The following is a 57,671-nucleotide window of genomic DNA, read 5'->3' on the forward strand; positions in this document are numbered from 1 at the left end:
CACCGGCACCGTTCGGTTTGCCGAAGGCGATGGGGAACACGCTCATATGGTCGTTCCCACTCATGTGGATGCCCACACGTTTGACCTGGTTGTGCGCGGTACGCCTGGTGCCACCGCTACCCTTCAGATTGACGATATGGAGACACTCACCACCAGTGAAGGCACCAGCCCTGACCTCCGCCTGATTGATGACGGTGGGCGTGAGCACGACCTGCGCACAGGCAGCGTATCTGTGGTGCTGGATGAGGAAGACGGGACCGCCGACCTCACCCTACAGATTGGAGCACTCGACAGCATCGACGAGGCGCTTCCTGAACGACTGGAAATTCTCTCCAATTACCCGAATCCGTTCCAGGGACAAACCACGCTGGAGTACACCGTCCCTGAATCCATGGACATCGAGATCGTCGTGTACAACGTGCTTGGTCAGCGCGTGGCTACGCTTGAAAGCGGAACGCAGTCGGCAGGCACGCACCAGCTTGGGTGGGACGGACGCTCTGGCGGCAGTAGTCTGGCCAGCGGCGTGTACTTTGTTCGCATTAGCGGCAACGGCGAGACCGATACCCAGCGCGTCACCATCGTTCGGTAAACGCGCTCGGTAAACGCCTCCGTGTACTCCGCTGTCCTCTGGATCTGAACTCCTTTTGTTATGAACGCTCCTTTGTCCATGCTTTCCCGCTCGCTGCGCCTTCCTCTCGTACTAGCCGCGCTCCTGTTCGTCCTTCCTGCCTGTGGCGACGACGATCCGGTCAGCCCGGATCCGCAGCCGCCTGTCGTTGAAACACCGATTCCGGATCAGGAAGCGGTGGCCGATGCCGACCCCCTGACCTTTGACCTGGACGAGGTGTTTAGCGATCCCGAAGGACGTACGCTTTCGTTCGAGGCCACCTCCTCTGATGACGGCGTAGCCAGCACAGCAGTAACCAGTGCTGAACTCACGGTTTCCATCGTAGGTGAGGGCACCGCAGAAATTACCGTTACCGCGACTAACGATGACGGCTCAACCGACACGAGCTTTTCGGTAACGGTGGCCACGCCTGCCCAACCGCCTGTTATCGACAATGCGATTGACGACCAAGAAGCGCAGGCCGATGACGACGACCGCACGTTCGACCTCAACGAGGTGTTTAGCGATCCGCAAGACCGCGACCTGACGTTCGATGCCACATCCGACGACGATGAAGTCGTTCTTGCCGAGGTCGACGGCGCCACGCTTACGCTCGACTTCACCGGCGGCGGCAGTGCTACCGTTACGGTCACCGCCAGTAACGACGATGGAAGCACCGACTTCACATTTGCAGTAGATGTAACGCTACCCGACCCGCCCGGACGTCCATAGCAGGCACGCGCATGCACGGTCCGGCGGGATCGCTTACACGCTCTATCTAATAGCTATCTAATAGACGAGTCCCGTTCCACAATGCCTGACGCAAGCTATACCCTTGATCGCTTCGAGGACAACGGATGGGCCGTACTTGAAACGCCGGAGGGCACCATGCTGGATGTCCCCCAGGCATGGCTGCCTACCGATGCCGCGGAAGGCGACCTGCTAAACGTAGCATCCGATACCGATGCGACCGAAAGCACCGTCACCTTCACACGCGATGCCGATGCCACCGAGGCGCGCCGCCGTCGCATGAAATCGCGCCGCGACCGTCTCTCTTCGTCCTCTGATGGCCCAATTTCTCTATGATGCGATCCTTTGTTCTTCTTGTTGCGCTGAGCACCGCTCTGGTCCTTGCCGGATGCGAAATCCCCGATCCCGACACCAACGGAGATCCGTCTCCTCCTGATGATGCGCCTGCAGTTGAAGAGGATACCGAGGCAACGCCTGCTGTAGAGGAAGACAGCGAGGCGCTACGCATCACAATGATTGATGTAGGACAGGGCGATGCGGTGCTGCTCGAAAGTCCCGAAGGGCAAACCGTTCTGTATGATGGCGGTCCCGCCCGCGGCAATGTGCTCGACCAACTGCGGGGTCTGGAGGTCGAATCGATTGACCTGGTGATTGCCTCGCATCCGCACGAAGATCACATCGGCGGATTACGATTCGTTATCGAAGCGTATGAACCGGAGCTTGTCATCGACAGCGGCATGCCGCACACCACACGGGCCTACGAGCGCTACCTCGATGCGATTGAGGCTGCCGGATCGCAACTGCTTGACAATCCGGAGCGTCAGCCCATTGAGTTTGGGCCGGCCACACTCGAACTGGTTCCGCCCCCGCAAAACGATGATCTGGGGCTCAATGACAACAGCGTGGGGTTTATTCTCACGTATGGCGACTTCCAGGCCTCCTTCTACGGCGATGCGGAGCACGATCAGTTTGAGTGGCTGCTGGAACACCATAGCGATCTGTTTCCAGACGTGCAGGTGCACAAAGCCAGTCACCACGCCAGCCGAAATGGGGACGTGCGCGAAGCAATCGAGCAACTGCGTCCTGAAGTGGTTATTGCTGGCATTGGACAAGACAACCGCTATGGGCATCCGCACGATGAAGCGTTGCTGCTCTACGAGGCCGTCGGCGCCGACTTCTACAGCACCGACCGGCATGGCAGCATCCAGATTGATGCCTACACCAGCGGACGGTTCGAAATGGACACAGCGTTGGATGCCGAGGCGCTCGCTGAAGCACGCTGCGTGAACATCAACCAGGCGGCACCCGATGAGCTAGAACGTCTTACCAACGTAGGTGCGTCTACTGCTGAAGGCATCGTAGCCACGCGACCATTTGGTAGCATAGCCGATTTAGAGCGTGTATCCGGACTGGCCGAATCGACCGTGACTGAAATCAAAGATCAGGGACTGGCGTGTGTAGAGGAATAGCGCACGGTCAGCTCTTGATTCTGATCGTGTTGTTGGCGTGTCGAAGAACCAACGAGCATGTCTTTGCTTCTGCAGAGCGAAAACACTGCATATCCGGCGTAACAATTGTGCCCACTGTGTAGTACATTACATGGGCACACCGTCCTTCTTGGCCTGCTGGGTGTTATACAGACCCGTTTGCATGCGCTGAACAGCTATTGTCCCAATTGCGGGCCGTGCTACATACACGTTTACGGACATCAAATTGGACCTCAATTAGATATGGTACTTTCTATCTGGTCACGCTTTAAACGCGCCCTACGATCGCTCTTTGGTGGAGCCGTTTCGGCGATGGAAAATCCACGGCTGGTGTTGGAGCAAAACATCCGGGAGCTAAACGATCAGGTGCCCGAGATGAACGAAAACATCGCCACCGTCAAGGCGAACATGATTATGCTTCGCAAAGAAGCAGAGAAGTCGCAAGACCAAGTGGATCAGCTTACGGCACGGATCAAGACCGCCATTAAGTCAGATCGCGAAGACATTGCCCGCAAGTACGCTACGCGTCTTGAAAAAGAAAAGCAGACGTTGGAGCGTACACAGGAGCAGCTCAAGCATGCTGAAAAGGCGTACGAGAAAGCGCTGAAAGTGAAGAAGACATTCATGCGCGAGAAAGAGAAAAAAATTCAGGAAGCGCAAGACGCATTGCGGGCGCATGAGCAAGCCAAATGGCAAGCCGAAATTGCCGACACGCTGGAGCAGTTTGAGGTGAGTGGCCTCGACCAGACCCACGACGAGATGGTGACAAAACTGAATCGCGAAACGGCGCAGAACGAAGCGCGCATGGAGATGGCGCTCGATTCGGTGGATAGCGAGGCGCTACAAATTGAAGAAGATGCCGAAGAGCTGCGCGCAGCCGAACTCGTCAACCAGTTTAAGATGGAGATGGATGCGGAAGAGGCGGGCGCTCAGGAGGCAGAAGCTTCGGAAGAGACCATCGACATCCCTGACGAAATCGAAGAAGAAGCGCCGCAAAAAACGATTGGGAAGCAGCGTACGCAATCGGAGTAACACCAATCCGTGGCGCGGCGTTCACAGATGGGGGTGAAAGGCTATGACCGACGACGAGTTCGAACGTGCAAAGGCGCAAGAAAAAGAGCGGCTTCGTGCTGCTCGTACGCTGCGCAAGCTAAAGCAGGCACTGGCGGATCAGCAAGCAGCACTTTCATCAAATGCTGCGGTAAACGATATGCGTCAGCGCATCCGCACGTTGTGGAATGAACACCGCGAGGCCCTTAGCGCCGTGCAACACGACACGGCACATTTGGTGGCGCGCGTAGAAACCGCACTGGACTCGTTCTACGAGACGTTACAGGCCGATCGTGAGGAGACAACCGAGGCTCCGCCTAAAACCCCATCTGAGCCGCGTTCCGGTTCGGCACCTGAGAGTACATCGGGATCAGACGATCCCGACGCAGCCTGGCAAGCAATGCAAGCCGAGGCGTTGCTCGATGAGCTGCGTACACAAATCGAAGTCGATGAAGCCGCCCCCACGCGGCGTAGTTCTACCGATGAAGCTCCCGAGGCGTCAGACCCTGATGACGGGTTGCCTGAAAAGACGATTGGGCGACCGCGCTCTTCTAACGATTAACCCCTGGTGTTATGAAACAAGAGCCCAACTACACGCAGGCTGCGTTTTTTCATCCCTGGAACCTGATCTTCCTAACGGTTGGGCTATCGGTTTCAGTGGGAGTTGGGATCGCCACAGGGCTCCCTATGTGGATGCTCGTGGCGTTGGTGCTCTCTATGGAGTTGATCGTTCTGGGCACCTTTCCGCGGAACGAACGCTTTCGCCGTGTGGTGCGTGCGGAGCACCGGGCTGAGCGCCTCAAGCCACCGACCAAGAAAGAAAAGTACAGCGCCCTTACGCGGCGTCAGCAGCGGCGCTACGCTCGGCTGAAGTCGATCTGCGAGGACATTGAATCGAACTATGCGGGGCTAAGCAGCGCCTCGCAAACGTTCGTACAGCGCACGATGCGCAAACTCGACAACATTCTCGACTCATATCTTGATCTATTGCACCAACGCAACCGGCACCGCGAGGCCATTGACGGATCGACCGAGCACAGCATTCAGAAAGCCATCGAGGCGCTGCGCGATAAGATGGATGAACTCCCCGATCGGGTGCGCAACGTCAAAGAGCGACGGTTGCACGTGCTGAAGCAACGCCTGGCACGTCACCAAAAAGCGCGCGAAAACCTGGATGTGATTGAGGCCCAGCTACAAACGATCGAAGACGTGGCCAAATACATCCACGAGCAGTCGTGGACGCTTCAGAACCCGAGCGAAATTACAAATCAGCTCGATGCGCTCTTCACCGAGGTTGAGGAAGCCCAGGAACATGTACGTCAGATTGAAGACGTGTTTATGGATCCCGAGGCGTTCCTCAACGAAGACGACGATTGGCTTGATGAGGAGCTAGACGAGGAGCCCAGCCAGGAAGTGTCGATCCCCTCGTCACGCTCGTCAGAAAACACCGGCTCGACCTCACAACGCACGCAAACTGGGGCGTAAGTGGGTATTCTCCATCCCCTGAACACTCGTTGCGATGCTCCGCGTCGCGACGGACGGATGGACGCTCTGCGTTCGACGCAACGCCCCGCGGTAAAGAAATCAGGTGGTGGGATTGGGGACACTGGATCATTCCACTAGAGCGTCCCAGCAGAGACGGGACGCCGCCGAGGAGCCGTAGGTTATGCCGCTTCGGACCATAACTTTCAGGTGTGACAGAGTACTATTTCTCTGTCACAGGTCAATCTTCGGATAACGCATGTGCTCCCTAACGTACCAAAAATAACTCACGTCCTTGTCATTGCGAGTGCAGCGAAGCACCCTGACCGCAGGGAGGAGTACTCGGGCTCCGCCCAGCGCCGCGTCAGTCGCAGGGCTCCCTCCTCGCGATGACAATTTCGGCCCCTAACATTCAAGTGTGACACAGCACGATCCGCTTTGGCCGATTAGTCCTGCTGTTCTACGAGCGGTTGGGGAGCATCGATAGGGTCTATGGCATCGAAGTCCACCGTCATGTTACGCACAGCACGGATCTGAAATTGCACCATCTCCTCGTAGTTATCTACGCCCACCCGTTCATCGGTGCCGTGAATGCGTCCGCGGTCATCAGGGGTGGCCCGGATGGGGCGGAAGCGATAGATGTTGTCGGTAAGGTCTAAGAAGTGACGTGTATCGGTGGCTGCCACAAAGATGGAGGGTGCAATCGGAATCTCACCGAAGGTTTCCCAGATAGAGCGCTTGTACTGCAGGTACGGAATCGCCTCGGTATCCGACACGCCTGATGCATTGCGGGCCCCCTCCATCTTCTCTATTTCGATATTGGGGTTGTCGATAGTTGACTCCACGTATTCGACGACCGACTCCACCGTGTCGTTGGGGTGAATGCGAAAGTTGATGATCGCCTCGGCACGGGCGGGAAGCACATTGGTTTTCATGCCCGCTCGAAAGATTGTTGGAGCAATCGTGGTGCGAAGTGCAGCGTTTGTATGCGGGATGCGAGAGAGTTGACGTTCGATGACCGGTCGTGCCAGCCACAGGTTCGCGAGCGCGGCGCGGTACACAAACGGCAGTTCAGGCGATACCGGGTCGAACGTGCTCTGCACCAGATCGCCAAAGCGTCCGGGCATAGGATTGTCCTTGAGCGAGCGGATAGCCCGTGCCAATTCACCAATAGACGTTTCGTATGGAGGCATGGATGCGTGGCCGCCTTCGCGTGTTACCGACAGCTCCAAGGTCACCTGGCCCTTTTCGGCGACCCCAATCATGGCGAGGGGCGACTCGATGCCCTCAATGATTTCCTCGGCAATGGGCAGCCCTTCGTCCACCAGAAAAGCTAAATTAACATCTCGTGCTTCTAGTGTATCGGCCACCATGGCAGCTCCCTCATGGCCCCCGACCTCTTCATCATGATTAGCGGCAATATAAAGTGTTCGTTCGGGCTCAAAACCCTTTTCGGCCAAGTAATCGACTGCCTCCAGGGTAGACATGAGCCCGCTTTTGTCGTCAAGCGCTCCACGTCCCCATACAAATCCTTCTTCAATGGCCCCCGAGTAGGCCGGATAGGTCCATTCGTCTTCTGTGCCAGGCTCTACGGGGACTACATCGTAGTGGCCCATCATCATGCCGGGGTCTAAATCCGAATTAGTGCCCTCCCACCGATAGAGCAGTGTATACTCATTGAGGCGCTCCCGCTCCAGTGCGTCATGCATGGCAGGGTACGCTGCCTCGACGAACGAAATCCACCCTTCGAACTCGGCGATCTCCATATCTTCGGGGTCTTGGTGGGAGACCGTGCGAAATTGGAGCGCTTCAGACAAACGCTCTACCGCGTCTTCGGTGTCAGCGTCTACCGTTTCGGTGGTATCTACATCAGGAATATCGTACGAGAGTCGAACCGTGCGTACCAGCACTACACTGGCTACGACGATAAGTACGAGCAGGACTCCTATCGCAATGCGTTTGGCCATACGATCAGTGGAGGACGTTGAAAAAAGACTTCAAAGGGAGTACGTCTGGCAACGAGGTGCGTTCGTGATCCCGTATGGCAGAATAAATACAGCTTTAAGGGCTGCCATGTAAAAGGTAAGACGTTGTTTAGAAATGTCCTATCTGATTTTTGCTTTTCGCATACTTATATAGAAGCGAATTCTTTCTTTTCAAGCAAAAATTTTGATATGCGATACGAGCAGTGTACAATTCTTGTCATTACGTTCATGCTTGTTTTAACAGGATGTGCTGGTCTTTCAGGGTCAGGACCGTCGTTTCAAGTCGATGAATCATTTCAGGCCGACTGGAGCCAGGAAGTTGACATTGGTCCCTTCGGGATGGCAGAGATAAGCCCGGACGAAGATTACGTATTGGTTGCGCCTAGCACACAAGAGGAAGCCGTGATGGTTTACGATGCGGAGACGGGCGAGAAAAAATACGAGGAGAGTCCCGGGTTTGGACAGCGCTTGGTAAGTAATATCTCTGTAGGTGATGTGTCTGTTGGTGATCTTCAATCGGATGGATTTGAGTATGCGCTGTTGAATGAGGGCAACCTTCTCATCTTTGACTACTCGGTTACCAACGAGACTATGCGAGGTATTGATACTGACCTTGGGGTTGAAGTCTGGGATCAAGATCAATACTCGTGGACCCTCGATGGCTTCGGGCTTGCCGCTGACGTTGCAGCACAGACAATGATGGATGATGCCAGAGCGGCGTCCGATGCAAGCGGTGTGGTAGGAACAGCCCTGCAGAGCACCTATGTCAGTAATCTCATTGAACCGGTTCCAGGATACCATGCGTTTCTCTTCTTGACCCACGAGGGCCTCTTTGCGGTCAATGGACAGGATGGTGAAGCGCTATGGCACCTTGAGGATTTTGAAGGATCGGCACTCACTCCAATCCTTACGGCCCCCAATGGCGACCTGATTGTGGTTAGCCGGCAGACCGAGGAGTTGCGAGACATGGGGCGCACGCTCAACATTGCACGAATCGACTTCGAGACCGGGGACGTTGCCTGGATGAGTACCAACGATCCGGGGACCGACCTTCCTATCGCAAATCCTACCGAAGCATTCATTGAGGACGATGTGCTCATGGTTTCCTCGCACAATCTACAGGCGTTTGACCTGGAAACAGGCGATCGACGCGCCAATGTGCTCAGTCAGTGGGATGTCGAGGACGGTATGGGAGGCGGAATGCCACCGCTGGCTACAGATGCAGAAGCCTTCTATACCACAGCCAGTGAGATGCGAGAAGCGGGGGACAATGTAGCAGTTGGAGGCGACGATGCCCGGATTCTTCGTATCAATAAGGCCACCGGCGAGGAGGTCTGGTCTACCGAGCATACGAACTCAGAGGTGTACGATCTACAGCGTACCCAGGATCTTCTGCTTGTCTCTGCTGCAGGAGATGTGATGGACGATGAAGGCGGTGTCATTGCCTATGATGCTGAAACGGGAGACGAACGCTGGCGCTCGACAGCCTTCGAAGACGCAGGGTTTTTCGAGGATATCAGGCAAACCTCCGAACGCATCCCGCCCGTCGCAACATCTGAACTCGTACTGGGAGACGGTATTGCTTTTGCTGCAGGACAAACGTCTGTGTATGCCCTCGACCTGGAAACAGGAGAGGTGGTATACGAGATTGCGCACAATGAAGAGACCGATCTCGGACTGGTTCATCGCCTTGTTGACCGAGGCGACAAAATCGGTGTAATCAGTGTGAGCGGGATGGCGATCTATGACAAAGCTGACGGCACCCAAACATACACGTCGGAAAGCGCGGATGTGACCTCGTATGAGATCTTCGAGGATCGGATTTTCCTACAAAACCGCTCCGATGTCTCTGTGGTAAAAGCGTCAGAGGGGCGTGAGTTAGGGCAGTTCTCGGTGTCGGTTCCTTCAGGAACAGTCTTTGGTAATCTCGGCCAGGGCTTCTGGGCGACGAATGAAGGCCGGACTATCTACATGTTGGGGTCAAATGATGTGTTAGCCCGGTTTCAACTCCAATAGCATCGTAGTGTTGTCTCATCCAAGGTAGATCTGAAGGGCAAACAAAAACGGGCCCTCAGGTCGTAGATAGGTCATAGATGCGGGATGCGGCTCTTGTGTGTGGCATGCAGGCGAGGGTTTCGTCGGCAAAAGCACGCACGAGGCACGCATCCCGTATTCGTTTGCGGGGCTTTTTGTGCACTCGACAGGGCACCTTGTTGCATGAACGGCTACGCGGGCTTATATCCTGTAACGCCCGTTGCACATCCGAAAAAGAAGCGATGTATACGAACAACTAGCCCGGCATCACAAAGCATAGCCCCAAAGTCGTCGATAGCTCCAAAGCGTTCGGTATAGAGCCCCAGTAGGCGATAGTTGTCTGGATCCCCTAAAAACAGATGTCCGATGTGAGGGATGACGTAGTGCAAATAGGCCATGTACGGAGCACGTAGCACCGGAAGCGGCGGTACCGAAATTTCGAGAAGAGAAAAGCGTCCACCTGGCTTTAGGAGGCGTGCAATTTCATGAGATACCGTTCGTTTTTGCGCATCCGAGAAGGTTTTGAGTCCAAACGCAGACACCACACGGTCAGCTTGGCCGGCCGGAAGGGGATTGGCGAGTATGTTGTCCTCAACGACGGTTGTGGGCGTGTTGATACGGTTGGCTTGGTTGCGTGCATGGCTACACATGACAGGCGAAATATCGACCCCTGTCAGATGGCCTTGGCCTTGCAGGTAGGAGTCAATACGGGGCCAGCACTCGCCCATGCCGCTCATCAAGTCGTAGACAGTGTGACCCGGTTGAAGGTCGGCTTGGTCTACACATTGAAGGCGCCATCGCCTACAGAAGCCAAACGAACTGATGTAATTGACCACGCCATAGGTGGCCGCCATCTCGTCAAAGAGATTGGCAACAAACGATGGGTCATATAGCGAAGCATCGGCAGAAGCCATAGGCGCATTGCATGAGGAGAACTGTATGCGCTATCAATGTACCCATGGCTGGTCAAAGATGCAGACAGATCGGAGTGGCGACCTGTATAGCACCGCTCCCCCTCGTTTCTCACGTCTCGTTTCTCACGTCTCGTTTCTCACGTCTCGTTTCTCACCCTTCGTTGCGTAGTCCTGCTTCTTTTGCTGCTGATTCGAGCGTTTCGCGCTGCTTTTTCGTCAGGGTATCGGGAATGTGCACTTCCACATGCACATACAAGTCGCCTGTTTCCTTTTCAGTCTGTACCCCTTGGCCTTTCAAGCGCAGCTTTTCATCGGGCTGCGTGCCGGGAGGAATGGAAACGCTGATGTTTTGGCCATAGGGGGTAGGAATGCGACGCTTGGTGCCCAGCATGGCATCAAGCGCCGACACCGTTTCGGTGAGGTGCAGGTCGTTGCCTTTGCGGCGAAAGCGTGGGTGGTCGCCGACTTCAAAAGTGACGTAAAGATCGCCGCGCTTGCCGTTGGGGCCGGCGGGGCCATGCCCCCGCATGCGGATCTTGTAACCCGAGCGTACCCCCTTTGGAATGCGAAGCCGTACCGATTCCCCCGAGGGCAACTCCACTGTTTGGCGTCCGCCTCGCAGCGCTTCATCGAACGAAAGATGCAAGCGGGTTTCGGCATCGCGTGTTTGCGGCTGACGGCGCCGCTGCTGGCGCGCTTGCGAAAACGGGTCGCGTGCGCTTTGTTGGGCTCCTCCAACGTTACCACCTCCAAAGAAGCTCTCAAAGATATCACCAAGTCCGCCTTGACCAAAGCCTTGGTTGACGTTTACACGCTGGCGGCGTCCGTTGCCTTGTCCAAACCCTTGCGAGCCGAATCCTCCGCCAAACCGTCGTTGCGCGTCGTACTCACGACGCTTCTCTTTATCCGACAAAACGGAGTAGGCTTCTTGAATTTTCTTGAATCGCTCCTCAGCGTCCGGATCGTCGGGGTTTCGGTCGGGGTGATGTTTGCGTGCAAGGCGGCGATATGCTTTCTTGATCTCGCGCGCCGATGCATCTTCCTCGACGCCGAGAAGCTCGTAATACGTTTGGTTCGGCATGGCTCGGGGACAAGTCGTTGTGCAAAAAGGGCGCGCAGCGCACTGCTGCGTGTCTAAACGCATGCGTCAAATTGCATGTTTGGAACACACAGCAGCATACATGCTGGTCACATATTTCATGCCACACCAGAGGCTACCGACGAAATGACGGATTCCCCTGTTATCGAAACGGCCATCAATACGGTTCTCGTTGCCAATCGCGGCGAAATTGCCATGCGCATCATTCGCACGTGTCAGGAGCGTGGGCTTCGCACGGTGGCTGTGTATAGTACACCCGACCGTGAAGCGCCGCATGTGCGGCTAGCTGATGAAGCATACGCCATTGGCCCTGCACCGGCAAGCGAATCGTATTTGCGCATCGATAAATTGCTATCCGTTGCCAAGCGCAGTGGGGCCGATGCGGTTCATCCGGGATATGGGTTTCTCTCGGAAAACGCCGATTTCGCCGAAGCCTGCACCGATGCCGGATTGACGTTCATCGGGCCTTCCCCGTCTGCCATTCGGGCAATGGGCGACAAAACGGCAGCCCGTACGCTTATGAAAGAAGCAGGGGTGCCTATGGCGCCCGGTACCCCGAATGCCGTAGAGGACGTGGCTGTGGCCGCGGAAAAGGCCGATGCAATCGGGTATCCGGTACTCATTAAAGCCGCAGCCGGAGGGGGAGGCAAAGGCATGCGCATCGTACGAGAGCCTGCCAACTTCGAGCGCGCCATGGAGATGGCCCAGAGCGAGGCCCAGAACGCGTTTGGCGATGGCCGCGTGTTTGTTGAAAAGTACATCGATCAGCCGCGCCATATCGAGTTCCAAATTCTAGCCGACCACCATGGCAACACCGTGCACTTGTTCGAGCGTGAGTGCTCTATCCAGCGGCGACACCAGAAAGTGGTGGAAGAGGCCCCATCTTCCATTCTCACCCCTGAAAAGCGTGATGAAATGGGACGCGCCGCCGTTGCTGCCGCCGAGGCCTGCGACTACGTAAATGCAGGCACCGTGGAGTTTCTGGTAGATGCTGACTTGAACTTCTACTTCATGGAGATGAACACACGCCTGCAGGTCGAGCATCCCGTCACCGAAGCTATTACCGGACTCGATCTGGTGGCCGAGCAGTTGCGCATTGCCGCAGGTGAGCCGCTCGGATATACACAAGACGATCTTTCCATGCAAGGCCACTCTATTGAATGCCGCGTGTATGCAGAAAATGCCACCGAGAACTTTCTGCCCGATCCTGGGCCGCTACTCCGCCATGCGCCGCCTGCCGGGGTGGGTGTGCGGGTCGATGCGGGCGTCGAGGAAGGCGGGGAAGTGCTCATTCACTACGACCCCATGATCAGCAAAGTGATTACGTGGGGAAGCGATCGCGACCATGCCATCCGGCGGATGCGTCGTGCCTTGCATGAGTACGAGATTGCGGGTATGCACACCACCATTCCGTTCTGTCAGTTTGCGATGCAGCACGATGCCTTTTGCTCGGGCGATTTCTCTACGCACTTTGTAGACAAACACTTCGAGCCGAGTGCGCTTACGCCAAGCGATTCTACATTTGACCTGTGGGCAGCGCTGGCCGCCGTATCAGAAGCCCATGCGCGTCAATCTGATGCAGAGAAAACAACAAACGAATCTGCTGTGGCAGCGCCAAGTCCATGGCGTCGCCGCCGCGCTCACACGCAGCGGTAGCTGGAAACGTTATGCGTGTTGCTTGGCCACCTCTTGCTGATAGGTGCCCGGCGTGCATCCTTCGGCATCCCGAAAGGTATTGATGAAATGGCTGATATCTGAAAACCCGAGGTCGTAGGCTACTTGCGTAACCGATTGCTCGGGATGCTTGAGCATGTGTTTGGCCTGGCGGATGCGGCAGCGGGTGATGAATTGCAGCGGAGTGCAGCCCATTTCGTTGTGGAAGTATCGATACAGACTGGATGTGCTCATACATGCAGCACTGGCCACCTCGTCAATGGTAATACGCCGATGCAGGTTGCTCTTGATATACTCAACAGCGGCAGCTAACCCGTGCGAGTCGGCGTCGTCGCTGCTGTGCGCAAGCAGCACATGGCGGGCTTCGGTGCGCAGCAAACGCACTACCAATTCGGTGATGCCCAGGTCGATCAGCGTATCGCGGTACGGGCGATCCTCCGTAAAAATGTGGACCAGACGGCGTGCGGTAGCATCTACATCAGGCAGGTGCCGGTAGTGCTGAGGGTGTGCTGCATCATAACGCCAGGGCTCCGATTCGGGGGCGCGTGGCATATGCTCGTTCATGCGATCAACCACCTGCTTCACGCGGTCGCGATCAATCTCGACTGTAAGGCACGTCGTGGGCGATTCCGGCGCAGCTTCCGGAAAGTCAATGTACACAGCGCGTCCGCCCGGTATCATAAGCGTTTCGTGGGGCATGAAGTCGAACGGTTCGTCAGGAACTGGAGCAGCCCCATTCGTGGGCGCAGGCAACGGCGGGACGTCTTCCTCGTGGGGAAGGTCGTGGAGGTGCATCACCTTCTTGCCACGAATCATGCCACAAATGAGCGGATGGGAGCGCTGCAGCCGTACGCCTGAGGCTTCGTTGTAGGTATCGTAGATCGACAACTCGGCATCTGGCCCACCAAAGGTCGTCCGGTTCTCGATAAGGTCGGTCGGCGGGTGGGCATCACGCAGCGCCGCAAGGTGGTCTGAAAAAGACATAGCAACCGGGAGGTAAGCCATCAGGACGGGTATAGAATATGCCGTGAAGGCAAGCAGGTTGCACGCGCCTCTAAACGGGTACAGAATCCACCATCCGACGCAAGATACAAAATTGGGAAAAAGATACAACAGATTGAAAAAATCGAACAAGCCGGGCACTTCACTCAATTCTTACAATACAAGCGTGTGTTAACTGTCTTAAAGAGCTGTTCACCTTGCTGGCTTGTTACGCACAAGCCCGAGCAAGCCATACTATCAAGCGCAGACAGATAACTACTGCTTTGTTTTTGGAAGCGGTTTCAGTCGATGTGTGTGGTGATTGCCAATCGTAAGAGCCGGCGCTCAGGCTGGAAGCGCTTTCAGTGTAGTCCACGTTGTTAAATCATACACGCACTCCTATGGAAACCGTAAAAGAAACACGGGCCTACGACCGGCCCACATTCAAAGACATCTATCATAACTTTATTGGGGGCGAGTTTGTCGAACCCGAAGGCGGGGACTATTTCGAGAACGTGTCGCCTATTGATGGCCAGCCGTTCTGCCGGGTTGCTCGCTCGAAGAAAGCCGACGTCGATAAAGCCCTCGATGCCGCGCACGAAGCCGCTAAAACATGGAATCGAACATCAGCGACCGAACGCAGCAATATGCTGCTAAAGATTGCGGATGTGATGGAAGAAAATCTGGAGCTGTTGGCTCGGGTTGAGACCGTCGATAATGGCAAGCCCATCCGCGAAACGCTCAACGCCGACCTGCCGCTGGCCATTGATCACTTTCGCTATTTTGCGGGAGCCATTCGTGCTGAAGAGGGCACCGTGTCGGAGCTCGACGACAACACCGTAAGCATGCAAGTGCGCGAGCCGCTGGGCGTGGTTGGGCAGATCATTCCGTGGAACTTCCCCCTACTCATGGCGGCCTGGAAGCTGGGTCCGGCACTGGCAGCGGGCAACGCGGTTGTCATTAAACCAGCCGAACAAACGCCGGTGGGCATTATGTTTTGGGCCGAGCTGGTGCAAGACATCCTGCCTCCGGGAGTGGTCAACATCGTGCAGGGATTTGGCGTGGAAGCAGGTAAGCCCCTGGCACAGTCGCCCCGCATCGACAAGATTGCGTTTACGGGAGAGACGACGACCGGACGCCTCATTATGCAGTATGCCTCCGACAACATCATTCCGATGACGATGGAGCTCGGCGGCAAGAGTCCGAACGTGTTCTTCGAGAGCGTGATGGATGCCGATGATGCGTTCTTCGACAAGTGCCTCGAAGGCGCCGCCATGTTTGCCCTCAACCAAGGCGAAGTGTGCACCTGCCCAAGTCGCATTCTTGTGCAAGAGTCCATTGCCGATGCTTTCATCGACCGTGTTATCGAACGTGTCGAGAACATCAAAGTGGGCGATCCGCTGCATCCCGACACGATGGTTGGCGCGCAGGCGTCTAATGATCAGTACGAGAAGATTCTGAACTATCTGCAGATCGGCAAAGACGAAGGCGCCGAAGTACTTGCAGGTGGCAATGCGTACAACCTTGGAGGCGATGGAATGCCGAATGAGGGATACTACGTAGAGCCTACGGTCTTCCGTGGTCACAACAAAATGCGCGTCTTCCAAGAAGAAATCTTTGGGCCGGTTACCTCGCTAACCACGTTCAAAGATCAGGAAGAGGCCATCGAGATTGCTAATGATACCCTGTATGGTCTTGGAGCCGGCGTATGGACCCGCGATGCCCACGAGCTCTACACCGTACCTCGTGCGATTAAGGCCGGACGCGTGTGGGTGAACAACTACCATACCTATCCCGCTCATGCAGCCTTTGGTGGCTACAAGAAGTCGGGCTTTGGGCGCGAAACGCACAAGATGGCGCTCGATCACTACCGCCAGACGAAGAACATGCTCATCTCGTACGATAAGAACGCGATGGGCTTTTTCTAAGCAGGCGTTCAACTATCTCTCATGTAGCTGCGGTCCTCCCCGCAGGCACCTCGCGTATCGCCGGACCTCCCTCTATGGGAGCGTCCGGCATGCGCATTGGTTCATGCTTCTACGCATTGCCCTTTGATTTGCTATGTCTATTCCACGCGTCACCGTTACCGACGAAGCCAAAGAGGTCATCGACCAGCTTCGCGATGATCACGGGCCGCTCATGTTTCATCAGAGCGGTGGGTGTTGCGACGGCTCACAGCCCATGTGCTACCCTGCCGATGAGTTCAAAGTCGGCACCAGCGACATCAAGCTCGGCGATATATACGGCTGTCCGTTTTACATCGCACGCGATCAGTACGAATACTGGCAGTATATGCAGCTGATCATCGACGTAAAGCCTGGCCGAGGGGCGAGCTTCTCGCTCGAAATCCCGCTTGGCGTACGCTTCATGACCAAGTCGCGCATGTTCGATGATGACGAGCTGGACGATGTGGTCGATGTAGAAGAGGCAGTACCAGCTGCATAAGCCTGTCTAATTTTTCGGCAAACCCGCTGTCGTACCTTTCGGGATACGGCTGCGCTGCCTACGTTGGGCGGTGTGCGTGCCTGTCTGCACGCGCATCGCCCTTTTGTATGACTGCCTGCTGCTATGCAAGATCAACTCCGCCAGCACCTGCGCGCCATCCTCGCCACGTACGATGCCGTTCCCGACGACTTTGAGGTCGAGCTGGAGCGTCCGGCCCAACCCGAACATGGCGATTGGGCAACCAACACCGCGATGCGACTGGCTAGCGTGCTCAAAAACAACCCACGCGCCATTGCAGAAGAGTTGGCGCAGCAGCTTCGCGAGCGTGTTGACCCGGCCCGCGTGGAAGCCGTCGAAGTAGCCGGACCAGGGTTCATCAACATCCGCCTGGCCGATACCTACCTAACGGATGCGCTACAGACATTGCTGCAAGCAGGTGCCACTTACGGACAAACTGATACCGGAGCCGGGAAGTCGGCCATCGTTGAGTACGTGAGCGCCAACCCCACAGGCCCGCTAACGGTAGGGCACGGGCGCAACGCGGTGCTGGGCGACACCGTTGCCAATCTGCTCGAATGGACGGGCCACGATGTCACCCGCGAGTATTACTTTAACGATGCCGGGCGCCAAATGCGTGTGCTGGCACAATCGGTTCGGGCGCGTTACGAAGAGTTGGTGTCGGATGTGGAGATGAAGACGCTCACCCACGATGATGGCACCACCACCGAAGTGCCCGTCTCGTTTCCCGAAGAGGGATATCTGGGCGCGTACATTATCGACATTGCCCAAACACTGGCCGACGATCACGGCGCGGCGCTGCTCACTACCGAGTCACTCCGTCCGTTTCAAGACCGAGCCGAAGACATCATCTTTGCCGAGATTGAAGCTACGCTGCAACGCCTCGGTATTGAGATGGATCAGTACTTCAATGAGCGGCAGCTTTACGACGACGCTCGGGTTGCCGATACGGTGGAGGCCCTCAATGAGGCCGACGTGACCTACGAAAAAGAAGGAGCACTCTGGTTCAGAACCACCGACTTCGGCAAAGACAAAGACACCGTGCTCATCAAGCAAACGGGCGAGCCTACGTACCGCACCCCCGACATTGCCTACCACGCCGACAAGTTCGAGCGCGGCTTTGATGTCATTATCGACGTGCTAGGGGCCGACCACGTAGCTACGTATCCGGATGTGATCAGCGCGCTAGAGGTGCTCGGCTACCAGGCCGATCGCGTCGAAGTGTTGCTCTATCAATTTGTCACCCTCATTCGTGATGGCGAGCCCGTGAAAATGAGCACGCGCCGCGCCAACTACGTGACGCTCGACGACCTGATCGACGAGGTGACTGCCGACGTGACGCGCTTTTTCTTTTTAATGCGCAATCCCTCAACGCACCTCGACTTTGATCTAGATCTGGCCACTGAGGCGAGCGACAAAAATCCGGTGTTCTACCTGCAGTACGCCCATGCGCGTATCTGCTCGATTTATGATAAGGCCGCCGAGGTGGGCTTGGATGACACTGCTGAAGTGGACCTGACCCTGCTTACGCACGATGACGAAGCAGCTTTGATCAAAGAACTGCTTCGTTTTCCTGAAGTCATTGACAGGGCTGCAGCTCAGCGTGCACCACACCACGTGGCCACGTATCTACGGGAGGTGGCTGCCGCGTTTTCGCAGTTTTATAACTCGTGCCATATTGTTGGAGCCGAGTCGGAGGCACTTGGGGCAGCGCGGCTTCAACTGGCGCATGCCACCCGCACAGTGTTGGCGAATGGCCTTGCAGTGCTTGGCATTAGTGCTCCCGAAACGCTGTAGCGCGGAGCGATTTAAGCCGACGCCTCGCCGTTTTCGGTGCTTCCATCATCGGCGTGGGGGAGCTCAAACCGGAAGCGAGTGCCGCGTCCCTCAGTGCTTTCTACCTGAATCGATTCCCCATGCGCCTGCAGAATCTGTTTGACGATGCTGAGGCCTAACCCGGTACCGCCGCTTTTGCGTGACCGATCGGGATCGACGCGGTAGAAGCGCTCGAAAATGCGGTCGAGGTGGTCTTCAGGGATACCTTTGCCCGTATCCACCACTTCAATACGTACCTTGTTCAGGCGGCGCGTAATGCGGCAGCGTACGGTGCCTTCATCGGTGTACGCAATGGCATTTTCGATTAGGTTGAGCAGCACCTGCCGTATGCGTGCGCGGTCGCCCTGCACATCAAAGCTGGGAATATCGATTTCCAGATCAAGTCCCTTGCGCTCGGCTTTGGGACGCAACATCTCCACGACCTCCTCGACCAGCTCTTTCAGGTTGAAGACCCGCTCATCAATGAGGTCTTCGCGGTATTCCAGGCGGGCAATCTCAATCAGATCATTAAACAGGTTCTGAAGGCGCCGCAAGCTATTGAGAGCTTTGTCGGCGTAGCGACTTCGTTTGTTGGGGTCTAGATTGTTTGTGCCCAGTGCTTCGAGGTACCCACTGATCGCAAAAATTGGGTTGCGCACCTCATGCGATACGTTGCCGATAAACTCGCTTTGCAGTTGCGCCATACGCTCCAGTTCGTTTATTTGCTCGCGGAAGCTGTCAGAGGCGCGATTGAGGCTTTTGGCGAGATCCTGGATTTCAGCTGCCCGGCTTTCAATCCGAATGCGTCCGGTAATCTCGCCACGGCTCACGCGTTGTGCCGTATTGCGAATACGCTTCAGCGGACGCGTGATGCGTGAAGCGGCCACCCAGCTGCCAATGATGGCCAGAATAAAGGCAAGCGACATGCCTGCAATGATGATGATTTGACTTCGTTCAAGCAAGCGGTAGAGGGGAGAGGCCGTTTGTCCTACTTGAATCACCAGGTTGGCGTCCGGTCGATACAAGGTAGCATAAAACAGCCGAGGTTCGCTTGCACGCAGGTGGTTTTGGAACCGTATGGTATTCTCCGTTAGCGTGCCGAGTGCGCTCACGTCAAAAAGCGGTTCTTGGTTCGGCCGTGCGCTGGTTGGCGTATAGGGGGCGTCTCCGAGGGTGGTGTCTGGGGTGGCTACCGTAATTGACCACTCGGTGGTGGTACGCAAGTGCATGAGCGCCTCTGCCCGATCGGCAGTTGTGTCGAGCTGCTCCATCTGAAGCGCAATGCGTTCTGCCTTGTTTTGAAGCGTTTGCTCCATGGCACTGCGGATGTCGCTACGGAAGATCAGAAACACGTAGAGGGCCACCAGCACAAAAGCTACCCCTACGAATAGGGCAAAGGTGGCCACCATCCAAAACTGGGTATCCTTGCGTTTGGGTAAGAGCCGGTTCCAGAGCGAGTCAAACAAGATGAGGAGGGGCGAAAGCAGTGAGACAAAAAGAAAGGCCTGGAGTACGCAACGGTACATCCAGGCCACAGGCAGATCGTGTAGGACGCAACGCTACGCGTTGGAGCGTTCGGCTTCACTATCCTCAGGCACAAAGCGATACCCAACGCCACGCACTGTTTGAATGCGTTCGGAGAAGTCGCCAAGCTTCTCCCGCAGGTTTTTGATGTGTGCATCCACCGTACGCTCAGTGACCATCATGTGGTCTTTCCAGATGGTTTCGAGCAGTTGCTGGCGCGTGAAAGCTTTGCGGTCGTGGCGGACCAGGTAACGCAGCAGCTCAAACTCGGTGAGCGTAAGCTCCAGGTCCTCACCGTTAAGATGAGCTTTATACTCATCTTCGTAGATGGTAAGGTCGCCCTGCTCAATGACGCTGCTTTCCTCAATGCCAGAACGACGCAACACAGCTTTGACTCGGGCGAGCAAAAGCTGCTTCATGGTTTCTTGGTCGCGGCCCACCTCCTTAACGAGGTAGTCGTCGGCCCCGATTGTCAGCCCTTCAATTTGGTCTTTGACCTCATCTTTGGCGCTCAGGAAGATGATCGGGATCATTTCCGTTTCTACGCGAGAGCGCAGTTTTTTACAGACTTCGAACCCGTCCATTTCGGGCATCATAATGTCGAGAATGATGAGGTTGGTATCGGGCGATACCGTTTCCAGCGCTTCCTCTCCGCTTTCGACGGTTTGGACGCTGTATCCTTCAGCACTCAAGAAAATGTCGAGTGAGTCACGGACCCCCTCTTCATCATCGACAACGAGAATGTTGATATCTTCGGGGTTGGCAGTAGTTGGCATAAGATTGTAGAAATTAAAGGAGGAAAACAAGCAATCAAAGGGGACCGTCTGGTAGCGACGAGCCTGTACGTATACAGAACGGCAGGCTAAGATGCAGCACGCTGCAGTAGCGCGGCAAGGACACGTGGTCTCGGTAGCCAAGAAGGACAATTCGAGACCAACGGGCTACAGGTACAACGGGCCAAAGACGGTATGATTCTAAAGCACAGCGTTGCTGTGCAGCTCAAGGAAAGAGCCACATCTAACAATCAATGGCATGAGGACAGTAAAATTAACGATGATACTCGTTCTATATTGTTCCATGAGGGCCTGTACAGACGGTGTCGCGGTCCAAGTAAGTACGGGGAACCCTCGGGGCTAGTTGACAACAGATTTCATACGGAATCGTGCCGCTCCAGGCTGCCACCTCATGCAACGTTGGCCCTTGTTCGTCAAAAATGACGACATGGTCACCCGGATTGGTACGCTGTGCGAGTGGGCTGGTGGGGGCGCCAAGATCGACCATGCACAAATCCATACATACTGTACCCACGAGTGGGCGTCGGGTGCCATGCACGCGTACCTCGGCTTTTCCAGTGGCTGCACGCGGATATCCATCGCCGTAGCCAATTCCAATGGTGGCTACACAGGTATCACTAGGGGCCGTCCACTGGGCACCGTACGACACCGTCTCGCCCTGTGGTACAGTGTGTACATGCAAGACACGCGCTGACAATGCAAGCGCCGGACGCAGGGCATCGTGAACAGGGGAAATAGATGGAGAAGATGGCGTAGATGTAAGTCCGTACAGGCCAAGCCCACACCGAACATACTGAGTATTTTTAGGGAGGGTCTCTTGTAAGTTTACGAGGGCATCTGTATTCGCTACGTGGACCGTATGAGGAGACGGCGAAAGGGCCTTCAACACTTGTTGAAAGCGTTGCAATTGGGTCTCATTAAGTGGGTGGTCGGGGGTGTTGGCAGTGGCAAGGTGTGTATACACGCCATCTGGATGGACGCTTGGGGCGTTGTGGAGGCGCGTCCACCAGGAGGCCGCTTGCGTCGCATCAACACCTAGCCGGTGCATGCCTGTATCTACCTTAAGGTGAATGGGCAATGGCGCCGATAGTGAAGCGTTGATGAGTAGTTCGGCCACCTGAGGACTGGTAACGGACGCGTGTAGGGCATGGCGCACAAACAGCGGCAGCTCGTCCACGGTAGGGGGGGCCAGTACCAGAATGAGACCACGCAACCCCGCATTGCGCAAGGCAACTGCTTCGTGCACGCGAGCCACCGCAAATGCCGATACCCCCGCATTGGCGAGTGTGCTGGCCACCGTCGGTAACCCATGCCCATACGCATCCGCCTTTAACACGGCCATGAGGCGGGCTGGCTGAGACTGGCTACCCAGCACATCCACATTGTGGCGGATGTGGTCGAGCCGAATGGAGGCTTGCACCGTGGCCTCGGGCATGAGTACAGATAGCAATCGTAGGAATACTAGGTCGTGTGCTGTAGGATTACCCTTCTATACAAGTTCCGATCATACACTGTGTGCCGGGCAAGAGACAGCCAAACGAAGCTGGAACATCCACAATGCATCTGCTGTGACACCCATTCACCGTATCTACACCAATAATGCGGGTGGTACCGGCTCTATGACCGATTCAACCTCAGATCCAAAGACATCCCCTGTTCCCACAATCTCGCATGCGGGTACGCGCTTTGATGCCCACTGTACTGCAGTGCTTGCTGAGCCGGGGCCCTGTATCCTGCTCGTTGGAGGAGACCGGCCCGAGCGCCAATCTACGTTTGGACGTATCCTTGCCCACACCGACCATAACGCGCTTCAGTTTAATCTGCAAACGCTGCTTGGCGAACGGCGTGGACAAACACAGAATGGCCTACGCAAAGCTTTTGACAGCGGGGCCGAAGAGCAGGCCGTTCTGTTTTTCGATCCGCTCGACCCGCTACTCACGTGGACCCACGTAGATGCGCCTGATGGTGAAACCGATGATGCTACACCCTCTACAGTCGAGTACTTCTTCCAGCGCATCGAGTCGTACACATATCCGGTTGTTTTAGGGATGGCCGACCCAGTGTACATCTCGACGGTCCGCCAAGCGCCGCTTCATCTCATTGTTTCGCACGGCGAAGCCATGACCGAAGCCAACACCACAACCTCACCATAAGCTGTTCGGACGTCAGCGGCACACTTGCCCGGGCTGCTTCGTATCGGATTCGTCCGTACTCTTTTGTCTGTGATTGATGATGTCTATGGATCGCCTTGCTCGCCTCCACGAATTTCTCGACGAAGACCCCGACGATCCATTCACCCGGTTTGCGCTTGCACAGGAATATCTGAAACAAGACAAAACGGAAACCGCCCTTTCCTATTTCGAAGACCTAGTGGCCGACCATCCCGACTATCTCGGTACGTACTACCACCTGGGTAAGCTTTATGAGCAACTTAACCGTACCGACGAGGCCATTGAGACCTATGAGCAAGGCATTGCCGTGGCTCAGAAGCAACACGATCGCAAAAACTTGTCAGAGCTACAAGACGCGCTCATGCAAGCCCGAGGCGTTGGGTTCTAACGCGTAGCTCTCCCACCTGCTGTTGGACGAATCCCTATGCCATTATGCAATTGCTTTTACAAGGAGTTGGGAGTCTGCTCCTCATGAGTGCTCTGTTCGCCTCTCCGGTTTCCGCACAAGCTATTTCAGATAGCACCTATGTCGTAAAAGAAGGCGACACGCTCTTTCGGATCGGTCAGGAGTCAGGAGCCTCTGTGCAAGATTTGCAGACCTGGAATGATTTAGAGGATGTCACCGACCTTGCTATTGGGGATACGCTTCGCATCCGTCCGCTCGGTGAGGCCGCTGCCTCCTCCGGTGAGCAGACCCCGGCGGAAGATACCACCGATTCGGAGTGGACCCTTGCCGATGAGTTGCCCCCCGTTGCGGCAGAGGAGGATCCAGCAGACACATCCTCCCCTGATGAGGCTGCAGAAGCGCCGTCCGCAGGACCAACCCCCGACACCGTTTCTGCCGATTCAGACAACCAGGTGCCGACCTCTGAACACGAAGGAGCTTCCGTGCCTCGTGAGGAGTACCCAGATCGAACCGAGGTCGAACGTCCTGAAGGGGCAACCTGGATCGACTTAGCGCTCCGTACGGGTGTTGCTGCCGACTCGTTGTGGCACTGGAACGATCGCCCCGATGCACTGCCCGATCGTGTCGTCGTGCCTGTCGATCGGGTCCGGGCTGATGGGCATACCGTTGAAGAAGGGGAAACGCTGTACAGCATTGCAGGCGAGTATGGGGTGAGCGTGCGCAGGTTGCAGGCAGCAAACGATTTAGACGCCCCCACCATTTCGGTCGGGCAGGAGCTGCGTATACCCAGCCAACAGTCCACCCTTCTCGACACCTGGGCCGCTCCCGATACCACCAAATCAGTCACGATTTTTCCCGATTCGTTTGAAGGCCGCCTTACCGCCAGCGGTGCTGCATACGAACCAACATCGTATGTTGTGAGTCATGGGACATTGTCCTATGGTGCTGTGCTCCTGCTTTCGCACCCTGACACAGGGGCGCATGTGTTTGTACGGGTTGTAGACCGCAGCGTCAATGGCATGGAGATCTCAGCGGCCGCTGCTAAGGCCCTTGCTATCGAAGGAGAGACGGAGCTTGACCTTCGCATTGTATGGCGTGAGACCGTTTGACAACCCCGTAACGCCTCACTGTCAGATCGGCAGAAAAGGAGGGCGCGGCACAGGGTTTGGTGTGTGTGCAGATGCATCGCAATAGCGCTGATGTATCGTTCCCCAACCCCCTGTATTGCCATGCGTATTCTTCGTACCACCGCCCTGATGGCGTTCATGATTGTGCTGTTTGCTCTGGTAGGCAGTGCCATTGGCGGCACCGGCGGCATGACCATTGCCCTTGTCATTGCGCTTGGACTCAACTTCTTCAGCTACTGGTTTAGCGACTCCATCGTGCTAAAAATGCACGGTGCGCAAGAAGTACAGCGGTCTGAAGCACCTGAACTGTACGATATGGTCGATCGCCTTCGCAAGCAGGCCGATCTGCCCATGCCACGGGTGTGCATCATTCCGCAAGATCAGCCCAACGCATTTGCTACCGGGCGCAACCCGCAAAACGGAGTCGTGGCTGTCACCCAGGGATTGCTGCGTATGATGAATCGCCAAGAGCTTGAGGGCGTGATTGCCCATGAGCTGGCTCACATCAAAAACCGCGACATCCTGATCTCATCCATCTCCGCGACGATGGCCGCGGCAATCACCCTCCTGGCGCGTTTCGGATTCTTTTTCGGCGGGCGTGACCAGAATATCGTAAGCATGCTACTGATGATGATTCTCGCTCCGCTAGCGGCTATTGTAATTCAGATGGCAATTTCGCGCTCGCGCGAGTACGTGGCCGACCGCGACGGTGCTCGCATTGCAGGGAATCCGCACGGGCTTGCCAATGCGTTACAACGGCTGGAGGCCGCCGCTCAACAGCGCCCTATGCAGGGCGGTAGCGAGGCGACGTCGCACCTCTTTATTGTGAATCCGTTTTCTGGAGCACTAAGTGGGCTGCGAAGCCTCTTCTCTACGCATCCGTCGACCGAAGAACGTGTGGCGCGACTCCGCGAACTGGCGCGCACGGGCGTGTGATGCTGTGACGCACAGAAGCAGTTGATAATGCCATTGCTGTCCGCATGGTGAGGGCTGGCACAAAAGCCGTGCGCTCGCTATGTTGTGGATCCGTGCTTTATGGATCCATCCCTGTGCTGCTATGCGCAACTTGCTTCGCCTCCCTTTCACTGTGTGCTTGCTGCTTGCACTGGCCGTACCCAGTGCAGCACAGAGTCCGTCCGATACGCTCCACGACCTGTTTGATGAGGCGTGGCAGTACCGGCTGCAGACCAACCCGCTCTTCGCGACGTCGGTTGGCGTGCACGTGTACAACGACCAGCTTCCGGAGGTGAGTGTGGCCGCTGCGCATGCGGAGCGCGAGCAGGAGGAGGCATTCTTGGAGCAGCTGCAGAACATCGACCGCAGCGCACTCGACCGCGACGACCAGGTCAATTACGACATCTTTGCGCAGGTGCTGCAGCGGCGCATCGCCGAGCATGACTTCCGCACCTACCTGATGCCCATCAGCAACCGCAGCGGCTTCCATATCTCGTTTCCGCAGTTGGCCGACCGCATGCCGCTGAATACGGTAGCCGACTACGAGGACTTCATCGCGCGGCTGCAGGCGTTTGGTCGCTATACCGATGAGCACATCACCATCATGCGTACGGGCATCGAAGAGGGCTACGTGCTGCCCGTTATTGTGCTTGAGGATGCCCAGGACGCCATCACCCCACACATCGTAGACGACCCCACCGATCATCAACTCTACGATGCATTCGAGTCGTTTCCAAGCCGCATCTCTGAAGAAGAGCAAGAGCGGCTGCAGGACGAGGGCAAAGCGGCTATCATGGAGGCTGTGGTGCCCGGCTACGAGGCGTTCCTGGAGTTCATGGAAGGTGAATACATCCCTGCATCACGCGAAACGATTGCCGCGGCCGATCTGCCTGACGGCGAGGACTTTTACTCGCATCGCGTCTGGTACTTCACCACGCTCGACCTGACCCCTGAGGAGGTCCACCAAACCGGGCTAGAGGAGGTTGAGCGCATCCGCAATGAGATGATGAAGATCGTGGAGGCCGAGGGCTTTGATGATGACTTCGATGCATTCGTCGAGTTCTTGCGCACCGACGATCAGTTCTATGCGGATACGCCCGAGGAGCTTATGAAAGAGGTGGCTTACGTGCTCAAGCGCATGGACGGTGCTCTGCCTGAGCTTTTCGAAACCCTTCCGCGCATGCCCTACGGAATACGTCCGGTACCCGACTACATCGCCCCGCGCACCACCACTGCCTACTACCAGCGCCCGGCAGGAGACGGCACGCGTGCTGGATTCTACTACGTGAACACGCACGACCTGGCAAGCCGTCCGCTCTACGAGGTAGAGGCTCTCTCGCTACATGAGGCCGTGCCGGGGCACCACCTGCAGATTGCGCTGCAGCAGGAGCTAGAGGACCTGCCGCCGTTCCGTCGCTTCTCCAGCTTTACCGCGTTTGTGGAAGGCTGGGCGCTCTACGCCGAGCGGCTGGGCCTGGAAGTGGACGGCTTCTACGAGGATCCGTACAGCGACTTTGGGCGCCTCACCTACGAGATGTGGCGTGCCCTGCGTCTGGTGGTTGATACTGGTATGCATGCGCTGGACTGGAGCCGTCAGGAAGCCATCGACTTTATGGCGGAGAACTCGGCGTTATCGCTGCACAACATCACCACCGAGGTCGACCGCTATATTGCCTGGCCGGGGCAGGCGCTGGCGTACAAAATTGGCGAACTGGCGATTCGCGATATGCGCGCCGAAGCCGAGAGCGCTCTGGGCGATGACTTCGACGTACGCACCTTCCACGATGTAGTGCTGTCCAACGGCTCGGTGCCACTGCCGGTGCTACAGGATGCCGTGGATCGGTACATCGAGCAGACCCGTGCAGATGCGGAGTAGCAGCGCCAACGAAGGGATCTCTCATGCAGGTCCATCGTTTCTGCACAAAGCAGGAGATCCTGCATATCCGCCGTATGCTTCACCGGTCCTTTTGTATCATGGCTATGCCCACTGCCGTATCGGCTCCGCCCCAGCTTAAAAACGGCGACCGGCTCACGCGTCGTGAGTTTGAGCGGCGCTACGAGGCGATGCCAGATGTCAAAAAAGCCGAACTTATCGAAGGAAAAGTGTATATGCCATCTCCTGTTCACGCTAACGCCCATGCCCGTCCGCAAAACATTATTGCCGGGTGGCTCATGACTTACGACGCTCATACGCCCGGCGTCTTTTCTTATGACAACGCCACCGTGCAGCTCGACCTCGACAACGAGCCGCAGCCCGATGCTCTTCTGCGCATTGATGAAGCACGCGGCGGACAGTCGCGCATCAACGATGAAGACTACATCGAGGGGCCACCGGAGCTGGTGGTAGAGGTGGCGCACAGCAGCGCAGCGTACGACTTGCACGACAAAAAGCGTGCGTATCGGCGCAATGGCGTGCAGGAGTATGTGGTGTGGCAGATTGCGGAGGGCTGCATCGACTGGTTTCAACTGGACGGTGGAGCGTACACGGTGCAGACGCCGGATGACGATGGGTGCCTGCACAGCACGACGTTCCCAGGGCTGGTGCTGGATGCTGGCGCTCTCCTGAACGATGATCCGGCAGCGGTGCTGGCGCGGTTGAATGACGCCCTTGGCGGAGAGGCCCATCAAGCCTTTGTAGACCGGCTGCAGAAGGAATAGTTGGGAGGCGAGGTAGTGGGTAGACGCTAAAAATGATAAGTCGGTTGGACACCGCAGCTTTGTCTTCTTCGAATCCCCTCTCCCTTATTCCGTTTTGCTCCATCAGTCGCCCTGCGCGTTCGTGTCGGGTTTCTCCCCGTTGGCCAAGGGGTATCTGTTTTGCGTGGCCCAATTGCCGCCTGGGATATCCGCTTCGCTTCTGATCCCGGGCTAAGGACGATGCAATATGAGGAAAACCATAGCCGAGGACCGCTTGCGTCCCCGGCGATTTGTGGAAAGTCGCTAAACATGTACTCCAAGAGAGATGTCGGCAGACAGAAGGGGGCGGGTTACGATGATGTAAACCACATGTCAATCACTTAACCGAACATCGCGCTACGATTGAAGCATGTTGCCCCGTACGTATGGGATCACCAGCGTAAGTGTGCGCAGCACCATGAGCGTGGTGATCCCCATCCAGACGCCTAGAAGGCCCCATCCCATAGGCAGCACAAGCAGCAGCACGATCGCAGCCCCGCCTGCCGAGAGTAGCATCGCCTTGGCCAGATACGGAAAGCGCTCGGCTCCCATGTAAATACCGTCGCCCACAAACACAAATCCGTTTAGCGGTTGCAGGAGCGCGACGATCGGAAATACCGTCAGGATGGCCGCGATGGTAGCCGCGTCGTCAGTAAAGAAGCCCGGTAGAACCGGACGCAGCAGTCCAAAGGCGGCACCCAGTCCCACTCCGAGCAGTAGCCCCCATCCGATCAGGCGGTTTGAAACTGTGCGTGCGCGCTTGGGATCTTCAGCGCCCAGGTGTTTCGCTACCAGCGCTTGAGCGGCTACGGCGAGTGCATCCACCACAAGCGCCATAAACAGCCAGAGTTGAGCCGCCACCTGATGTGCCGCTACCGCAGTAACGCCAACGCGGGTGGCTATAGCGGTGGCAAGTGTCATGGTGCCCACCAGTGCAGCAGTGCGTGTGATGAGATCACGACCTACCCTTAGGAGAGGCATTAGCGTGTGCAGAGCCGGCCAGAACCATTGAATCTGAAATGGTTTCCGGTAGGTGCGAAACAGAAGCCACAAAAACGCAATGGCTCCGATCCATTGAGCAACCACAGTAGCCACTGCAGCTCCGGCCAGGCCCCAGCCGAGGCCAAAGATAAGAATCGGATCCAGAATCAGATTGACTAAGTTTAGCCCAATCGTGATGTACATGGGCGTGCGTGTGTCCTGATACCCTCGAAATGCTCCATGTCCGGCAGTAATAAGCAGTACAGCAGGGCCAGCAAACGCTCGGATGCGCAGATACTCTAGCGCTGGATCGAGGAGTTCGCCTGTGGCGCCCATCAACCGCAGCAACGGAACCGCCGCCACCTGAAGCGTCGCTAATGCAACAGCCCCGGCGATAAGCGCAAGCACCACCGCCCGTACGACCACGCGACCAGCAGCTTCGCGGTTGCCCTCGCCTACATGGCGGCCTACGCGCGGGGTGGTGCCGTACGCCAGGAAGTTAAAGATGACGAATGCCATGGAAAACAGCGAGGCATTCACCCCAAGCGCCGCCAGCGGAACGCGTCCGAGTTGCCCAACAAATGCCGTATCTACGAGCGACACCAGCGGATCGGCTGCCAGTCCAGCTAGAGCTGGAAGAGCAAGTCGGAAGATAGCACGGTCATCTTGGGTCCAAAGTCGCACAGTGGGCACACGAATACGGAAGAAAAGAAATACGTCGCCTCACACACGGATGCATATTTGCAAAGTTCGACAGGAAGAACGGGGGATCCCGAAATGATAAAACTCCCATAACAACCGTGTGCCTTGCCTGAAGTATTATGCAAGTAGCGTAACTCAATACTCAACAATCGCGTTAGGTGCTTGTGGCTGCTTTGTCTGATGATGCGCCGTTGGTTCTCTTGGTTGATGACGAAGAGGACCTCCTTAGTTTGCTTGACTACAACATGACCCAGGAGGGCTTCCAAACGGAGCAGGCGCGTGATGGCATTGAGGCCTTAGAAAAGGCACAAGCGACGCATCCGGATTTGATTGTGCTAGATGTGATGATGCCGCGCTTAGATGGCATTGAGGTGTGCCAGCGGTTGCGGCAGGATGCTTCGATGCGAACCATCCCTATCATGATGCTTACTGCGCGGTCTGAAGAGAATGACCAAGTGCAGGGATTAGATGCCGGTGCCGACATCTACCTGAGCAAGCCGGTAGCCATCTCCGTAATCGTAAGCCAAGCCAAAGCGTTGCTTCGCAGTGCCGAGCGCTACGACACCCCCCCCGATCGCTTGTCGATTCACACGATAACGATTGACCGAGATCGTTATCTGGTGTATAAAGAGCGTGAAAATGGGAAAGAAGACGAGGTTCGCCTTCCACGAAAAGAGTTCGAGTTGTTATACTTCTTGGCTTCCCATCCGGGAAAAGTGTTCTCGCGCCAGGAGATTCTAGATGAGGTTTGGGGACCTGACGTGTATGTGGTAGACCGTACGGTTGATGTGCACATCCGTAAGATCCGCAAGAAAGTAGGAAGCGCTCTCATCGAAACCGTGAAGGGCGTAGGCTATCGCTTTAAAGAGTAGCGTCACTCGTAATTCTGGGCATCCTTTATTCGCTATTTGACCTGTTCATGACTCGTTTGCTACGCATTCTTTGTGCATCTGTTGGGAGTGCCCTGGTGGCCCTGCTTGCTCTGGGGGGGATCCTTTCTGGTTGCAGCTTCGACCCGCCTGATACGGTGCGTGTCGATGGGTCCAGCACGGTGTTTCCCATCTCGCGTGCAGCCATTGCATCCTATCAAAAAGAGTTTGACGAGGCGCGTGTTGTGGGAAGCAACAGTGGCACCTCGGCCGGTTTTCAGCGCTTTATGCGTAATGAAACTGACATCACCGGGGCATCTCGTCCCATTCGTGAAGACGAACTACGCCGCGCTGAAGAGGCCGGCGTGCGGTTCATTGAGCTTCCGATTGGATACGACGGATTGACGGTGGCCACGCACCCAGATAACGAATTTCTGGAGTGCCTCACCGTGTCGGAGTTGCGTGCGTTGTGGGAGCGCGGAAGCACTATTCGCAATTGGAACCAGGTGCGCGATGACTTTCCCGATCAGCCGATCCGGTTCTACGGACGCTCCGCGGCCAGTGGATCGTTTGACTACTTCACTGCAGCTATCAATGGGGAGCGCGGAAGCATTCGGGGCGACTACAACGCCAGCGACACTGATAACGCCGTCGTTCAGGGCGTCTCGCGAGATGTGCGAGGCATTGGGTTTTTTGGAATGTCTTACTACCAGAACAACAGCGACATCCTTCGGGCTGTTGCAATTGACAATGAGCAGGGCGATGGCTGTGTCGAACCAACCGTGCAGACGGTGAGTGACGGCACTTACCAGCCGCTGGCCCGCCCCGAGTTCATCTACGTGAACATTGCTCGCATGGAGGCAAATTCTGACGTGGAAGCGTTTGCCCGATACTACATCGAAAACGCCATCCAGTTTGTAAGCCAGGCCGAGTACGTTCCGTTTGAACCCGATGTCTACGACTTGGTGATGCAGCGCCTGGATAATCGGATTGAAGGCAGTGTCTTTGCCGGAGGCGGGCCAACCATTGGCGTGCACGTGCGTGATTTGCTGGAGCGCATGAATCCCGAACAGGCTGATGACCCGGATGCGCTTGACGACCCAGCGGCTTCATCCACCACATCAGACGACCATAATGGCGCTGAATCCTTATAGCGCCACCATGTGTGCGATAAGACAGGCTGTATAACAAGCATCCGCCTGTTTCTGCCTACTCTTTCGATTGTTACCTGCATCCATGCCAACCATGCCCCCCGAATCGGCCTCGGTATCCCCCTCGTCTTCCGATGCGAGCGCTGGAGTAGACTTATCGACTAATGTGTACAACAGCCCGCGTGAGCAGGCTGTGAAGTATGGGTTGGGGCTGTGTGCGCTGCTCACCGTTGTTACCACGTTGGGCATTGTTGGCATTCTGCTGTATGAATCCTTCGGGTTCTTTGTACAGGTGCCCCTACTCGACTTTCTAACCGGGACCGAATGGCGTTTTGCAGGTACGGATCCGTCGTTTGGGGTGCTTCCGTTGGTTGGAGGAACGTTGTTGATTACGGCGATTGCAGCGGCTGTGGCCATGCCCATTGGGCTGGCCAGCGCGGTGTATATTTCTGAGTATGCATCGCCCCGAGCGCGTCGCTGGCTTAAGCCAAGCCTGGAAGTGCTTGCGGGTGTTCCTACAGTCGTCTATGGATTCTTTGCGCTTACGTTTGTGTCGGGGGTAGTGCTGCAAGGCATCGACTCTACGCTTCCTCCGCTCAATGCCTTAAGTGCGGGGCTTGTTGTAGGGGTGATGATTATTCCCATGGTTGCATCTGTCAGCGAAGACGCTATCCAGGCGGTCCCCGATTCGCTTGCCGCTGGCGCCTACGCACTGGGCGCAACCAAGTTTGAGGTCGTTGTTCGTGTTATCGTGCCCGCTGCACTCAGTGGCATCATTGCCAGCTTCATCCTTGCGCTAAGCCGAGCGATTGGCGAGACCATGATTGTGGCGATTGCCGCGGGGGCCACAGCCAACCTCACAGCCAACCCGCTCGAATCGATTCAAACCATGACTGGATTTATTGTGCAGGTGGCAAAAGGGGACATCGATCAGGGGACGGTAAGCTATCAAAGCCTCTTTGCTGTTGGGTTGTTGTTGTACCTGATTACGCTGGGCATGAATCTCATTGCTAACTGGATTATTCGTCAGTATCGCGAGAACTACTAAATGGAGTCCCCTTCCTTTCACCCCCAACTGGACAAACGACGGCGGTATGGCCGCATCATGGCGGGTGTGCTGTTTCTGTGCACCATCCTTGGACTGCTTGTACTGGCTACGCTCATCATTGACGTGGTGACGACCGGTGCAGGGTGGCTCAGTCGGTCGTTCCTAACAGGCTACCCCAGTGCAACGCCCGAAGGCTCTGGAATCTGGCCGGCGCTCATTGGATCGCTGTATCTGATGGGGGTCGTTGCTGTAACGGCGGTACCTCTGGGCGTAGGCACGGCGTTGTACCTCGAAGAATATGCCGAAGCAGGACCATTTAAACGCGTGATTCAGGTCAACATCACCAACCTGGCCGGCGTGCCGTCGGTCGTGTATGGCATTTTAGGGCTGGGCGTGTTTGTGTATCTGTTTTCGATGGGAAGTAGCCTGCTGGCAGCGGGCCTTACGCTCTCGCTTCTAATCCTGCCCATTATCGTCATCAGCAGCCAAGAAGCGCTTCGCTCTATTCCACAAGGCGTGCGGCAAAGCGCATTTGCGCTGGGGGCCACTCGTTCGCAGGTCATCTGGCACCATCTGATCCCGATGGCACTGCCAGGCATTCTCACAGGGATTATTTTGTCGCTAAGCCGGGCGGTGGGCGAGACCGCGCCGCTCGTACTGGTAGGGGCTGCCCTTGCCATCAACTTCACACCCGCCCATGTGCTCGACGACTTTACCGCGTTGCCCATGCTCGTTTTTCAATGGACCGAAGAGCCTGGGGCTGCATTCCAAGAACTGGCGGCGGCGGCTATCATTGTGCTGCTCGCTTTCTTGCTGCTGATGAACCTGTCGGCGATTCTGCTACGCAACTACTTTGAGGACCAGCTTGCAGGATAGTTCTTTGCAAGATGGATCTTGCTATTGTGGCCAGTACGAGCTGGCTTCGTATTTTGCCTTACCGGATGCTTGACAACTATGACCGATCTTGACTCATCGTCTCACGCCGATGCTTCAGCTTTTGAAGACGCTGCGCCTGATCGCGCAGCTACGCCGGGCTCCCCTAACGGACAGGCGCCCGACCCGGAACAGGCCGCCCGTCGCGTACCAGAAGCGGCACAGGAACCGGTCCCCGAAACTAAAATCCGGGTGAGCGACCTTAACTTCTGGTATGGCGATACTCACGCGCTGCAAGGGATCTCGATGGACATCAAGGCCAATCGGGTTACCGCGTTCATCGGGCCATCGGGATGTGGAAAGAGCACACTTATCCGTTGCTTCAACCGCATGAACGAACTCATTCCCGAGACAACGCTCAAGGGGAATGTGCACGTAGATGGGCAAGACATCTACCAGGCCGACCCGGTCATGGTGCGGCGTCGTATTGGCATGGTATTTCAGAAGCCTAATCCATTTCCCAAAACCATCTACAAAAATGTGATTTGGGGCGCACGCATTAATGGCTATACCGGCGATGAAGACGCCCTGGTCGAGCGATGCCTGCGTCAGGCTGCTCTCTGGAATGAGGTGAAAGACCGCCTACATACCAGTGCTTACGGACTTAGTGGAGGGCAGCAACAGCGTCTGTGTATTGCACGGGCCCTCGCTGTAGAGCCCGACATCTTGCTAATGGATGAGCCAACCAGCGCACTTGACCCGGTAGCCACCGGCAAGTTTGAGGATACCATCAGCGAACTGCGTCAAGATTACACCATTGTGGTCGTTACACACAGCATGCAGCAAGCATCACGTGTGAGCGACACCACCGTCTTCCTGTACATGGGGCGTCTCATAGAAATGGGGCCGACCGAACAGGTCTTCACGCGTCCGCAGAAAGAGCGCACCGAAGCATATGTAACCGGCCGATTTGGCTGATCCGATTTGGTCTTTTCTATCCATTGTGTCTGACCTATGCCTGCTTCCTCCGAAAGCCCATCGCAGCTAGACCACGAGCTCAATACGCTTCGTGGTCACCTGCTTGACATGGCGCAACTCGTTGACGAGCAGCTCGCCGACGCCGTAAACGCGTTGGTGCAAAGCGATGCCGAACTGGGCGAACAGGTGGCTGCACGCGACCATGAAATCGATGCGATGGAGCTGGCCATTGACCGCCACTGCGAGCGGATCTTGGCCCTTCATACGCCGGTGGCTGCCGACTTACGCATGCTCATCATGGCCGTGAAGACCAACACAGATCTCGAACGCATCGGCGATCATTGTCGCAACCTGGCTCGTTACGTTCGGCCTCTTTCTGAATGGCCCGACTTAATCGAGCAAACGACCATTCCCCAAATGGCAGACCTGGCGCGCGATATGCTACGCCAGGCCGAGCAGTCTTTTCTTGAAAAAGATCGCGTTCACGCACGTCAGGTTATTGCACGCGACCATCAGGTCAATCGCCTTCATGCGCAGAACCTGACGGACTTGATTGCACAGCTTAGCACGCATCCAGATCGCGCCGAAGCCTTGTCCTACTTGATTACGACCAGCAAGGCCATTGAGCGTATCTCCGACCATGCGAAGAACATTGCGCAAGGCGTTGTTTTTCTGGTCGAGGGGACCGACATCCGCCATCAGCGCCTTTCGTCTTCCGAGCGATCGGTCTCAGAGTCGTCCAATAACGACGATACTTAAACGCTACACATCGTCATCTGAGTCATGTACACGCATCAGCCCCTCTTGGGCTACTGAGGCGACCAATGTACCCGTTTGCGTAAACACCTCTCCCCGTACATAGCCCCGCGCGCCATCTGCTACAGGGCTTTCGGTACGATACAACAGCCATTCATTGATCGAAAACGGTCGGTGAAACCACAACGCATGGTCGAGCGACGCCATTTGCAGATTCGGCTGTACAAATGAACGCCCATGTGGGCGCAGGGCCGTGCTTAGCAATCCATAATCCGAGACATACGCAAATACTGCTTGATGCAAGAGTTGAGCCTCTGGTAGCGTACCCGTTACGCGTACCCATGCATGATGTACGGGGTCAGTAGGCTGTGGGTTGAATGGATCTACAGGCTTGACGGGGCGCACTTCGATCGGACGAGCTTGTGTGTACTGTTTGCGTAGCGGAGCCGGAATACGATCAGCGATTTGGCGCAACAGCTCTACCTCCGAGGTGAGGGCGTCGGGGGGTGGTACATCAGGCATGTCATGCTGATGGGCATCGCCCGGCTCAGGCGTATGAAACGACACCGCCATGTTGAAAATAGCCCGTCCGTGCTGAATAGCTACAATGCGGCGCGTGGTGAACGAGGAGCCGTCGCGCAGCCGATCCACCTCGTATACAATCGGATGGTGCACATCCCCCGCCAAGATAAAGTATCCGTGCATAGAGTGGGCTACCCGTGTGGGGTCATCGACTGTCCGTTGCGCGGCCACAAGCGATTGCGCCAACGCCTGTCCGCCAAACACGCTTCCCGAGCCAATGTCGTAGTTCGTCCCCCGAAAAATATTATGCTCGATCCGCTCTAAATCGATAAGCGAACGTAAGTTATCAAGAGTAAACGCCATGATATCAGATTGATGAAGGAAGGGGACTATGCTGGAAGGTAGATCGTGCCCAAAGAGGTGGCCGCTCGGGCTCCTGTCACAGCAGGCAAGCTCGTCGATGCGTCGCGCGTGCGCTCATACGCCAAAACAGCCATACAAATGGCCTCCTTCATATCCGGATTGATGCCCACCGTTTCGGTTGAGGCAACCGGAATAGGCGAAAACGAACGGCGAAGGGCATTCATGAGCGCTGTATTGCGCAGTCCACCGCCACTCACCAAAACCCGGTCGGCAGGCGTATTTGGACGGACGAATTGCGCATAGGCCTGATAGATCGAGGCTGCAGTGAGGAGAACGGATGTGGCCAAGGCATCTTCCCGAGAACCATCTAGGTCCTGCACGCGCTCCCACAGTTTTTCCGCATAGTCGGCTCCAAACATGGTACGTCCAGTGGAGCGGGGCGGAGGTTGCTGGAAAAAGGGGGCGTCGAGCAGGTCGGCCACTAGACCCGGGTGGGCGGTGCCCTGTTGAGCATAGCGACCGTTCGGATCATAGGGTTGGTCGAAAAGGCGTTGCATGAGCGCATCCGACACCATGTTGGCCGGACCGGTGTCGAAGGCGCGGACGGTATCGGGAGACGCGCCAGCGGGTACAATAGTGACGTTTGCAATACCCCCGAGATTGAGCATGAGCCGAGACTCATCCGATGCCCCAAGCACCATGTAATCAAGATACGGTACAATAGGGGCGCCTTGTCCACCCAGTGCCATGTCGGCCGTGCGAAAGTCGCCCACCACCGGGATGCCAAGCTCGGTAGCCATCATACCGGGATGCCCCAGTTGCACCGACCCTGTTGCCGGAGCGCCAGCACAACGAGCAGGCTCAGGGCGATGGGCTACCGTTTGTCCGTGTACGCCCACTAAGTGAACATCTTCAAACGGAATGGAGGCCTGCTCTACGAGCGCCCGTACGGCGTCTGCGTAGAGATGGGCTAGCCGCGTAGGAAGCCGGGCGAGCATATCCAGCGAAATCGATTCGTCGATGCTTACAGTGTGCAGTATGTCGTGCAGAACATCAGGGTATGGATGCTCATGAGAGGCGAGAGGGACAAGATCAAGATCCTTCTGTGTGCCCGAAAGGCGAACGAGAACAGCATCAATGCCGTCAAACGAAGTGCCGCTCATCACACCCACAACATGACATGGAGAGGGAAGAGCGTTGGTGGCGAGTGGGCGCAAAGGGCGTGTCATGACAGAGAAGCAGTATGTGAAAACGATAAATCGCAACCGAGACGGTACGAATCGGGCAGCGTGTTTCGTTGCGCAAGAACGAGGTTGCACCGTTTAGCTGTGCCAAACGATACGCTCAAATGGAACGTTCGGTACCGGATGCTGTAACGGAAACGCAAAGATGCATTACGCATCGGGCTATGCTACACACCCCATTGTCTACCGCGCACCTATCTACGCTTTCTGTGAATACGTTTCGTCTTGCTTGTTGCACCTTAGGTGTACTATTCGTAGCAATATGGATTGCAGGTCCTGCTGCAGCGCAGAGCTTAGATCGTCTGCAGGAGACAGAAACCAGCGTTTCATACTTTTACTATGCACGCCCGGGTGACGCTACTGTGCAGGTGTCGGTGTGGGGGACAATTGGCGGTACGGGCATTTACGAGATTCCAGAAGACACCAAACTCGACAAGCTGCTTACAATGGCGGGCGGAGCCCCTATTGATGCACGGCAGCGCGGGCAAGACCCCGATGATATTCAAATTAAGCTGTACCGCACCAATGATGATGGCGAGCGCGAGATCATTTACGATGCGCCGCTAGAACGCTTGATTGAAGACACCACCTACCCGGTGTTGCAAGACGACGACATTATGATTGTTGAGTTAGAACGTGCACGTACACCGCTACGGTTTCGGGATATATTAGGTGTCGCTAGCAGCTTGGCAAGCCTAACGCTTTTGGGAATCCGCTTATGGGATGCTTTTTAGCAGCTTCGCTAAAGACAGTAGCACAGCGGCTGTTAAAGTGCTGGGGGGAGTTGCATTCCTCACCCCGCTTTGTACCATGAGTGGCCCGCGGCTCGTCTTGCTCAAAGCGTCTTGTCGCTATTGCCTCTTGCAATGAAAGATTCGCCAAGGTACGTTCCTTCGGTTGCTTTACGCGTTTAGAAAACCTGTTCCACCACCTACGCATTGTATTCCTTCTGGTAACCGTACCAAAGGATTCAAAAGCTATTGCATGCCATTGGGGCATTCCAGTTTGTAAAGAAGAGATCCCTATTTTAAGGACGTATCACACTTATCATTGAAAAGCAAGACAGCTACTGAGAGATGTTCTATGCATTCAGCATGGCTGAGCATTCTGATAGAACATCAATTGACAGAGCATCGTAATTCTGGACGTACAGTTTGTGCGGCCGGCGTGCCGTTCGTGTAGAAAGCCCTTTATGACCTATGGCCTCTCCTTCCTTACCGCCCCAAAATGGACATAATGGGACCGATGGTGCATCACGCAGTCCGTGGCCAGCCCAGGGGCAGCTTTATGATGATGCATACGGGCAAGAGACCGGGGCTTCTCAACTCCGTGAACTGCTTGCCACGCTATGGGGGTACAAGTGGTTTATCCTTGCCGTGTTCGCCGTTGTCGTAGCTGCATCAGCGGTGTACACATACACTCTCCCGCAGCAGTACCAAACCTCCAGTTTGGTGCTGATCAAGCCTGACGACCCAACGGTGATGGCCACCCGAACGGGATCGCGTCTGATGGGGGATCGCTCCATTGCTAATCAACTCTTTGTGCTCCGCCAGTCTGATGAGCTGGCTAGTCGTGTTGCGGAACGCATGATGGCTGACTATCCCGAAGGCGAAGAAGCGGGACCGCCGGTCATGTACGCAGGCGAGGGCGAGCAGCGGGAACGCATCTCCGAGCAACAACTCGCTAGGCGCCTTACAGGGCGAATCAGTGCGAGCTCAGGAGGTGAAGAAATCGATGCTATCCGTCTGGCTACGACCAGTACCAACCCGCAAGAAGCCGCGCTGATTGTAAACCTGTTTTCAGAGGAGTACATCGAGTATTCGCGGGAACAGAGCCGGCAAAGCGTGCAAGCATCGTTTGATTTCTTAGAGCGACAGTCAGAAACACTGGAAGAGGAAATTGCGGAAGCCGAGCAGCGCGTGGTTGATTTCATGCGCGAGGAAGAGGCTGTGGCGCTTGATCAAGAAACCAGCAGCACCGTTTCGCGCATCACCAGCCTGGAAACCGAACGGGCACAACTCGCAATTGAGCTGGATATGCATGAGTCGCGGCTCAGTGCGCAACAAGACAATGTGGATGTCATAGAGCCGCAGTTAGCCGAGCGACTTGCTTCCGATATTGACGACAACTTGGCTCGTGCTCAAGAGCAGCGCAGCGAGCTTAAAACACAGCGCGAGCGTTTCACAGAACGCAATCCAGGAGTTGTAGCCAACCCGCAGGGCGGACGCTTAGAGCGTGAGCTGGCTCGCATTGAAGACCGCATCGCATCGCTCGACGAGCGCATTGATGAAATGGCCGGCACGTACGTTGATCAGGCGCTAGCTGCTGGAGGGGCTGGTCCTGGTGAAAGTAGTGGACGAGGTGTAGAATACGTTGCCCAACAACGCGAACAACTGGTGCGCCAGCGCATCGAGGTTAGCGGTATCGAAGCCCGGATGGCAAATATCGATAACCAGCTTCAAGAGTACCGAGCCCGCCTGCAAGAACTCCCTGCGCAATCGCTTCAGTTAGCTCGCCTACAGCGTGATCGGCGCTCGGCCGAGAATGTGTACAACTACGTGCAACAGCAAATGCAGGAAACACGCATGACGCTGGAGTCGGAGATGGGGAACGCCGAAGTAGTCCGCTTTGCAGGCGTCCCGTCCAATCCAATCTCGCCCGACCCGGAGCGCAATCTCATGCTGGCTGCTCTGCTAGGACTTGCGCTGGGCGGCGGACTGGTTATCATCTGGGAAATGATGGACACGCGTGTGCGGCAGCCGGAAGACATTCGCGAAACCGGTGAACATCTGTTAGGCGTCATTCCCTCCATGAAGCCCATCATCGATCGCGACTTTGACGGAGCCGACACCATTACCATTGATGGACGCGAGGTGCCCACAACTCTCCCCATGCTGGTAAGTCCCATGTCGGCAGTGGCAGAGGCCTACCGCCGTCTTCGCACCAACCTTCGATTTGCGCGACCCGACAACGAAGTGCGCACCGTCGCGGTAACCAGTGCAAGCAAGGGCGAGGGCAAAACGACTACGGCAACCAACTTAGCGTTGGCGCTTGCAAGTGCCGGGCAAGACACGCTCTTGATTGACGCCGACTTGCGTCGTCCGTATCTGCACAATCTCTTTGACACCACCGACGCCCCTTCATTGGTCGACGTGCTCTACGATGGACCTCCCGATCCAGCCACACTGGCTACCTCAGTCGATCATTTGCACGTCATTCCAGGTGGCGATACCGTCCCGAATCCGTCTGAGCTATTGGGCTCCCATCGCATGGAAACCCTGCTCAATGACATGAACGAGCAGTTCGACTATGTTGTGGTCGATACTGCACCGGTGCTTCTCTTTAGCGATGCCATGGCGCTTTCGCCCTACTGCGAAGGCGTAATGATGGTTGCGGCAGCGGGTGAAACTGACAGCCGCGCGCTCGACCATGCCCTAAGCCAGCTTCGTGATGTCGAAGCGCCCCTCATTGGATGCGTACTTAACAACTACAGCGCTGAAAATAGCGGAAGCCGGTATGCCTACAACTATGATAACTATGGGTACGCACAGGGCCTAAAAAGTCTCACCGAATACTACAACGAAGACACATCAAGCCGTAAGAGCCGGTTGCAACAGTGGCTAGGACGCTAACGGGTACAGGGCAGAGCCTAACCCCGCATTGGTACCGCCACCAACGATTCATGGAATCCCGGTGGAACCAGATCAGCCGGGTTGCACCTCTTGTTTGTGCACACCTATCTTAAGAGGGCTTTCCTGATCTCTGAATCCGGCCCTCTGTCTGTATGATGCGCTCTCTGCTACTCACGCTCGTGCTTTGCTGTCTGGTAAGCACAGCCACCGCCCAGGAAAACGACGAATGGGATGTCAACACCGCGCTAGAGCCCGACCGCTCCGTCTCCTTTACCGCGGATGAAGGCACCTGGATGAACGTGGATGTGCACCCGGAGGGCGACGAAATTGTCTTCGACCTGCTGGGCGATATCTACACGCTGCCCATAGAAGGCGGCACAGCCACGCGCCTGACCAGCGGCCTTAACATGACCATCCAACCTCGCTACAGTCCCGAGGGGAACCGCATCGCGTTTACCAGCGACCAGAGCGGAGGCGACAACATCTGGACGATGGACCGGTCCGGCAACGACCACCAGCAGGTCACCGATGAGTCGTTCCGCTTGCTCAACAATCCCGTCTGGACGCCCGATGGCGAGTACATCGTAGCGCGCAAGCACTTCACGTCCACCCGATCGCTTGGTGCGGGCGAGATGTGGATGTACCACCGAGCAGGCGGCACAGCAGGCCTCCAACTCACTGAGCGCCGCACCGATCAAAAAGATGCAGGCGAACCCGTTTTGTCTCCAGACGGACGCTACCTTTACTGGAGCGAAGACATCACTCCTGGCGGGACGTTCGAGTACGACAAAGATCCCAACAGCGTCATCTACGGCATCCGCCAGTTGGATCGCGAAACCGGGGAGATCGAAACACTGATTAGCGGTCGCGGCAGCGCCCTTGGCCCACAGGTATCCCCCGATGGCGACTACATCTCGTTCGTGCGGCGCGTACGTAACGAAAGCGTGCTGTTCCTCTACGACCTAGAAACCGGCGCCGAAACGCCGATCTTTGACGGCCTCACCCGCGATCAACAAGAAACATGGGCCATCTTCGGACCCTACCCCAGCTACTCCTGGCATCCCAACGGCGAAGAGATCGTAATCTACGGCGAAGGTCAACTGCACCGCGTCGATGTAGACACCGGCGAATCGAGCGTCATTCCGTTCGAGGCAGAGGTCGAGCAGGAACTGGCCGAACCCGTCCACTTCCAACAAGACGTGCCCGACGACACCTTTCGCGCCCGCATGTTGCGCGACGGCATCACCTCGCCCGATGGCGAAACGCTCGTATTTCACGCCGCTGGGCACCTCTACCGGATGGGTCTGCCCGACGGCACCCCCACCCGTCTCACTGACAATGACCATTTCGAATACAGCCCCGCGTTTAGCCCCGACGGAGAACGCATCGTCTATACCACCTGGGGCGACGACGACTACGGAACGGTCCGCACCATTCGTGTGGATGGGTCGAACCCGCAGATCCTCGTAGACACCCCCGGCTACTATCACACCCCCCAGTTTGCGCCCGATGGTGAAACTGTGGTCTACCAGCGTGCAAGTGGGAACAGCCTCATCGGCACCCTCCATAGTACAGAAACCGGCCTTTACACCGTCAGCCCGGGCGAAGAACCGACACTCATCACCGAAAACGGCAGCGAACCCCGCTTTACTGCAGATGGCAACCGCATCTACTATATGACCGGTGGCGGACTCAGCAAGGCGTACCACAGTGTCGATCTTAATGGTGCCAATGAGCGCACTCACTTCACCATGCGCGATGTGAGCACGGTGGTGCCCTCTCCAGATGGCAACTGGGTTGCTTTTCAAGAACTGTTTCATGTGTATGTGGCCCCGTTTCCCAAGACCGGTGGGTCGCTGGAGCTTACCAAAGACATGCGGGGTGTGCCCGTTGCACAAGTTACCGAAAACGCAGGAAACTACCTGCACTGGTCCGGCGATAGCGACCAGCTGCACTGGATGATTGGTCCCGAGCATCACACGCTCTCGCTCGAAGACGCCTTTGCGTTTTTGAGTGATGACGAAGAGGTCGATCCCGTCGCCTCCACCGAGGTGGCCGAGGTTGATCTAACCCTTCCTGTAGACCGCCCCAGTGGACAGGTGGCCTTCACCAATGCACGCATCATTACCATGAACGATGACGATGAAGTCATCGAAAGTGGCACGCTTGTAGTGGAGGGAGACCGCATCGTCGATGTGGGCCCATCTGGTGAAGTAGCGCTTCCCACCAATGTTCATGTCGTTGATGCTGAAGGGCAGACCCTCATGCCCGGTATGATTGATGCCCATGCCCACGAAGGGCACTTCTTTGGCGGTATTATGCCTCAGCGAAACTGGTACTACCACGCGAACCTGGCATTTGGCATTACCACCATCCACGATCCCTCGGCCAACACCGAGAACGTGTTTAACCAGGCCGAGATGGTGCGCGCTGGACATTCAACCGGGCCGCGCGTGTTCTCCACCGGACGCATTCTGTACGGGGCCGATGGCGACTTCCGGGCTGAAATTGACAACCTCGACGATGCGCGTTTCCACTTGAATCGGTTACAGGCTGTGGGCGCATTCTCCGTCAAAAGCTACAATCAGCCGCGTCGCGACCAGCGTCAACAGGTGCTGCAGGCGGCCCGCGAAATGGAAATGCACGTGTATCCCGAAGGTGGATCAACGTTCTTCCATAACATGAACATGATCCAAGACGGCCATACCGGCATTGAACATAACATTCCGGTCGCCCCGCTCTACAGTGACATGCTTCAGATGTGGGAGGCCACCAATGTAGGTTATACGCCCACACTGGTCGTAAGCTACGGCGGCTATCGGGGCGAGCACTACTTCTTCCACCACGATAACGTGTGGGAGAACGACCGCTTGCTGACTTTCGTGCCCCGTCCCATGGTCGATGAGCGCTCGCGCCGCCGTACCATTGTGCCCGAAGAAGAGTACTTCCACTTCGAAACGGCCGCTGCAACCAAAGACATTTACGACATTAACCAGACCGTTCAGGTTGGCGGACACGGACAGATGCAAGGCATCGCGCCTCACTGGGAGCTCTGGATGTTTGAGCAGGGCGGCATGACGCCGCATGAAGCGCTACGTAGCGCCACCATGCACGGGGCTACCTACTTGGGCATGGATCATGAACTTGGATCCCTCGAAGCCGGCAAACGAGCCGACCTGCTTGTCCTCGACGAAAATCCGCTTGACGACATCCGTAACAGCGAGGAGATCGATCTTGTCATGAAGAACGGGCGGCTCTACGACGCCGAAACCATGGACGAGGTCGGTAATCATCCCCAAGAGCGAGGTCCGCTCTACTTTGAACGTGAAGGCGAGACCGATCGCATGATTTGGGACGACGACTTCGCTCCGCAGCAATGCGTATGCGATGCACATAGCCATCCTCATGCGGCCCACTGATTGATTTCCAGAGCCGCTTATATAATGCGCCGGCAGGCTATTCAGGCTTGTCGGCGTTTTTTTTGGTAGTGGATAGACGCTAAATGATAAGGTGGTTGGAGACCGCACTAGTCTATGCACACAACTCGAGATGGTGATAATCGTTGATCACGGGTTGCAATCTGGACTTGTTGTTGACTGTTGTTGACGGGATCATCAACGTATTGGCCAGAACGAGGGACGGCGCCCGCGGAGCCTCGTGCGGCCGGTGCCTTTTCTGGATCCTGGATCGCGCTCGCCGGCTTGCTTTCCTGTCCTGAACTCGATTCAGGATCTGGATGACGTTCAAGGGGTGGCGTTGGAGTTGAAAGGGGGCCTTCGTCTTCGGCACCGCCCCCCGATACGTCATCCTGAACTTGATTCAGGATCCATTCCCCCGACTATTCCCCCGAGAAGACGCCCAGATGGGTTCTTGTTGTAGGAGCCAACAGTCTCTCATTGAACGGGCGGTGGAGACAACTAACTTTAAATAAACAACATAGCGAAGAAAAAATTATGTGCAAGGACTAGTTGGCTAAGGGGGAGAAACCCGACACGAGCCCGGAGGGCGACTGATGGAGCGAAGCGGAATAAGGGAGAGGGGGTTTGAGCGAGTCGTGATGATGTAGACCACTTAACATCTTACCGCTACCGTTTTTTAATTGAGTGGGATTCAATACGATCTCGCGAACTTGGGGTATTCGCATATGGCAGAGATGCAAATCGTTTCCGATGCAAGCGGGTGTTGTATGGGGCTCGCGTGAACTGCGGTATGTCAATTATGAAGAACGTGGCAACTCATAAAATGTGTGTTACCTTCGTTGCGAGTTGAGCGGCACCACATACACGCCATAATTCTACAAAAAGCGCCGGCATAGCAGCTTGCAATCCACCGTTGGCGTGTGTTTTGCAGGCTGAGACGCGTGGCGTTCCCACACGCACTGCGTATAAGTTCGGCCGTACGGATTACCCCCACCCGTACGTTTGCTTGCGTAGATGATGTTCGGCTGGCGCCTGCGCTAGAGGACTATTGCTTTTTAAGATTGGGTCCCCTCCCACATGTTTGCATCGCATTCTGTATCTCCGGAAGAGGCCAAGGCCCCCAAACGGGTCGCACTCTTTGCAGGAGCATACAACCACATTGCTGATGGCGTGTCGTTAACGCTTAACCGGCTGGTGGCCCACCTAACGAATCAGCCTGATACCGCTGTTCGTGTGTTCGCCCCAACGGTTGAATCGCCCGCACTAAACCATGCCGGTACAATGTGCCCCATCCCCTCTGTGGCGGCCCCGGGGCGTCCCGATTATCGGATTTCGCTTGGGCTCTCTGCAGAAGCGAAGCACGTGATCGATGCATTCGACCCCACTATTTTTCACATCGCCACGCCTGATGTGCTAGGGCTGCACGCCCTTCACACAGCGCAGCGCCGAGAACGTCCGGTTGTGGCGTCATATCATACGCACTTTAGTTCGTACCTGAAATACTACGGACTCACCACGCTGGAGCCCGTGCTCTGGGCTTATCTGCGCTACTTCTACACGCGTTGTAAGCACATCTATGTGCCCTCCTCAGCCATGGCTGATATTCTGCGGGCCCACGGCATTACCAAAGGTTTGCGTCCGTGGGAGCGCGGCATTAACGCCGAGCGCTTTCATCCGCGTCATCGAAGTATGGAGTGGCGCCGCGCCCAGGGCATTGAGGACGACGAAGTGGTCATTTCGTTTGTGAGTCGGCTCGTGTTGGAAAAAGGGCTGCCCCTGTTACCACGCATCCAGAAAGCGCTGGAACAGCGTGGATGCACCGCCCGGTGGCTTATCGTAGGCGATGGGCCGGCTCGTCAGGATCTCGAAGCAGAGCTGAGTGGGGCGTGCTTCACGGGGTTCTTGGAAGGTTCAGAGCTGGCAACAGCTTATGCAAGCAGCGATCTCTTTGTGTTTCCAAGCGATACGGAGACCTTCGGAAACGTCACCCTGGAAGCCATGGCCTCAGGCGTGCCAACCGTATGCGCCGATGCCGTGGGAAGCCGCGACCTGGTCAACGATGGCACCACCGGCTTCTTATGCCCGCCTGCTGATGTACACGCATTTGCCAACGCCCTTGCCACGTTGATTGTACAACCCGACAAACGCACTGCAATGGGCCATGCTGCCCACAATCGTGCGCAGTCATACACCTGGACTACGTTGCTGAAGCGAATGGATACGTACTACGATAACGTACTATCCGGAGAGAGGGATGAGCCTGCCAATGCGGCGCCTCAAACTGCTTCTCCTTCAGCAGTCTCGCATCCTGCCTAACTATCTGTATTGATATCGTGCATCTGTTGTACGTTTCCCATTCGCTGCCTCCTAAAAATCGCCCTATGGCGAATGTAGGGGGGATGCAACGCGTTTCGCTAAAGTTGCACGAGGCGCTGCAAGCGCGCTCGGCGCCTCCCTATGTGGATTCGGTATTGCTGCGCAGCTCGTGGCGGTGGACGCCCTATAAGGTGCCCTTCTTTTTGGGGAAGGCCGCGTGGCGCATCCGCCAGGCCGTTCGGCAAAACAAAGCGGATGTGGTGCTCTTTTCGTCAATGGTGACGGCCTCGCTGGCGGTACCATTGCGCGGCTTCTTTGACCGCCACAACGTGAAAGTGGCAACCATTGCCCACGGGTTAGATGTGACGCTCGACACATCGATCTATCAGTGGTTCGTGCCGCGCGTGTTTGATGCGCTGGATGCTGTTCTTCCCGTAAGCCGCGCCACAGGCGACGCTTGCATTGCACGCGGTATGCCAACTGAGCAGGTGCATGTCGTGCCCAACGGCATTGATCTAGACCGGTACGAGCCGCCTCAAGACAGGTCTACGATGCGTCAAACATTAGAGCACGCACTGGGCGCTCCTAACGACCCACTGCCCGATGATGCACTACTTCTCTGCAGCGTGGGACGCCAAGTGAAGCGAAAGGGGTTTGCATGGTTCGTGCGCGAGGTCATGCCTACGCTGCCCGATAATGTGCACTACTGGCTTGCTGGAAATGGCCCTGAGAACGACACCATTCAGCGTGCTATCGACCGGCATCAATTGGGAGACCGTGTGCGACTGCTTGGGCGGATTTCAAACCGCGATTTGGCTCGTTTGTACCGAGGCTCTGATCTGTTCATCATGCCTAACGTGCCCGTAGAGGGCGATATGGAGGGCTTTGGCGTGGTGATGCTTGAGGCCGGGCAGTGTGGATGCCCTTCCATTGCCGCACGTCTTGAAGGAATCCAAGACGTGATCACCGAAGGCGAGAATGGCCATCTGGTATCCAGCGAACATCCAGCAGCATTTCGCGACGCAGTGATGCAGTACTATAGACAGCCCGAAAAGCTACGTCTGGCTTCAGCACGTGCTGTGCATCATACCGAAGCTACGTTTGGATGGACCGCGGTGGCCGAGCAATACGTGTCGGTCCTTAGCAAACTGGCTGCTCCTGTGCTGGCTCCTGGCGATACGCTGCCCAGCGATCATGTTGAGGTAGATGTCAACGAGCCCATGGCTACCTCTTCATGATAAAACGGTTAGGTTTGTGAGCAAAGGAAACGAACAACCCTCCATCGTTAGAGGATCAATCGCGTCAGAGATCGGAGTGGGAGTTCCTACCCGAGTTTGACAGCGGCAAGCCCCCGCCTTTTACAGGTGTGAATGCTTCTCATTTGTCGGGAGAGAAGTCAACGTGAGGCATGAACCGTATACGAGGAGGGGCATAAGAAAGAAAACACCGGGCTGTATACAAGATCCGTTAGGGCCTATCAGTCTGTGCGTTCATTCATCCTCCGCATTGTACGCTGCTTTCATGTCTCGATTAAACCTTACCCGTGAACTTGCAGAACTTCGCCACCTACTTCTCACCATGTCTGACATCGTGGCGGAGCAGTTTACCGATAGTGTAGAGGCTCTGCTCAACGGCGACCGCGAGGCCGCACAGGCTGTCATTGCGCGCGACGATGAAGTGGACGCCCTCGAACTGCAAATCGATCGGCAATGCGAGCGTATTCTTGCTCTGTATCAGCCTGTTGCTATCGACTTGCGCTTGCTCATTGTGGTTGTGAAAATCAACACTGATCTAGAGCGTATGGGCGATCACTGCCGCAATTTGGCACGAAATACGGACCATGTATACGATGCGCCCGAGGTCATTGAACATACTAAGTTTGAGGCATTGGCAGAAGCCTGCAATACCATGCTTACTGAAGCGCGCCGCTCGTTTCTAGAGCGCGATCCAACGTTGGCTCAGCAAGTGCCCTCGTTCGACGAGCGTGTGAATGAGTTGCATCATGAAAACTTTCAGATGTTGGTCGATTACTGCAAAACCCATCCTGAACAGGCCGATCCAGCAGCACATCTCATTGCAGCCAGCAAGGCCATTGAACGGGTGGGCGATCATGCTAAAAATATCGCCAAGTGTGTCATTTTCATGCTTGAAGGCGAGGACGTACGCCATGCTGCGGTACGGGCCCGCCAAGACGAAGATACTGACCAAGACAACAATGGCGCGCTGTAGCTCCCTGCCATGTGGTAAAGCCGCAGGCGTCTATAGCGGAACAGGCGCGTTACCATAAGCAGCCTGTTCTATCGTTGCAATTAGCTGCTCGGCTCCCTGCTCAACCCACTGACGGTAGGCATTGGAAGAGGCCTCATAGCGTTGGGCAAACGCCCATAGGGCTGAACAGTCAAATGTGTTCGAACGAATACCCGCACCGGCGCGCACTGTGTCGTAAGCGTTGCAACGGTGTTCGTAGTGGCTCTGTACAGGAACGGCCTGCACCGGCGTATTCAGGTACATCGCCTCGGCCACCGATTCAAATCCAGCCGTCGTAATAAGGCCTCGTGCAGCGGCCAAGCCCTTCACAAAGTGCCGTTGGCTAATCGGATAGATGGTTAAGGTGTCGTCAACGTGTTCGGGGCGCGTTATGCCAGGGCGGCTCCAAAAGCAACGAAGCGGCACGTCTGGATGCGCTTGGTGCCAGTGCATCACGTCGCGAGCATACCCGGCGTTCATAAGGTACACTTGTAAATGGCCGTGTGGGGGAGACCAAGGCGTCTGCGTGCGAACAATTGGGCGTAACAGGGGGGGATGCACACGCAGCGTTTCGTGGCTGGGGGCTGGATACAGTGACAAGGCAATGCGCACCACCGCTTCATATCCAGTAAACCATGTAAACGACCGTGCCGCCTGCCGCTGTAGCCATTGACCGGGCGGAAACCGGTAGTTGGGATGTAAAAACATGTACTGATGGGCCACAGCTACTACGGGCACCGAGAGTGATCGGCGCTGGGCCAGCAGGCTTACGGCAGGCTCAAAAAAGTTGATGATGACATCGGGGCGTGTTGTGTCAATCGTAGCCTGTAGCAAATCGAGTGTAGATGTGCGCTGCGCAAAGCGGCAAAGCGCATGCATCACCGTGGCAACCGGCCGTACGCTACGCCGATGCCGATCCATGACGATTGACAGGCTCTCAATAGGCGTTAATGGTGCACGGAACTGCTCCACAAAAAAAGATGGCCATTGTGACGTGCCATTGTGGCTGATGACCCCTCCTACCACCTCGTGACCGGCTTCATGCAAGTCTGCCTGTAATGCCAACGCCTGGGTGAGGTGCCCGCGTCCTTCGCCTTGAATAACAAACAGAACACGCATAATACAAGCTGTAACCAATTGGGAGCGTCGTGTGGTGGAATACAAAACCCATACGGAGCGTATCCGGCACCTATGTGTTTTTTAGTTGCCTTTCGTAACGCAGCCGCACCATTCCGAAACCCGCATGCGGTGGGCTCGTTGGGACTCCGATTTGAATGGGGACGAATTGGCTGCTGTGGCAGATTCAAAAGGCAACACGTACTTAATTTTGTTTGCGCTCTGGCTGATGATGTTCTCGGCCAGCAGCCAGGTAATTATTGTTACCCCTATCCTCCCTGAGATTAGCGAAACGCTGGAGATTGGGGAGTTCTGGCAAGGTATTCTGCTGGGCTCCTATGCGTTCGCCCTTGGCATATCGGCTGTGATTACGGGCCCGATCTCTGATCGGATTGGGCGTCGGCGTATCTTGCTCATCGGGTCGGCGCTTATGGCGGTTGCGCTTGCGCTGCACACCGTTGCCGCCGACTTTACACTGCTGCTCATTATGCGTACGCTTGCAGGCGTGGGGGGCGGTATCTTGAGTGGCGGTTCAGTGGCTTACATCGGCGATTACTTTCCGTATGACCGGCGCGGATGGGCCAACGGTTGGGTGATGAGCGGGACGGCCTTCGGGCAAATTGCGGGCATCCCCATCGGTAAAGTGCTTGCTACAGCGTTTGGCTATCGCTGGCCCTTCTTGATGTTTGCCATTACGATGGGGCTGGCAACAATTCTCATCTGGTTTGTGCTCCCTGCTGTTAACGAATACCTCGACCCCAAACGACTGACCATACGGCGCATGGTCAGTAAGTACCGTCGGCTTATACGCCGCTCCGAAATTGTGGCGGCGGTGGCTACATACTTTCTCATGTTTTTGGGCATCGGGCTGTTTGCATCGTTTCTTCCTACCTGGCTCGAAGTGGAAATTGGCATCTCGGGCTTTCAAATTGCGCTCCTGTTTGCCATTGGCGGCATGGGCAACATCATTGCTGCTCCCGTCGCCGGGCATGTCTCTGACACAATTGGACGCAAGCCGCTGGTCATCTTTTCGTGCCTGGGGCTCAGCGTGCTCATTCTCATCGCTCCGTACACCATCGACGGATTTGCAATGGCCGCCTTCCTTTTCTTCCTGGCTATGGTAACGGTGGGCATTCGCATCAGTCCTCTGCAAGCGCTCATGACCGCTCTTGTGAAGGACGCTCGCCGCGGGTTGTTGATGGGGCTGGCCGTGGGGCTGGGGCAGGTTGGGTTTGGCGTGGGTAGCTTCATTGCAGGCATCACCTACGGACCGTATGGATACGTCAGTAATACGGTGATGGGCGCAGCGGCTATTCTCCTCATGGCAGCCATCGTGAAATGGGGACTGCCTGAACCCGACCTGAACCAAGATCGCCCCGAACAAGCCACCACATCGCCTGCGTCCTCCACATCAGATGGCACGTCGGAGGCAGCTACCATTTCCCCCTCTTCAACGAGCCCCTCGGCTCCGAACAAGACGAACCCCTAGCAAACCGACTGTAACGCCTGCTTCCGAGCATGCACGTAGCTAGGCCGGTCGTTACTCGTTCTGTATAGCAGGGCCGGCTTCGTTTCGTTATCCCCAATATATAGCTCGTATTATGGCTACCTTGTATGATTTACTCGTTGTCGGTTCAGGCGGTGGCGGTTCGGTTGCCGCGCGACGGTGCAAAAAAGCAGGGTGGTCCGTCGCACAAATCGATAACCGCCCGTTTGGAGGCACCTGCGCCCAGCGAGGATGCGATCCGAAGAAGGTATTGGTGGGGGCTGCCCACACAGTCGATCAGGCGGCCCGGCTTACAGGACACGGTATCAGTGCGCCACCTCAGATCGATTGGGAGGCGCTTATCGAGTTCAAGCGCACCTTCACAGAGCCCGTGTCAGCGGCCCGAGAGCGCTCGCTCGAAAAGGCTGGGATTGACGCGTATCACGGGACGGCTTCGTTTGTGGATGAGCAAACATTGCGTGTCAACGATACCTTGTTGCGAGGCAGCCATATTTTGATCGCCACAGGGATGCGTCCGGCGCCGCTTCCTTTTGAAGGGGCTGATCTGCTTGTTACGAGCGATGAGTTTATGGAGCTATCCGCTCTGCCCGACCAGATCCTGTTTGTGGGGGGCGGATACATCTCGTTTGAGTTTGCCCACGTGGCGCATCGAGCTGGAGCCGAGGTGCGCATTGTACAGCGCGAATCCCATGCGCTCCCGGCGTTCGACCCGGATGTGACCGATCGGTTTGTGGAGGCGTCGCGTGAGCAGGGCTTGCACATCCATCTGAATACAGATGCAACGCGCATCACGAAGCACAAGGGGCGCTATCGGGTCGAGACGCAGCAGGCTGATGGGAGCACGGCGACCTACGAAGCGGACTTGGTGGTGCACGGAGCGGGACGCGTGCCTAACGTGGAGGCGCTAAACCTGAAAGCGGGCAATGTGGCGGTTGAGCGTGGAGGCATTACGGTGAACGAGTACTTGCAAAGTCCGACCAACCCACGGGTGTATGCGGCGGGTGATGTGGCGGCGACCGATGGGTTGCCGCTGACGCCTCTCTCAGGACAAGAATCGCATGCGGTGGCGGACAATCTGCTCAACGACACAAAGCGCAAAATGACCTATGGCCTGCAGCCCAGTGCTGCGTTTACGCATCCGCCTGTGGCTATGGTGGGCCTTTCGGAGGCCGAGGCTGAAACCGAAGGACGAGCGGTGCGCATCGTTGAGCATGATGTGAGCGGCTGGTACAGCTACCGCCGGATCCAAGCCGATGCTGCCTACACCAAAGTTGTTGTCGATGCCGACACGGATGCTATTGTTGGAGCCCATCTTTTGGGCGAGCAGGCGCCGGAGCTTATCAACCTGTTTACCCTGGCCATTCGTCACAACATGACGCCCGCCGACGTGAAAGACACGACATTTGCGTATCCCACCCACGGCTCGGATATGCAGTATATGGTGCAGTAAGCCATGAATGTAGGGCGCCGACAGGGTAGAGAAGTGTTATCCAGCCATCCAGATGGCGGTGGCCAGCACAAGCACGATAACCGTCCAAATAGCGACGGCGCGGCGGGTGGCCCATTTGGCACGCTCGGCCTGGTACCACGACATGGGGCGCAGGCCCTGCCACAGAAAGGTGAGCACGGCGGCCAAGTTGACGCCGGCCACGTTGGTTACGAGCAGCAGGCCTGCCTGATACGCCAGACTCCATTCCCCGCTTCCGGCCAGCAACCCCACAGCTACAAGAGGCGGTATCAGCGCCACAGCCACCATCACCCCCACGATAGCGGTACCCAGGCCCTGCGTAATAGCGAGCGTACCAGCTACGCCAGCAGCCAGAGCGAGCGCCACGTCTGGGAGTCCGATAGCCGTGCGTAGTGCGATCTCCGCCTGGTTGGGATCGACCGGCAAAAAAAGCCCCATGCCAAACGCAAGAGCCAGTCCCATAAGAAGTCCACTGGCGTTAATGCGGAGGCTCTGCAAGATCAGGTCGCGGTCAGCCAGCGTAGTGCCCAGCCCCAGCGCGATATTGGGGCCAATAAGCGGGGCAATAACCATGGCGCCAATGACCACCGCTGTATTGTCACGGAGCATACCTCCGGCAGCCACAATTACCGAGAGCGCAATTAACGTGTAGTACACAGTGGTGATTTGCACGGTATCGACCATGTCTTGATACACCTCCTCCCGACTGATGCGGGTGGTGCTCTTTTCGTCCTTTTTTGCAGGAGTCGACTCCTTTTGGTCTTCGGGTGGAGGAAGTGTAGCATCAACCGGGGCTACCACAATCCGAAAATCATCGGTCGATGTAAGCTGCGCATGCAGGTGGTCGATGGTAGCCTCGGCTAGCGTTTCGTCCACAAGAAGGCGCTCCAATGTGCGTCCATCAGTAAGCGTTATCGTGTGGCGATCAATAAGCGACACCTCATCGGTCAAATTAGACAGCGGGTCGCCACTGTCGGGCAGATACACATCGATTTGTCGGAGAGCCATATGGTAGGTCGATCAGCAAAAGAGAGTGTACATGAGAGAGGCTACGTAAAGCCAATGTAGGACCAAACTGAGGCGGGTCTAGCTACTGCTGTGTCACACCTGAATGTAAAGGGGGAGAGGATCGTGTCAAACCCTACGTTCCACCACCTCCCTCAGAGAAGGCGTAGGTTCAGTGTGGCGGTCTCGTAACGTCACAGCGTGCTGTGACGGCTCCAGCGGCTGTTCGGCGTTCATCAGGCTCTGGGCGATTCAGCGGCCCTGCCCATTTCGGGGGAGATCTTTCGACTTCGCTCAAGATGACAATGCAAGAACGAAGCGGAGACTACCCAAAACGCTCTCTGACTTTACTTACCGGTTACGTCCGTAGGATTCGTGACTCGAAACCCAGTCGGAAGAGGAGATGGCCGCGCCCAGTGAAAGTTCACCGGCCAGCGCCACACCCGCTACAATTTCGGCAAACTTCCGCACTTTGTTTTTGCCGTAGCAGTCTAGCATTTCCAGGCACTCCCGCTGTGTAGGTAGCCCGGTGCCGCCTCCGTACGTAGCTACAATAAGTGATGGGATGGTCAGCGAAATTTTCAGGTCGCCGTTGTCTGTCACATCCGTGTAGAGCACCCCCGCCGACGACTCCGATACGTTAGCCACGTCTTGTCCGGTAGCAATGAACATGGCCGTGATCGCGTTGGGCGAGTGTGCTCCGTTGTTGTTGGCACCTGAGAGAAAGGCCCCCACAGTCGAGACGTTCCAGTGGTAGTGTAAGCTTTCGGGGTCAACGCGCATATGTTGCTCCAGGGCTGACCGGTCAATGGTCGCCTCGGCGGTGACGCGTTTGCCGCGCGTGCGCATCACATTGACTTGTGAAGCTTTTTTGTCGGTTGCAAAGTTCGATTCGAGGTAAAAGTGTTCAATAGGATCCGGATAGTGATCTATGATCCACCCACAGGCGGTAAAGGTAGCGCGGCCAACCATGTTTTGTCCGGCTGCATCGCCCGTGCGATAGTTGAAGCGGAGATACGCAAAGTTATTTGACAGATACGTATCGATATAGAGCAGCTTTGCCACGCTAGACGTCGATTCGGCTTCGCGTCGAATATCGTCGATGTGAGTATCGACCCAGTCGCGAAAGGCGCGCGCTTCGCGGGCATCCGAAAACACAAATACCGGAGCGCGTTGCATGCAATCGTCGAGTACCGTCGTTTTAACCCCACCACTTAAGTTCACTACCTTAATCCCACGGTTGTACGACGCCACCAGGGTGCCCTCCGAGGTGGCCATCGGGATTAAGAATTCGCCATCGGCATGTTCGCCATTTACCTGAAGCGGACCGGCAATACCGAGCGGGACCTGCGACACCCCGACAAAGTGCTCGATGTTGCCTTCCGTAACGTGCGGGTCAAACGAGGGTTGAAACGTATGGGTAGGGGCTGCTTTGGTAAACGACTCAATAAACTCTCGACGCTCGTTGATGATCGCATCGTCGTAATCGTCCTCCGTATCGCGGGGGATACGAGGCATTGCGTCGTCGGCCTCGGTAATGGCATCTTCCACTGTAAAATCGAGCGTGCCGAAGGGCTTGCTCTTAAACGCAATCTGGATGCTATGCTTGCCCGTGTCGAGCGTATCGACGTTGCACACTACCGAGAGTGTCCGTTTCAACGGAAAGTCAATGGCTGTAGCGTCTTGCAAATCGCCTGCCGATAGGGTCGTCCCATCCCCCATATGTAGGTGCACATCTTCTAGAGGCACCTCTTCATCGTTGATGCGGATGGCTTTTAGTTCAGTCAGGGTAGCATCTTTAAGTCGGTTCTTTATAGCAAATTGCACCCCCTGATCGGTATTTTCAAGACTACCAAATGTATACAGTTGCTTAAGCAAAACGCTGGGAATAAACATAAAATAGAACGGTTAAATCAAACAGGGATGGCGAGAACGTACATCCGCACAATACAATACGCAAGCCATGCGGGAAGGATACAGTATCGGAAAAAGAGCGGAGAAATAGCAACCATTGGATTGAATTCGTCTTTCGGGATCTTTACGATCTGCTCGTAACAAGATGACGGGGCTGTTCGTCGGGTGCGTAGGTTCAGTTGCTTTTAAATGCAGTATCGTTCCATGACGCTTGTTTGTGCTGGTGTGCGACACCTCTCCATTGTGGGTCGTATGGCTGTGGGGCTTCTTTTACTGGTTAGCATGGCGGGAGGAATGGCATTGCCGAGCTATAGCCAATCTGCAACAATAAGTGGAGAAGTACGCGATGCGGTAAGTGGCGAACGGTTGCTCGGGGCGAATGTGCTGGTGCAAGAGGCAGAGCGCGGAGCAGCAACCAACAACGCCGGGTTTTACACATTGAGTGGACTCGAACCGGGGACGTACACCATTCGGGCCTCGTATATTGGATACCGGAGTACGGAAGAAACCATTACGCTGGCGCCTGGCGAAGAGCTGCGTCTTGACATAGAACTCGTCCCTGATGATGTGGATCTGGAAGAAGTCGTGGTGCGCGACGATGCCGAAGAGGAGCGGCGCACGCTGGGCGTGGAGCGGCTGTCTACCGATCTAATCCGTGAACTGCCCGCTGTATTGGAGCCCGATGTGTTTCGGTCGCTTCAATTCCTGCCGGGTATTCAAGCCGCTAGCGACTTTTCGAGCGGGCTCTACATCCGTGGCGGCAGCCCCGATCAAACACTGATTTTGCTTGATCAAACCACGGTTTACAATCCCACGCACTTCTTTGGCTTCTTTTCGACGTTCAACCCGGATGCTATCAAAGATGTGCAGCTGTACAAGGGGGCCTTTCCTGCCGAATATGGCGGACGCATCGGGAGTGTTGTTGATATCTACAATAAAGATGGCAACCGCCGCACCCGAGAGGGCGGGCTCAGCGTTGGGCTCCTGGCATCGCGTGCATACATTGAAGGGCCGATTCAAGCCGAAGAAGACGGCGAGTTAGGCCGCGGCTCGTACATGCTGGCGGTGCGGCGCTCTACGCTGGAGCCGCTGCTGGCCGTGCTGCGGGGGGCCGACATCGAGGGCATTCCCGATAGCTTCTACTTTTACGATATCAATGCGAAAGTCAATTACAACCTGACCGATGACGACCGGCTTTCGCTGTCGGTGTATGGCGGACAGGACGAACTCGATTTGCAGTTTCTAGATGACGGGACCTTTGACATAGGGTATGGGAACCGTACCCTGAGCGCTAATTGGACACGCCTCATATCTTCTCGCACGTTCTCTACGGTAACCGCAACGGCTTCGCGATATCGAAGCACGCCAATTGCCCGTATTGCTGGCACCGAGTTTGGCCAAGAAAACGAGGTCACCGATGTATCCCTCAAAGCTGATATTGAGTACACCCCAACGCCCGAACACGAATTAAAAGCTGGGATATGGGGCGGTGCGCTCTCATTTGGGTTGAGCACGCGCTTCGATGGCAACGAAACCTTTAACCGGCGCATCGAGAGTGGATACATTT

General features: G+C 56.1%; 46 protein-coding genes (2 of these 46 only partly in view). 33 read left to right on the plus strand and 13 right to left on the minus strand.

Features of this window, described 5'->3' with window-relative positions:
- From ACZ5AL_RS01205 to ACZ5AL_RS01235, 7 genes are all read left to right on the plus strand, one after another.
- A protein-coding gene (locus tag ACZ5AL_RS01205; protein WP_464511628.1) for a T9SS type A sorting domain-containing protein crosses the window boundary here: on the plus strand, positions 1-589 show its 3' portion. Its footprint begins 4,247 nt before the window's first position; the window shows 589 of its 4,836 coding nt (coding positions 4,248-4,836); its start codon lies beyond the left edge, outside the window; its stop codon occupies positions 587-589.
- Between the two features lie 78 nt (positions 590-667).
- Entirely contained in the window at positions 668-1,339 is a 672-nt protein-coding gene (locus ACZ5AL_RS01210) for a hypothetical protein (protein WP_464511629.1), read from the plus strand.
- 81 nt (positions 1,340-1,420) lie between these two features.
- Positions 1,421-1,693, plus strand: coding sequence for a DUF3006 domain-containing protein (locus ACZ5AL_RS01215; protein WP_464511630.1), 273 nt, complete (start codon positions 1,421-1,423; stop codon positions 1,691-1,693).
- A complete protein-coding gene (locus ACZ5AL_RS01220) occupies positions 1,690-2,826 on the plus strand; it encodes an MBL fold metallo-hydrolase (protein ID WP_464511631.1) in 1,137 nt (378 codons plus the stop codon). The genes ACZ5AL_RS01215 and ACZ5AL_RS01220 overlap by 4 nt, the downstream gene beginning before the upstream one ends.
- A gap of 261 nt (positions 2,827-3,087) precedes the next feature.
- On the plus strand, positions 3,088-3,876 hold the full coding sequence (locus tag ACZ5AL_RS01225; protein WP_464511633.1) for a PspA/IM30 family protein: 789 nt from the start codon (positions 3,088-3,090) through the stop codon (positions 3,874-3,876).
- Between the two features lie 43 nt (positions 3,877-3,919).
- Positions 3,920-4,456: a hypothetical protein gene (locus ACZ5AL_RS01230; RefSeq protein WP_464511634.1), complete on the plus strand. Its 537-nt coding sequence runs from the start codon at positions 3,920-3,922 to the stop codon at positions 4,454-4,456.
- Positions 4,457-4,467: 11 nt separating this feature from the next.
- Positions 4,468-5,379 carry a hypothetical protein gene (locus ACZ5AL_RS01235; RefSeq protein ID WP_464511636.1) on the plus strand — a complete coding sequence of 304 codons (912 nt, stop codon included), beginning with the start codon at positions 4,468-4,470 and terminating at the stop codon, positions 5,377-5,379.
- A gap of 443 nt (positions 5,380-5,822) precedes the next feature.
- Here ACZ5AL_RS01235 and ACZ5AL_RS01240 read toward each other — a convergent pair whose 3' ends face one another.
- Entirely contained in the window at positions 5,823-7,343 is a 1,521-nt protein-coding gene (locus tag ACZ5AL_RS01240) for a M20 family peptidase (RefSeq protein ID WP_464511637.1), read from the minus strand.
- 246 nt (positions 7,344-7,589) lie between these two features.
- Here ACZ5AL_RS01240 and ACZ5AL_RS01245 point away from each other — a divergent pair, with 246 nt between their 5' ends.
- Positions 7,590-9,377: an outer membrane protein assembly factor BamB family protein gene (locus ACZ5AL_RS01245; RefSeq protein WP_464511638.1), complete on the plus strand. Its 1,788-nt coding sequence runs from the start codon at positions 7,590-7,592 to the stop codon at positions 9,375-9,377.
- A gap of 209 nt (positions 9,378-9,586) precedes the next feature.
- On the opposite strand, the gene ACZ5AL_RS01250 is transcribed toward ACZ5AL_RS01245, so the two are convergent.
- Together ACZ5AL_RS01250 and ACZ5AL_RS01255 are read right to left on the minus strand one after the other, a co-directional pair.
- A complete protein-coding gene (locus tag ACZ5AL_RS01250) occupies positions 9,587-10,309 on the minus strand; it encodes a class I SAM-dependent methyltransferase (RefSeq protein WP_464511640.1) in 723 nt (240 codons plus the stop codon).
- 151 nt (positions 10,310-10,460) lie between these two features.
- On the minus strand, positions 10,461-11,390 hold the full coding sequence (locus ACZ5AL_RS01255; RefSeq protein WP_464511641.1) for a DnaJ C-terminal domain-containing protein: 930 nt from the start codon (positions 11,388-11,390) through the stop codon (positions 10,461-10,463).
- A 144-nt stretch (positions 11,391-11,534) separates the two neighbouring features.
- Here ACZ5AL_RS01255 and accC point away from each other — a divergent pair, with 144 nt between their 5' ends.
- On the plus strand, positions 11,535-13,064 hold the full coding sequence (accC, locus tag ACZ5AL_RS01260) for an acetyl-CoA carboxylase biotin carboxylase subunit (RefSeq protein ID WP_464511642.1): 1,530 nt from the start codon (positions 11,535-11,537) through the stop codon (positions 13,062-13,064).
- A 9-nt stretch (positions 13,065-13,073) separates the two neighbouring features.
- Here the strand turns inward: accC and ACZ5AL_RS01265 are convergent, their stop codons facing one another.
- On the minus strand, positions 13,074-14,066 hold the full coding sequence (locus ACZ5AL_RS01265; RefSeq protein ID WP_464511644.1) for a helix-turn-helix transcriptional regulator: 993 nt from the start codon (positions 14,064-14,066) through the stop codon (positions 13,074-13,076).
- Positions 14,067-14,464: 398 nt separating this feature from the next.
- Between ACZ5AL_RS01265 and ACZ5AL_RS01270 the strand changes: the two genes are divergently transcribed.
- The 3 genes from ACZ5AL_RS01270 to argS all read left to right on the plus strand — a co-directional run bounded on the left by ACZ5AL_RS01270 (position 14,465) and on the right by argS (position 18,323).
- Positions 14,465-15,991 carry an aldehyde dehydrogenase family protein gene (locus ACZ5AL_RS01270; RefSeq protein ID WP_464511645.1) on the plus strand — a complete coding sequence of 509 codons (1,527 nt, stop codon included), beginning with the start codon at positions 14,465-14,467 and terminating at the stop codon, positions 15,989-15,991.
- Positions 15,992-16,124: 133 nt separating this feature from the next.
- Positions 16,125-16,508, plus strand: coding sequence for a DUF779 domain-containing protein (locus ACZ5AL_RS01275; protein WP_464511646.1), 384 nt, complete (start codon positions 16,125-16,127; stop codon positions 16,506-16,508).
- Between the two features lie 123 nt (positions 16,509-16,631).
- Positions 16,632-18,323, plus strand: coding sequence for an arginine--tRNA ligase (gene argS, locus ACZ5AL_RS01280; RefSeq protein ID WP_464511648.1), 1,692 nt, complete (start codon positions 16,632-16,634; stop codon positions 18,321-18,323).
- Between the two features lie 11 nt (positions 18,324-18,334).
- On the opposite strand, the gene ACZ5AL_RS01285 is transcribed toward argS, so the two are convergent.
- From ACZ5AL_RS01285 to alr, 3 genes are all read right to left on the minus strand, one after another.
- Positions 18,335-19,867 carry a sensor histidine kinase gene (locus tag ACZ5AL_RS01285; RefSeq protein ID WP_464511649.1) on the minus strand — a complete coding sequence of 511 codons (1,533 nt, stop codon included), beginning with the start codon at positions 19,865-19,867 and terminating at the stop codon, positions 18,335-18,337.
- Positions 19,868-19,900: 33 nt separating this feature from the next.
- The gene (locus ACZ5AL_RS01290) at positions 19,901-20,641 is read right to left on the minus strand and encodes a response regulator transcription factor (protein WP_464511650.1); all 741 of its coding nucleotides are present in this window, start codon (positions 20,639-20,641) and stop codon (positions 19,901-19,903) included.
- A gap of 289 nt (positions 20,642-20,930) precedes the next feature.
- Positions 20,931-22,094: an alanine racemase gene (gene alr, locus ACZ5AL_RS01295; RefSeq protein ID WP_464511652.1), complete on the minus strand. Its 1,164-nt coding sequence runs from the start codon at positions 22,092-22,094 to the stop codon at positions 20,931-20,933.
- Positions 22,095-22,227: 133 nt separating this feature from the next.
- Between alr and ACZ5AL_RS01300 the strand changes: the two genes are divergently transcribed.
- The 6 genes from ACZ5AL_RS01300 (at position 22,228) to ACZ5AL_RS01325 (ending at position 27,975) form a co-directional block, all read left to right on the plus strand.
- Positions 22,228-22,812 (plus strand): hypothetical protein, encoded by a 585-nt coding sequence (locus ACZ5AL_RS01300; RefSeq protein ID WP_464511653.1) that lies wholly within the window; start codon positions 22,228-22,230, stop codon positions 22,810-22,812.
- 85 nt (positions 22,813-22,897) lie between these two features.
- The gene (locus ACZ5AL_RS01305) at positions 22,898-23,218 is read left to right on the plus strand and encodes a tetratricopeptide repeat protein (protein WP_464511654.1); all 321 of its coding nucleotides are present in this window, start codon (positions 22,898-22,900) and stop codon (positions 23,216-23,218) included.
- A 44-nt stretch (positions 23,219-23,262) separates the two neighbouring features.
- A complete protein-coding gene (locus tag ACZ5AL_RS01310) occupies positions 23,263-24,345 on the plus strand; it encodes a septal ring lytic transglycosylase RlpA family protein (protein WP_464511655.1) in 1,083 nt (360 codons plus the stop codon).
- Between the two features lie 120 nt (positions 24,346-24,465).
- Positions 24,466-25,299, plus strand: coding sequence for a zinc metalloprotease HtpX (gene htpX, locus ACZ5AL_RS01315; protein WP_464511657.1), 834 nt, complete (start codon positions 24,466-24,468; stop codon positions 25,297-25,299).
- A 121-nt stretch (positions 25,300-25,420) separates the two neighbouring features.
- Entirely contained in the window at positions 25,421-27,193 is a 1,773-nt protein-coding gene (locus tag ACZ5AL_RS01320; protein WP_464511658.1) for a DUF885 domain-containing protein, read from the plus strand.
- 98 nt (positions 27,194-27,291) lie between these two features.
- Positions 27,292-27,975 (plus strand): Uma2 family endonuclease, encoded by a 684-nt coding sequence (locus ACZ5AL_RS01325; RefSeq protein WP_464511659.1) that lies wholly within the window; start codon positions 27,292-27,294, stop codon positions 27,973-27,975.
- Between the two features lie 375 nt (positions 27,976-28,350).
- On the opposite strand, the gene ACZ5AL_RS01330 is transcribed toward ACZ5AL_RS01325, so the two are convergent.
- The gene (locus tag ACZ5AL_RS01330; protein ID WP_464511661.1) at positions 28,351-29,658 is read right to left on the minus strand and encodes an MATE family efflux transporter; all 1,308 of its coding nucleotides are present in this window, start codon (positions 29,656-29,658) and stop codon (positions 28,351-28,353) included.
- 182 nt (positions 29,659-29,840) lie between these two features.
- On the opposite strand from ACZ5AL_RS01330, the gene ACZ5AL_RS01335 reads away from it, so the two are divergent.
- The 6 genes from ACZ5AL_RS01335 (at position 29,841) to phoU (ACZ5AL_RS01360) (ending at position 35,354) form a co-directional block, all read left to right on the plus strand.
- On the plus strand, positions 29,841-30,548 hold the full coding sequence (locus ACZ5AL_RS01335) for a response regulator transcription factor (RefSeq protein WP_464511662.1): 708 nt from the start codon (positions 29,841-29,843) through the stop codon (positions 30,546-30,548).
- 47 nt (positions 30,549-30,595) lie between these two features.
- Positions 30,596-31,699, plus strand: a complete 1,104-nt coding sequence (locus ACZ5AL_RS01340; protein ID WP_464511663.1) for a PstS family phosphate ABC transporter substrate-binding protein — start codon at positions 30,596-30,598, stop codon at positions 31,697-31,699.
- Between the two features lie 82 nt (positions 31,700-31,781).
- The gene (pstC, locus tag ACZ5AL_RS01345) at positions 31,782-32,744 is read left to right on the plus strand and encodes a phosphate ABC transporter permease subunit PstC (protein WP_464511665.1); all 963 of its coding nucleotides are present in this window, start codon (positions 31,782-31,784) and stop codon (positions 32,742-32,744) included.
- Positions 32,745-33,620 carry a phosphate ABC transporter permease PstA gene (pstA, locus tag ACZ5AL_RS01350; RefSeq protein WP_464511666.1) on the plus strand — a complete coding sequence of 292 codons (876 nt, stop codon included), beginning with the start codon at positions 32,745-32,747 and terminating at the stop codon, positions 33,618-33,620. It begins immediately after the preceding gene.
- A 78-nt stretch (positions 33,621-33,698) separates the two neighbouring features.
- Entirely contained in the window at positions 33,699-34,595 is an 897-nt protein-coding gene (gene pstB, locus ACZ5AL_RS01355; RefSeq protein ID WP_464511668.1) for a phosphate ABC transporter ATP-binding protein PstB, read from the plus strand.
- Between the two features lie 36 nt (positions 34,596-34,631).
- Positions 34,632-35,354, plus strand: a complete 723-nt coding sequence (phoU, locus tag ACZ5AL_RS01360) for a phosphate signaling complex protein PhoU (protein ID WP_464511669.1) — start codon at positions 34,632-34,634, stop codon at positions 35,352-35,354.
- 3 nt (positions 35,355-35,357) lie between these two features.
- Here phoU (ACZ5AL_RS01360) and ACZ5AL_RS01365 read toward each other — a convergent pair whose 3' ends face one another.
- Together ACZ5AL_RS01365 and ACZ5AL_RS01370 are read right to left on the minus strand one after the other, a co-directional pair.
- Positions 35,358-36,236 (minus strand): acyl-CoA thioesterase domain-containing protein, encoded by an 879-nt coding sequence (locus ACZ5AL_RS01365; RefSeq protein ID WP_464511670.1) that lies wholly within the window; start codon positions 36,234-36,236, stop codon positions 35,358-35,360.
- Positions 36,237-36,262: 26 nt separating this feature from the next.
- A complete protein-coding gene (locus ACZ5AL_RS01370) occupies positions 36,263-37,465 on the minus strand; it encodes an anhydro-N-acetylmuramic acid kinase (protein WP_464511672.1) in 1,203 nt (400 codons plus the stop codon).
- 179 nt (positions 37,466-37,644) lie between these two features.
- On the opposite strand from ACZ5AL_RS01370, the gene ACZ5AL_RS01375 reads away from it, so the two are divergent.
- The 6 genes from ACZ5AL_RS01375 (at position 37,645) to phoU (ACZ5AL_RS01400) (ending at position 49,076) form a co-directional block, all read left to right on the plus strand.
- Positions 37,645-38,214, plus strand: a complete 570-nt coding sequence (locus tag ACZ5AL_RS01375) for a polysaccharide biosynthesis/export family protein (protein WP_464511673.1) — start codon at positions 37,645-37,647, stop codon at positions 38,212-38,214.
- Positions 38,215-38,679: 465 nt separating this feature from the next.
- A complete protein-coding gene (locus tag ACZ5AL_RS01380) occupies positions 38,680-41,112 on the plus strand; it encodes a GumC family protein (protein ID WP_464511674.1) in 2,433 nt (810 codons plus the stop codon).
- 152 nt (positions 41,113-41,264) lie between these two features.
- Complete coding sequence (locus ACZ5AL_RS01385; protein ID WP_464511675.1) at positions 41,265-44,531, plus strand: amidohydrolase family protein; 3,267 nt, start codon at positions 41,265-41,267, stop codon at positions 44,529-44,531.
- Between the two features lie 1,077 nt (positions 44,532-45,608).
- Positions 45,609-46,847, plus strand: a complete 1,239-nt coding sequence (locus ACZ5AL_RS01390; RefSeq protein WP_464511677.1) for a glycosyltransferase family 4 protein — start codon at positions 45,609-45,611, stop codon at positions 46,845-46,847.
- 65 nt (positions 46,848-46,912) lie between these two features.
- A complete protein-coding gene (locus ACZ5AL_RS01395; protein ID WP_464511678.1) occupies positions 46,913-48,085 on the plus strand; it encodes a glycosyltransferase family 4 protein in 1,173 nt (390 codons plus the stop codon).
- A 283-nt stretch (positions 48,086-48,368) separates the two neighbouring features.
- Positions 48,369-49,076: a phosphate signaling complex protein PhoU gene (gene phoU, locus ACZ5AL_RS01400; RefSeq protein WP_464511680.1), complete on the plus strand. Its 708-nt coding sequence runs from the start codon at positions 48,369-48,371 to the stop codon at positions 49,074-49,076.
- Positions 49,077-49,106: 30 nt separating this feature from the next.
- Here phoU (ACZ5AL_RS01400) and ACZ5AL_RS01405 read toward each other — a convergent pair whose 3' ends face one another.
- Positions 49,107-50,213 (minus strand): glycosyltransferase family protein, encoded by a 1,107-nt coding sequence (locus ACZ5AL_RS01405; RefSeq protein ID WP_464511681.1) that lies wholly within the window; start codon positions 50,211-50,213, stop codon positions 49,107-49,109.
- A 175-nt stretch (positions 50,214-50,388) separates the two neighbouring features.
- Here ACZ5AL_RS01405 and ACZ5AL_RS01410 point away from each other — a divergent pair, with 175 nt between their 5' ends.
- Together ACZ5AL_RS01410 and ACZ5AL_RS01415 are read left to right on the plus strand one after the other, a co-directional pair.
- Positions 50,389-51,699: an MFS transporter gene (locus ACZ5AL_RS01410; protein WP_464511682.1), complete on the plus strand. Its 1,311-nt coding sequence runs from the start codon at positions 50,389-50,391 to the stop codon at positions 51,697-51,699.
- A 112-nt stretch (positions 51,700-51,811) separates the two neighbouring features.
- Entirely contained in the window at positions 51,812-53,167 is a 1,356-nt protein-coding gene (locus tag ACZ5AL_RS01415) for a dihydrolipoyl dehydrogenase family protein (protein WP_464511684.1), read from the plus strand.
- Positions 53,168-53,203: 36 nt separating this feature from the next.
- Here ACZ5AL_RS01415 and ACZ5AL_RS01420 read toward each other — a convergent pair whose 3' ends face one another.
- Together ACZ5AL_RS01420 and ACZ5AL_RS01425 are read right to left on the minus strand one after the other, a co-directional pair.
- Positions 53,204-54,193, minus strand: a complete 990-nt coding sequence (locus ACZ5AL_RS01420) for a TIGR00341 family protein (RefSeq protein ID WP_464511685.1) — start codon at positions 54,191-54,193, stop codon at positions 53,204-53,206.
- Positions 54,194-54,541: 348 nt separating this feature from the next.
- Positions 54,542-56,086 carry a hydroxymethylglutaryl-CoA reductase gene (locus tag ACZ5AL_RS01425; RefSeq protein ID WP_464511686.1) on the minus strand — a complete coding sequence of 515 codons (1,545 nt, stop codon included), beginning with the start codon at positions 56,084-56,086 and terminating at the stop codon, positions 54,542-54,544.
- A gap of 222 nt (positions 56,087-56,308) precedes the next feature.
- Here ACZ5AL_RS01425 and ACZ5AL_RS01430 point away from each other — a divergent pair, with 222 nt between their 5' ends.
- Positions 56,309-57,671: the 5' portion of a TonB-dependent receptor gene (locus tag ACZ5AL_RS01430; RefSeq protein WP_464511687.1), read on the plus strand. 974 nt of this gene lie beyond the right edge of the window; only the first 1,363 of its 2,337 coding nucleotides appear in the window; it begins with the start codon at positions 56,309-56,311; the stop codon falls past the right edge of the window.

It is taken from the genome of Natronotalea proteinilytica (genome assembly GCF_055379935.1).

Bases quoted from the DNA above. Each gene is read 5' to 3' on its own strand.
- ACZ5AL_RS01290 (WP_464511650.1), bottom strand. From the start codon at position 20,641: ATGCCAACTACTGCCAACCCCGAAGATATCAACATTCTCGTTGTCGAT.
- ACZ5AL_RS01220 (WP_464511631.1), top strand. From the start codon at position 1,690: ATGATGCGATCCTTTGTTCTTCTTGTTGCGCTGAGCACCGCTCTGGTC.
- ACZ5AL_RS01305 (WP_464511654.1), top strand. From the start codon at position 22,898: ATGGATCGCCTTGCTCGCCTCCACGAATTTCTCGACGAAGACCCCGAC.
- ACZ5AL_RS01415 (WP_464511684.1), top strand. From the start codon at position 51,812: ATGGCTACCTTGTATGATTTACTCGTTGTCGGTTCAGGCGGTGGCGGT.
- ACZ5AL_RS01395 (WP_464511678.1), top strand. From the start codon at position 46,913: ATGGCGAATGTAGGGGGGATGCAACGCGTTTCGCTAAAGTTGCACGAG.
- ACZ5AL_RS01230 (WP_464511634.1), top strand. From the start codon at position 3,920: ATGACCGACGACGAGTTCGAACGTGCAAAGGCGCAAGAAAAAGAGCGG.
- ACZ5AL_RS01320 (WP_464511658.1), top strand. From the start codon at position 25,421: ATGCGCAACTTGCTTCGCCTCCCTTTCACTGTGTGCTTGCTGCTTGCA.
- ACZ5AL_RS01265 (WP_464511644.1), bottom strand. From the start codon at position 14,066: ATGTCTTTTTCAGACCACCTTGCGGCGCTGCGTGATGCCCACCCGCCG.
- pstC (WP_464511665.1), top strand. From the start codon at position 31,782: ATGCCAACCATGCCCCCCGAATCGGCCTCGGTATCCCCCTCGTCTTCC.
- accC (WP_464511642.1), top strand. From the start codon at position 11,535: ATGACGGATTCCCCTGTTATCGAAACGGCCATCAATACGGTTCTCGTT.
- ACZ5AL_RS01380 (WP_464511674.1), top strand. From the start codon at position 38,680: ATGGCCTCTCCTTCCTTACCGCCCCAAAATGGACATAATGGGACCGAT.
- ACZ5AL_RS01255 (WP_464511641.1), bottom strand. From the start codon at position 11,390: ATGCCGAACCAAACGTATTACGAGCTTCTCGGCGTCGAGGAAGATGCA.
- ACZ5AL_RS01425 (WP_464511686.1), bottom strand. From the start codon at position 56,086: ATGTTTATTCCCAGCGTTTTGCTTAAGCAACTGTATACATTTGGTAGT.
- ACZ5AL_RS01285 (WP_464511649.1), bottom strand. From the start codon at position 19,867: ATGTACCGTTGCGTACTCCAGGCCTTTCTTTTTGTCTCACTGCTTTCG.
- ACZ5AL_RS01390 (WP_464511677.1), top strand. From the start codon at position 45,609: ATGTTTGCATCGCATTCTGTATCTCCGGAAGAGGCCAAGGCCCCCAAA.
- ACZ5AL_RS01370 (WP_464511672.1), bottom strand. From the start codon at position 37,465: ATGACACGCCCTTTGCGCCCACTCGCCACCAACGCTCTTCCCTCTCCA.
- phoU (WP_464511680.1), top strand. From the start codon at position 48,369: ATGTCTCGATTAAACCTTACCCGTGAACTTGCAGAACTTCGCCACCTA.
- ACZ5AL_RS01405 (WP_464511681.1), bottom strand. From the start codon at position 50,213: ATGCGTGTTCTGTTTGTTATTCAAGGCGAAGGACGCGGGCACCTCACC.
- ACZ5AL_RS01225 (WP_464511633.1), top strand. From the start codon at position 3,088: ATGGTACTTTCTATCTGGTCACGCTTTAAACGCGCCCTACGATCGCTC.
- ACZ5AL_RS01420 (WP_464511685.1), bottom strand. From the start codon at position 54,193: ATGGCTCTCCGACAAATCGATGTGTATCTGCCCGACAGTGGCGACCCG.
- alr (WP_464511652.1), bottom strand. From the start codon at position 22,094: ATGCCCGAGGCCACGGTGCAAGCCTCCATTCGGCTCGACCACATCCGC.
- phoU (WP_464511669.1), top strand. From the start codon at position 34,632: ATGCCTGCTTCCTCCGAAAGCCCATCGCAGCTAGACCACGAGCTCAAT.
- ACZ5AL_RS01385 (WP_464511675.1), top strand. From the start codon at position 41,265: ATGATGCGCTCTCTGCTACTCACGCTCGTGCTTTGCTGTCTGGTAAGC.
- ACZ5AL_RS01325 (WP_464511659.1), top strand. From the start codon at position 27,292: ATGGCTATGCCCACTGCCGTATCGGCTCCGCCCCAGCTTAAAAACGGC.
- ACZ5AL_RS01250 (WP_464511640.1), bottom strand. From the start codon at position 10,309: ATGGCTTCTGCCGATGCTTCGCTATATGACCCATCGTTTGTTGCCAAT.
- ACZ5AL_RS01235 (WP_464511636.1), top strand. From the start codon at position 4,468: ATGAAACAAGAGCCCAACTACACGCAGGCTGCGTTTTTTCATCCCTGG.
- ACZ5AL_RS01210 (WP_464511629.1), top strand. From the start codon at position 668: ATGCTTTCCCGCTCGCTGCGCCTTCCTCTCGTACTAGCCGCGCTCCTG.
- ACZ5AL_RS01215 (WP_464511630.1), top strand. From the start codon at position 1,421: ATGCCTGACGCAAGCTATACCCTTGATCGCTTCGAGGACAACGGATGG.
- htpX (WP_464511657.1), top strand. From the start codon at position 24,466: ATGCGTATTCTTCGTACCACCGCCCTGATGGCGTTCATGATTGTGCTG.
- argS (WP_464511648.1), top strand. From the start codon at position 16,632: ATGCAAGATCAACTCCGCCAGCACCTGCGCGCCATCCTCGCCACGTAC.
- ACZ5AL_RS01365 (WP_464511670.1), bottom strand. From the start codon at position 36,236: ATGGCGTTTACTCTTGATAACTTACGTTCGCTTATCGATTTAGAGCGG.
- ACZ5AL_RS01340 (WP_464511663.1), top strand. From the start codon at position 30,596: ATGACTCGTTTGCTACGCATTCTTTGTGCATCTGTTGGGAGTGCCCTG.
- ACZ5AL_RS01240 (WP_464511637.1), bottom strand. From the start codon at position 7,343: ATGGCCAAACGCATTGCGATAGGAGTCCTGCTCGTACTTATCGTCGTA.
- ACZ5AL_RS01375 (WP_464511673.1), top strand. From the start codon at position 37,645: ATGCTACACACCCCATTGTCTACCGCGCACCTATCTACGCTTTCTGTG.
- ACZ5AL_RS01310 (WP_464511655.1), top strand. From the start codon at position 23,263: ATGCAATTGCTTTTACAAGGAGTTGGGAGTCTGCTCCTCATGAGTGCT.
- pstA (WP_464511666.1), top strand. From the start codon at position 32,745: ATGGAGTCCCCTTCCTTTCACCCCCAACTGGACAAACGACGGCGGTAT.
- ACZ5AL_RS01245 (WP_464511638.1), top strand. From the start codon at position 7,590: ATGCTTGTTTTAACAGGATGTGCTGGTCTTTCAGGGTCAGGACCGTCG.
- ACZ5AL_RS01270 (WP_464511645.1), top strand. From the start codon at position 14,465: ATGGAAACCGTAAAAGAAACACGGGCCTACGACCGGCCCACATTCAAA.
- ACZ5AL_RS01275 (WP_464511646.1), top strand. From the start codon at position 16,125: ATGTCTATTCCACGCGTCACCGTTACCGACGAAGCCAAAGAGGTCATC.
- pstB (WP_464511668.1), top strand. From the start codon at position 33,699: ATGACCGATCTTGACTCATCGTCTCACGCCGATGCTTCAGCTTTTGAA.